55 protein-coding genes and 1 pseudogene (2 of these 56 cut by a window edge) are annotated in these 56,322 nt (G+C 70.8%); 27 read left to right on the forward strand and 29 right to left on the reverse strand.

All coding sequences use genetic code 11. The features are described from left to right. Together QC180_RS21820 and QC180_RS21825 are read left to right on the forward strand one after the other, a co-directional pair. Positions 1-552, forward strand: the 3' portion of a protein-coding gene (locus tag QC180_RS21820; protein ID WP_278264650.1) for an alpha/beta fold hydrolase. It extends 180 nt beyond the left edge of the window; only the last 552 of its 732 coding nucleotides appear in the window; its start codon lies off the left edge, out of view; the stop codon is at positions 550-552. Next, positions 546-983: a GbsR/MarR family transcriptional regulator gene (locus tag QC180_RS21825; RefSeq protein ID WP_278264651.1), complete on the forward strand. Its 438-nt coding sequence runs from the start codon at positions 546-548 to the stop codon at positions 981-983. Before QC180_RS21820 ends, QC180_RS21825 begins: the two co-directional genes overlap by 7 nt. Positions 984-1,140: 157 nt before the next feature. Here the strand turns inward: QC180_RS21825 and QC180_RS21830 are convergent, their stop codons facing one another. Together QC180_RS21830 and QC180_RS21835 are read right to left on the reverse strand one after the other, a co-directional pair. Further along, positions 1,141-1,824, reverse strand: a complete 684-nt coding sequence (locus QC180_RS21830) for a hypothetical protein (protein ID WP_278264652.1) — start codon at positions 1,822-1,824, stop codon at positions 1,141-1,143. Between the two features lie 58 nt (positions 1,825-1,882). After that, positions 1,883-2,545: a TetR/AcrR family transcriptional regulator gene (locus QC180_RS21835; protein WP_278264653.1), complete on the reverse strand. Its 663-nt coding sequence runs from the start codon at positions 2,543-2,545 to the stop codon at positions 1,883-1,885. A 76-nt stretch (positions 2,546-2,621) separates the two neighbouring features. Here QC180_RS21835 and QC180_RS21840 point away from each other — a divergent pair, with 76 nt between their 5' ends. From QC180_RS21840 to QC180_RS21855, 4 genes are all read left to right on the forward strand, one after another. Further along, complete coding sequence (locus QC180_RS21840; protein ID WP_278264654.1) at positions 2,622-3,734, forward strand: FAD-dependent oxidoreductase; 1,113 nt, start codon at positions 2,622-2,624, stop codon at positions 3,732-3,734. A gap of 76 nt (positions 3,735-3,810) precedes the next feature. Further along, positions 3,811-4,932, forward strand: coding sequence for a phosphoserine transaminase (serC, locus tag QC180_RS21845; RefSeq protein ID WP_278264655.1), 1,122 nt, complete (start codon positions 3,811-3,813; stop codon positions 4,930-4,932). 301 nt (positions 4,933-5,233) lie between these two features. Then, a complete protein-coding gene (gene sepH / locus QC180_RS21850) occupies positions 5,234-6,238 on the forward strand; it encodes a septation protein SepH (protein ID WP_278264656.1) in 1,005 nt (334 codons plus the stop codon). A gap of 45 nt (positions 6,239-6,283) precedes the next feature. Continuing rightward, on the forward strand, positions 6,284-7,006 hold the full coding sequence (locus QC180_RS21855) for a DUF6928 family protein (protein WP_278264657.1): 723 nt from the start codon (positions 6,284-6,286) through the stop codon (positions 7,004-7,006). A gap of 12 nt (positions 7,007-7,018) precedes the next feature. On the opposite strand, the gene QC180_RS21860 is transcribed toward QC180_RS21855, so the two are convergent. Together QC180_RS21860 and QC180_RS21865 are read right to left on the reverse strand one after the other, a co-directional pair. Further along, positions 7,019-7,321, reverse strand: coding sequence for a DUF2537 domain-containing protein (locus tag QC180_RS21860; protein WP_278264658.1), 303 nt, complete (start codon positions 7,319-7,321; stop codon positions 7,019-7,021). Then, complete coding sequence (locus QC180_RS21865) at positions 7,318-8,121, reverse strand: TrmH family RNA methyltransferase (RefSeq protein ID WP_278264659.1); 804 nt, start codon at positions 8,119-8,121, stop codon at positions 7,318-7,320. The genes QC180_RS21860 and QC180_RS21865 overlap by 4 nt, the downstream gene beginning before the upstream one ends. Before the next feature lie 25 nt (positions 8,122-8,146). Here QC180_RS21865 and QC180_RS21870 point away from each other — a divergent pair, with 25 nt between their 5' ends. After that, positions 8,147-8,548 carry a YccF domain-containing protein gene (locus QC180_RS21870; protein WP_278264660.1) on the forward strand — a complete coding sequence of 134 codons (402 nt, stop codon included), beginning with the start codon at positions 8,147-8,149 and terminating at the stop codon, positions 8,546-8,548. Here QC180_RS21870 and QC180_RS21875 read toward each other — a convergent pair whose 3' ends face one another. Further along, entirely contained in the window at positions 8,549-8,980 is a 432-nt protein-coding gene (locus QC180_RS21875; protein WP_278264661.1) for a MarR family winged helix-turn-helix transcriptional regulator, read from the reverse strand. A gap of 68 nt (positions 8,981-9,048) precedes the next feature. Between QC180_RS21875 and QC180_RS21880 the strand changes: the two genes are divergently transcribed. Then, positions 9,049-9,309, forward strand: coding sequence for a DUF2530 domain-containing protein (locus tag QC180_RS21880; RefSeq protein WP_278264662.1), 261 nt, complete (start codon positions 9,049-9,051; stop codon positions 9,307-9,309). Here QC180_RS21880 and QC180_RS21885 read toward each other — a convergent pair. Together QC180_RS21885 and QC180_RS21890 are read right to left on the reverse strand one after the other, a co-directional pair. After that, entirely contained in the window at positions 9,306-11,345 is a 2,040-nt protein-coding gene (locus QC180_RS21885; RefSeq protein ID WP_278264663.1) for a neutral/alkaline ceramidase, read from the reverse strand. The two genes, QC180_RS21880 and QC180_RS21885, sit on opposite strands and share 4 nt — an antisense overlap. Before the next feature lie 49 nt (positions 11,346-11,394). Further along, positions 11,395-11,574 (reverse strand): hypothetical protein, encoded by a 180-nt coding sequence (locus QC180_RS21890; RefSeq protein WP_278264877.1) that lies wholly within the window; start codon positions 11,572-11,574, stop codon positions 11,395-11,397. Between QC180_RS21890 and QC180_RS21895 the strand changes: the two genes are divergently transcribed. Further along, positions 11,551-12,090: a TetR/AcrR family transcriptional regulator gene (locus QC180_RS21895; RefSeq protein ID WP_278264865.1), complete on the forward strand. Its 540-nt coding sequence runs from the start codon at positions 11,551-11,553 to the stop codon at positions 12,088-12,090. The genes QC180_RS21890 and QC180_RS21895 overlap by 24 nt on opposite strands. 1 nt (position 12,091) lies before the next feature. Here QC180_RS21895 and QC180_RS21900 read toward each other — a convergent pair whose 3' ends face one another. Further along, positions 12,092-14,971, reverse strand: coding sequence for a sacsin N-terminal ATP-binding-like domain-containing protein (locus tag QC180_RS21900; protein ID WP_278264664.1), 2,880 nt, complete (start codon positions 14,969-14,971; stop codon positions 12,092-12,094). Positions 14,972-15,624: 653 nt separating this feature from the next. Further along, a pseudogene (locus tag QC180_RS30380) lies at positions 15,625-16,446 on the reverse strand (DUF3027 domain-containing protein); the annotation flags it as partial. Positions 16,447-16,454: 8 nt separating this feature from the next. On the opposite strand from QC180_RS30380, the gene QC180_RS21910 reads away from it, so the two are divergent. The 3 genes from QC180_RS21910 (at position 16,455) to QC180_RS21920 (ending at position 19,604) form a co-directional block, all read left to right on the forward strand. Further along, complete coding sequence (locus QC180_RS21910) at positions 16,455-17,231, forward strand: glutaminyl-peptide cyclotransferase (protein WP_278264666.1); 777 nt, start codon at positions 16,455-16,457, stop codon at positions 17,229-17,231. A 67-nt stretch (positions 17,232-17,298) separates the two neighbouring features. Further along, positions 17,299-19,092: an MFS transporter gene (locus QC180_RS21915; RefSeq protein ID WP_278264667.1), complete on the forward strand. Its 1,794-nt coding sequence runs from the start codon at positions 17,299-17,301 to the stop codon at positions 19,090-19,092. Beyond that, on the forward strand, positions 19,089-19,604 hold the full coding sequence (locus QC180_RS21920) for a DUF2771 domain-containing protein (protein WP_278264668.1): 516 nt from the start codon (positions 19,089-19,091) through the stop codon (positions 19,602-19,604). Before QC180_RS21915 ends, QC180_RS21920 begins: the two co-directional genes overlap by 4 nt. A 119-nt stretch (positions 19,605-19,723) precedes the next feature. Here QC180_RS21920 and QC180_RS21925 read toward each other — a convergent pair whose 3' ends face one another. After that, positions 19,724-20,143: a cold-shock protein gene (locus tag QC180_RS21925; protein WP_278264866.1), complete on the reverse strand. Its 420-nt coding sequence runs from the start codon at positions 20,141-20,143 to the stop codon at positions 19,724-19,726. A gap of 162 nt (positions 20,144-20,305) precedes the next feature. On the opposite strand from QC180_RS21925, the gene QC180_RS21930 reads away from it, so the two are divergent. Further along, complete coding sequence (locus QC180_RS21930) at positions 20,306-20,521, forward strand: hypothetical protein (RefSeq protein ID WP_278264669.1); 216 nt, start codon at positions 20,306-20,308, stop codon at positions 20,519-20,521. Positions 20,522-20,855: 334 nt separating this feature from the next. Further along, positions 20,856-21,464: a transglycosylase family protein gene (locus QC180_RS21935; RefSeq protein ID WP_278264670.1), complete on the forward strand. Its 609-nt coding sequence runs from the start codon at positions 20,856-20,858 to the stop codon at positions 21,462-21,464. A gap of 66 nt (positions 21,465-21,530) precedes the next feature. Here QC180_RS21935 and QC180_RS21940 read toward each other — a convergent pair whose 3' ends face one another. After that, entirely contained in the window at positions 21,531-21,722 is a 192-nt protein-coding gene (locus QC180_RS21940) for a hypothetical protein (protein WP_278264671.1), read from the reverse strand. Positions 21,723-21,805: 83 nt separating this feature from the next. Here QC180_RS21940 and QC180_RS21945 point away from each other — a divergent pair, with 83 nt between their 5' ends. Then, positions 21,806-24,106, forward strand: a complete 2,301-nt coding sequence (locus QC180_RS21945; protein ID WP_278264672.1) for a helicase-associated domain-containing protein — start codon at positions 21,806-21,808, stop codon at positions 24,104-24,106. A gap of 319 nt (positions 24,107-24,425) precedes the next feature. On the opposite strand, the gene QC180_RS30385 is transcribed toward QC180_RS21945, so the two are convergent. Beyond that, a complete protein-coding gene (locus tag QC180_RS30385) occupies positions 24,426-24,953 on the reverse strand; it encodes an LppU/SCO3897 family protein (RefSeq protein WP_474646510.1) in 528 nt (175 codons plus the stop codon). A 94-nt stretch (positions 24,954-25,047) separates the two neighbouring features. Between QC180_RS30385 and QC180_RS21950 the strand changes: the two genes are divergently transcribed. Then, a complete protein-coding gene (locus QC180_RS21950; protein WP_278264673.1) occupies positions 25,048-26,040 on the forward strand; it encodes a hypothetical protein in 993 nt (330 codons plus the stop codon). On the opposite strand, the gene QC180_RS21955 is transcribed toward QC180_RS21950, so the two are convergent. The 3 genes from QC180_RS21955 to QC180_RS21965 all read right to left on the reverse strand — a co-directional run bounded on the left by QC180_RS21955 (position 26,041) and on the right by QC180_RS21965 (position 29,990). After that, positions 26,041-27,432 carry a M1 family metallopeptidase gene (locus QC180_RS21955; protein ID WP_278264674.1) on the reverse strand — a complete coding sequence of 464 codons (1,392 nt, stop codon included), beginning with the start codon at positions 27,430-27,432 and terminating at the stop codon, positions 26,041-26,043. It abuts the gene before it with no gap. Between the two features lie 130 nt (positions 27,433-27,562). Continuing rightward, entirely contained in the window at positions 27,563-28,228 is a 666-nt protein-coding gene (locus QC180_RS21960; protein ID WP_278264675.1) for a DUF3239 domain-containing protein, read from the reverse strand. A 94-nt stretch (positions 28,229-28,322) separates the two neighbouring features. Further along, positions 28,323-29,990, reverse strand: a complete 1,668-nt coding sequence (locus QC180_RS21965; RefSeq protein ID WP_278264676.1) for a DNA repair helicase XPB — start codon at positions 29,988-29,990, stop codon at positions 28,323-28,325. Positions 29,991-30,404: 414 nt separating this feature from the next. On the opposite strand from QC180_RS21965, the gene QC180_RS21970 reads away from it, so the two are divergent. Together QC180_RS21970 and QC180_RS21975 are read left to right on the forward strand one after the other, a co-directional pair. Further along, positions 30,405-31,049, forward strand: a complete 645-nt coding sequence (locus QC180_RS21970) for a LysE family translocator (RefSeq protein WP_278264677.1) — start codon at positions 30,405-30,407, stop codon at positions 31,047-31,049. A gap of 274 nt (positions 31,050-31,323) precedes the next feature. Continuing rightward, positions 31,324-31,917 (forward strand): trimeric intracellular cation channel family protein, encoded by a 594-nt coding sequence (locus QC180_RS21975; protein WP_474646516.1) that lies wholly within the window; start codon positions 31,324-31,326, stop codon positions 31,915-31,917. Between the two features lie 7 nt (positions 31,918-31,924). On the opposite strand, the gene QC180_RS21980 is transcribed toward QC180_RS21975, so the two are convergent. Then, complete coding sequence (locus QC180_RS21980; protein WP_278264678.1) at positions 31,925-33,103, reverse strand: pyridoxal phosphate-dependent aminotransferase; 1,179 nt, start codon at positions 33,101-33,103, stop codon at positions 31,925-31,927. 173 nt (positions 33,104-33,276) lie between these two features. On the opposite strand from QC180_RS21980, the gene QC180_RS21985 reads away from it, so the two are divergent. Next, positions 33,277-33,492, forward strand: coding sequence for a hypothetical protein (locus QC180_RS21985; protein ID WP_278264679.1), 216 nt, complete (start codon positions 33,277-33,279; stop codon positions 33,490-33,492). Positions 33,493-33,543: 51 nt separating this feature from the next. Here the strand turns inward: QC180_RS21985 and sigJ are convergent, their stop codons facing one another. The 3 genes from sigJ to QC180_RS22000 all read right to left on the reverse strand — a co-directional run bounded on the left by sigJ (position 33,544) and on the right by QC180_RS22000 (position 38,471). Next, positions 33,544-34,425 (reverse strand): RNA polymerase sigma factor SigJ, encoded by an 882-nt coding sequence (sigJ, locus tag QC180_RS21990; RefSeq protein WP_278264680.1) that lies wholly within the window; start codon positions 34,423-34,425, stop codon positions 33,544-33,546. 192 nt (positions 34,426-34,617) lie between these two features. Then, positions 34,618-37,533, reverse strand: a complete 2,916-nt coding sequence (locus QC180_RS21995) for an ATP-dependent RNA helicase (protein WP_278264681.1) — start codon at positions 37,531-37,533, stop codon at positions 34,618-34,620. A 101-nt stretch (positions 37,534-37,634) separates the two neighbouring features. Next, positions 37,635-38,471, reverse strand: a complete 837-nt coding sequence (locus QC180_RS22000; RefSeq protein WP_278264682.1) for a helix-turn-helix domain-containing protein — start codon at positions 38,469-38,471, stop codon at positions 37,635-37,637. 85 nt (positions 38,472-38,556) lie between these two features. On the opposite strand from QC180_RS22000, the gene QC180_RS22005 reads away from it, so the two are divergent. Then, complete coding sequence (locus tag QC180_RS22005) at positions 38,557-38,886, forward strand: nuclear transport factor 2 family protein (RefSeq protein WP_278264683.1); 330 nt, start codon at positions 38,557-38,559, stop codon at positions 38,884-38,886. Between the two features lie 50 nt (positions 38,887-38,936). Here the strand turns inward: QC180_RS22005 and QC180_RS22010 are convergent, their stop codons facing one another. The 3 genes from QC180_RS22010 to QC180_RS22020 form a co-directional block, all read right to left on the reverse strand. After that, a complete protein-coding gene (locus QC180_RS22010; protein ID WP_278264684.1) occupies positions 38,937-40,028 on the reverse strand; it encodes a 3-deoxy-7-phosphoheptulonate synthase in 1,092 nt (363 codons plus the stop codon). Between the two features lie 249 nt (positions 40,029-40,277). After that, a complete protein-coding gene (locus QC180_RS22015) occupies positions 40,278-40,748 on the reverse strand; it encodes a carboxymuconolactone decarboxylase family protein (RefSeq protein ID WP_278264685.1) in 471 nt (156 codons plus the stop codon). 85 nt (positions 40,749-40,833) lie between these two features. Continuing rightward, positions 40,834-41,697, reverse strand: coding sequence for an oxidoreductase (locus QC180_RS22020; RefSeq protein WP_278264686.1), 864 nt, complete (start codon positions 41,695-41,697; stop codon positions 40,834-40,836). A gap of 157 nt (positions 41,698-41,854) precedes the next feature. On the opposite strand from QC180_RS22020, the gene QC180_RS22025 reads away from it, so the two are divergent. Beyond that, positions 41,855-43,471, forward strand: a complete 1,617-nt coding sequence (locus tag QC180_RS22025) for a (2,3-dihydroxybenzoyl)adenylate synthase (protein ID WP_278264687.1) — start codon at positions 41,855-41,857, stop codon at positions 43,469-43,471. 21 nt (positions 43,472-43,492) lie between these two features. Here QC180_RS22025 and QC180_RS22030 read toward each other — a convergent pair whose 3' ends face one another. Both QC180_RS22030 and QC180_RS22035 read right to left on the reverse strand, forming a co-directional pair. Next, entirely contained in the window at positions 43,493-44,359 is an 867-nt protein-coding gene (locus QC180_RS22030; RefSeq protein ID WP_278264688.1) for an alpha/beta fold hydrolase, read from the reverse strand. A 38-nt stretch (positions 44,360-44,397) separates the two neighbouring features. Next, positions 44,398-45,684: a salicylate synthase gene (locus QC180_RS22035; protein ID WP_474646511.1), complete on the reverse strand. Its 1,287-nt coding sequence runs from the start codon at positions 45,682-45,684 to the stop codon at positions 44,398-44,400. A 190-nt stretch (positions 45,685-45,874) separates the two neighbouring features. Between QC180_RS22035 and QC180_RS22040 the strand changes: the two genes are divergently transcribed. Next, complete coding sequence (locus QC180_RS22040) at positions 45,875-48,304, forward strand: glycerol-3-phosphate 1-O-acyltransferase (RefSeq protein WP_278264690.1); 2,430 nt, start codon at positions 45,875-45,877, stop codon at positions 48,302-48,304. After that, the gene (locus QC180_RS22045; protein ID WP_278264691.1) at positions 48,304-49,719 is read left to right on the forward strand and encodes an HAD-IB family hydrolase; all 1,416 of its coding nucleotides are present in this window, start codon (positions 48,304-48,306) and stop codon (positions 49,717-49,719) included. The genes QC180_RS22040 and QC180_RS22045 overlap by 1 nt, the downstream gene beginning before the upstream one ends. 97 nt (positions 49,720-49,816) lie before the next feature. Here the strand turns inward: QC180_RS22045 and QC180_RS22050 are convergent, their stop codons facing one another. The 3 genes from QC180_RS22050 to QC180_RS22060 form a co-directional block, all read right to left on the reverse strand. Next, positions 49,817-51,016 (reverse strand): Dyp-type peroxidase, encoded by a 1,200-nt coding sequence (locus QC180_RS22050; RefSeq protein WP_278264692.1) that lies wholly within the window; start codon positions 51,014-51,016, stop codon positions 49,817-49,819. Continuing rightward, a complete protein-coding gene (locus tag QC180_RS22055; protein WP_278264693.1) occupies positions 51,009-51,653 on the reverse strand; it encodes a copper chaperone PCu(A)C in 645 nt (214 codons plus the stop codon). Before QC180_RS22055 ends, QC180_RS22050 begins: the two co-directional genes overlap by 8 nt. A 145-nt stretch (positions 51,654-51,798) precedes the next feature. After that, positions 51,799-52,347 carry a hypothetical protein gene (locus QC180_RS22060; protein WP_278264694.1) on the reverse strand — a complete coding sequence of 183 codons (549 nt, stop codon included), beginning with the start codon at positions 52,345-52,347 and terminating at the stop codon, positions 51,799-51,801. Positions 52,348-52,499: 152 nt separating this feature from the next. On the opposite strand from QC180_RS22060, the gene QC180_RS22065 reads away from it, so the two are divergent. Beyond that, on the forward strand, positions 52,500-52,934 hold the full coding sequence (locus tag QC180_RS22065; RefSeq protein ID WP_278264695.1) for a DUF6069 family protein: 435 nt from the start codon (positions 52,500-52,502) through the stop codon (positions 52,932-52,934). A gap of 57 nt (positions 52,935-52,991) precedes the next feature. Here the strand turns inward: QC180_RS22065 and QC180_RS22070 are convergent, their stop codons facing one another. Next, a complete protein-coding gene (locus QC180_RS22070) occupies positions 52,992-53,711 on the reverse strand; it encodes a polyprenol monophosphomannose synthase (protein WP_474646512.1) in 720 nt (239 codons plus the stop codon). A 128-nt stretch (positions 53,712-53,839) separates the two neighbouring features. Then, on the reverse strand, positions 53,840-54,523 hold the full coding sequence (locus tag QC180_RS22075) for a GAP family protein (protein WP_278264696.1): 684 nt from the start codon (positions 54,521-54,523) through the stop codon (positions 53,840-53,842). A gap of 98 nt (positions 54,524-54,621) precedes the next feature. Here QC180_RS22075 and QC180_RS22080 point away from each other — a divergent pair, with 98 nt between their 5' ends. The 3 genes in view from QC180_RS22080 to QC180_RS22090 are tightly spaced (at most 9 nt apart) and all read left to right on the forward strand, a layout consistent with a single transcriptional unit that may run on beyond the window. Beyond that, positions 54,622-54,939, forward strand: a complete 318-nt coding sequence (locus QC180_RS22080; RefSeq protein WP_278264697.1) for a hypothetical protein — start codon at positions 54,622-54,624, stop codon at positions 54,937-54,939. Next, the gene (locus tag QC180_RS22085) at positions 54,939-56,216 is read left to right on the forward strand and encodes a hypothetical protein (protein ID WP_278264698.1); all 1,278 of its coding nucleotides are present in this window, start codon (positions 54,939-54,941) and stop codon (positions 56,214-56,216) included. Before QC180_RS22080 ends, QC180_RS22085 begins: the two co-directional genes overlap by 1 nt. Positions 56,217-56,225: 9 nt before the next feature. Next, positions 56,226-56,322, forward strand: the 5' portion of a protein-coding gene (locus QC180_RS22090) for a DUF8176 domain-containing protein (protein WP_278264699.1). It continues 938 nt past the right edge of the window; 97 of the gene's 1,035 nt are visible here — the first part of the coding sequence; the start codon lies at positions 56,226-56,228; its stop codon lies beyond the right edge, outside the window.

The raw sequence follows: 56,322 nt of genomic DNA on the forward strand, positions 1-56,322 counted from the left end.
CGGGAGTGTGGGGTCGGGCGGGCTGTGGTGGTGGGGCATTCGCTCGGAGGGAATATCGGGCAGGCGTTCGTGCGGGGGCGGGCCGAGCGGGTGGCGGGGTTGGTCGTGGTGGATTCGGCGTGGAACGCGGGGCCGTTGACGTGGGGCGAGCGGGTGGGGTTGCGGGTGGCGGCGCCGTTGTTGGCGTTGATTCCGGGGAAGATGTTGCCGGGGGTGATGGCTCGGGCTTCGGCGGTATCGCCGGAGGTGGTCGCCAGGGCGGCAAGAGTTTTCGCGCGGATGCCGAAGCGGGTGTTTCTGGATGTGTGGCGGGCGACGGTGTCATTCGTCGAGCCGGAGCCGGGATATCGGTGTCCGGTGCCGTTGGCCCTGATTCGGGGTGAGCGGGATCGGACGGGAAATATCGCGGCCGCGATGCCCCGATGGGCTCGGGCGGAAGGGGTTGTGGAGCACGTGATTCCGGGGGCGGGGCATCTGGTCACCTGGGATGCGCCGGAGGAGACCACCCGGGTGCTGCTGGGGATTCTCGCTCAGTGGGAGCTGGCGTGCTGAGCCCCGAGCGGGAACAGTTCGTGAATTCCCTGGGCGACATGCTGGCGACCTGGAGTTTGCCCCGCGCGACCGGGCGCGTCTACGGCTACCTGCTGCTGCACAGTGAGCCGTCGACCTCGGAGCAGTTGCGCGCCGAGCTGTCGCTCAGCTCCGGCGCGGTGAGTACCGCCATCCGCGAACTCGTCTCGTGGGGACTCGCCCACACCATCCCCAGCCCGGGCAGTCGACGCCTGCTCGTCGAGGCCGCCGGTGGATTCGAGCAGCTCCTGGCCGCCAGCCACGAACGCACCCGCGCGTTCATCCGCACCCTCCGCGCCGCCGAACCGCTCGCCGACTCCCCGGCGACACAACGTCTGCGCGAGGTCACCGAGCTGTTCACGACCTACGTCGACGCCGGAGAGCGGGTCCTGCGCGAGCGCGCGCGGGAGTGAGACCGATCGCCTCATAATCCGGAGCCACGCTGCGTCGATCTGATGATCGCGGCCATCGCGTCGGTGCGCCGGTTGCCACTGCACACGGTGAACCCTGAGGACTTCTCCGGATTGCCAGGACTTCTCGCTCCGTGACACGGCCCGGCAGCCGGTGAGGTCAGCTCGGATCAGGTCGGTGGTTCGTCGACCGGTCCATGGACCCGCCGCGAGTGAGGGCGGCGAAATCGAGGGCGACGGAATCGCCCCGGTCGACGGTGAAGAAGGCGGCGGCGAGGCGCGTGCCCAGTTCAATGTGGCCGACGGCGGCCAGCGGCACCGGCTGGATGAGGCGGACCCGCCAGGGGATCGGTTCGTCCCAGGCCCGGAGTTCCAGGTCCAGGCGCAGGATCGGGTCGTCGCGGCCGGTGTAGTCGGCGGCGACGGGGGCCACGGCGAGGACGGTGGCCTCGGCGCGGCGGCCGTTGGCGAGGATCTTGGCCGCCGCGCTGCGGCCGGATTCGGGTGCCTCGGGGACGAACAGGGCGACGCGCTCGCGGTCGCCGGGGTCGACCCGGCAGTCGACGAGGTCGCCGGGACGCATCCAGGCGAGGTCCTGGCTACGGACCCGCTGCCGGACGCGGGTGTCGTAGGCGAGTTGGTCGGGGAGCTGGACGCGGACCGAGAAGCGGTAGCCGCCCTCGCCGCGTCGCGCGCGCACCGAGAGCACGGTGGCGGTCGCCGCCAACCCCCTGATCAGCAGTTCCCGGCGTCCGGCCTCGGACAGCAGACCGCGCCGCCGTCCGAAGGCCCAGGCACATCGGTCGAGCAGGGTCCGACCCGAGTCGGCCACGGCGAGGCTCATAGCGGAAGCGTAATGCGGATGCCGGGCGCGCAAGGGCGAATTCCCCGCACCCGGCCGGTCAGCGCAGGGTGGTGATCCCGGCGAGGACGAGGTCGATGCCCGCGAGGAACTGTGCGCGGTCGTCGTGGTCGGCGAGTTGTCCGGCGATCCGGTGGGCGAACGGGAATTCGGCGGGGTCCTGCCGGGTCCAGCGGGCGGCCACGGCCGCGAGGAACGCCGAGCGGTCGCCGCCGGGCACGGCCAACCGGGCATTGGCCGCGTTCTGCCCGGCGACGCCGAGGATGTAGTTGACCAGCGCGGAGGCGGCGAAGAACAGCGACCCCTCCGGCACGCCGAGCTCATCGAGGCGCCCGCCGATCCGCTCGTAGATCCGCAGCACCGCGAGTTGTCCGGGCGCCTGGCCGAGTTGGGTGCCGACCCAGGGCCGGGCGTCGATCGCGTCGAAGATCCCGAGTGCGACGGCGCGGATCGCCACCGTGGGTTCCGTGTTCGCGTCCGGGTCGGCCAGCACCCGGGCGATGACGTCGTCCGCCGCGGCGGCGAGCAGTTCGCCCTTGTCGGCCACATGCCAGTAGATCGCGCCGCTGCCGGTTTCCAGCCGGGCCGCCAGCGCGCGGAAGGTGAGCGCGCTCTCGCCCTCGGTGTCGAGGATCTCGATCGCGGTGTCGACGATGCGGTGCTTCGACAGCGCGTCGGCCCGCCGCTGACCTCTGGGTGCCATACCCCCCATCTTGACACTTCTGGAACGTTGTTCCAAACTGGAACAGCGTTCCACACAGCTCACGGAGGGATCCACCATGACAGTCACGATCATCGGAGCGGGCCTGGGCGGCCTCACCCTCGCCCGCGTCCTGCACGTCCACGGCATCCCCGCGACGGTCTACGAGGCCGAGACCTCGGCGGGCGCCCGCACCCAGGGCGGTCAGCTCGACATCCACGAACACGACGGCCAGTTCGCCTTGGCGGCGGCCGGGCTCGCCGACGAGTTCCGCGCGATCATCCACGTGGGCGGCGCGGCCTCCCGCATCCTCGACCGGCACGGCGAGGTCCTGCTCGACGAGCCCGACGAGGACAGCAGGCCCGAGGTCCTGCGCGGGGATCTACGCCGGATCCTGCTCGACTCCCTGCCCGCCGGGACCGTGCGGTGGGGCAAGAAGGTGACCGGCATCGGGCCGCTGGGCGACGGACGGCACGAGGTGACCTTCGCGGACGGCTCGTCCACCCGCACCGATCTGCTCGTCGGCGCCGACGGCGCCTGGTCGAAGGTCCGCCCGCTGGTCTCCGACGCGCGGCCCGAGTACGCGGGCGCCGTGTTCGTCGAGACCTATCTCCACGACGTGGACCGCGCGCACCCGGTCGCGGCCGCGACGGTCGGCCGGGGCGGCATGTTCGCGCTCGCGCCCGGCGAGGGCATCTCCGCGCACCGCGAGGCGGGCGACATCCTGCACACCTATGTCGAGTTGGCGCGTCCCGCCGACTGGCTCGACGACATCGACTTCGCCGACCCCACCGCCGCGCTGACCCGCGTCGCCGCCGAATTCGACGGCTGGGCCCCCGAGCTGATCGCCCTGATCACCGACGGCGACACCCCGCCGGTCCCCCGCCCGATCCACGCCCTCCCGGCCGGACACCGCTGGGACCGCGTCCCCGGCGTCACGCTGCTCGGCGACGCCGCGCACCTGTCCCCACCGGCGGGTGACGGCGCGAACCTGGCCATGCTCGACGGCGCCGAACTCGCCCTGGCCCTGGTCGCGCATCCCGGCGACACCGAGGCCGCCCTCGCGGCCTACGAGGCGGTGCTGTTCCCGCGCAGCGCTGCGGCGGCGGTGGACGCGCACCGCATCCTGGAGCTGTGCCTGGGCGCGAGCGCACCCACGGGATTGGTCGACTTCCTGAGCGGGGTCGGCTGAGCGCGGCGGGTGGCCCGTCTCACAGGACCCGACCCACCACCACCACGGCAATCCCCCGACTACTAAACTCGCCCGCATGACCAGTGCGTTCCCGACGATTCCCGCCGACCTCAAGCCCGCCGACGGACGGTTCGGCTGCGGACCCTCCAAGGTCCGCCCGGAGCAGCTGCAGTCCCTGGTGACTGTCGGTGCCTCGGTGTTCGGCACCTCCCATCGCCAGAAGCCGGTCAAGGACGTGGTCGCGCGCGTTCGCAACGGCCTGCGTGAGCTGTTCTCGCTGCCCGAGGGCTACGAGGTCGTGCTCGGCAACGGTGGCACCACCGCGTTCTGGGACGCCGCCGCGTTCGGCCTGATCCGCGAGCGTTCGCTGCACCTGACCAACGGCGAGTTCTCCTCGAAGTTCGCCTCGGTGGCCAAGGGCAACCCGTTCATCGGCGACCCGATCGTGGTGTCGTCGGAGCCGGGCAGCGCGCCCGAGCCCGTCTCGGACCCGAGCGTCGACCTCATCGGCTGGGCCCACAACGAGACCTCGACTGGTGTGTCCATCCCGGTCTCGCGTCCGGCCGGTTCGGAGAACGCGCTGATCGCCATCGACGCCACCTCCGGCGCGGGCGGCCTGCCGGTGAACATCGCCGACTCCGACGTCTACTACTTCGCCCCGCAGAAGTGCTTCGCCGCCGACGGTGGCCTGTGGATCGCGATCATGAGCCCGGCCGCGCTGGCCCGCGTCGCCGAGATCAAGGAGTCGGGTCGCTGGACCCCGGAGTTCCTGTCGCTGCCGATCGCCATCGACAACTCCACCAAGGACCAGACCTACAACACCCCGGCGCTGGCCACCCTGCTGCTGTTCGCCGACCAGATCGAGTGGATGAACGCCAACGGCGGCCTGGACTGGACCGTCAAGCGCACCCTGGACTCGTCCTCGCGCCTGTACTCGTGGGCCGAGTCGAGCTCCTTCGCCACCCCGTACGTCACCGATCCGGCGCACCGCTCGCAGGTCGTGGGCACCATCGACTTCGACGACGCGGTCGACGCGGCCCAGGTCGCCAAGATCCTGCGCGCCAACGGCATCGTCGACACCGAGCCGTACCGCAAGCTGGGCCGCAACCAGCTGCGCGTGGGCATGTTCCCGGCCATCGATCCGGAAGATGTTTCGCAGCTGACCCGTTCGATCGACTGGGTCGTCGGACAGCTCTGAGATAAGACCGCAATCAGCGCCGGTGCGCGGCGAGGTATTAGCTTCGCCACGCACCGGCGCTTTGCCATGTGTTCGCAATATTTGCTTTTCTCGAGCATCGCTAAATGATGTTGATCCATCACCAAAGTCCCTGCACAGGACCGGAATTCGAGTGGGGAGCCGCTCAGATTAGCCGGAGCGGGAGCCCCCGTGCGCGATTTCGGTCGTGCGTGTCTGCTGCGGCGGGCAAGTAATGTGCACTACTGTCTAGGAAAGTGGGCGGTGTCCTTGCAGACGGAGCCGACTCGATAAGGAGGTAACGGTGCGTGAACTTCGAGTGATCGGGGTGACGCCCGACTCCACGCACATCGTGTGCAGCGACATCGAGTCCGGTACCAAGTTCCGACTGCCCGCCGACGACAAGCTCCGCGCGGCGGCGCGTGGCGACCTCGCACGATTCGGCCAGATCGAGATCGAAACGGAGGCGTCCATGCGTCCTCGCGATATCCAGGCCCGTATTCGAGCCGGTGCGTCCGTCGAGCAGGTCCAGGCGGAATCGGGCATGCCCGCCACCAAAGTCGAACGTTTCGCCTACCCAGTGCTGCTCGAGCGCGCTCGCGCCGCGGAACTGGCGCAGAAAGCCCACCCGGTGCGGCCCGACGGCCCCGCCGTGGAGACGCTGCACGAGATCGTCACCGCGGCCTTCGCCGAGCGCGGCCACACCATCGAACAGGCCGAGTGGGACGCCTGGAAGGACGAGAAGGGTTTCTGGGTCGCGCAATTGCAGTGGCGGCACGGTCATTCCGAGATCGCCGCGCACTGGCGCTACCAGCCCGACGCGCACGGCGGCTCGGTCTCCCCGCTCGACGACCCGGCCACCGACCTGATCGACCCCGACTTCGGCCGCGCGCTGCGCGGGCTGGCCACCATCCTGCCCGAGCCCGCCGCACCGGTCGTCGAGCCGCCGATCCCGGTGGAACCGCGTCCGCGCGAACAGCTCGCGCCCACCGCGCGCCCGGCCGCCCGGCCGCAGCCGAAGTTCGACGAGTTCTACGAGCAGCGTCAGGTCGCCGCGGGTGGTGGCGCGGCGGCGATTCCGGCCGCGCCGGTCCCCGCCGCGGCTCCGGCCCCTGCCCCCGCGCCCGTTCCGGCGACGCCGGTGCCCGCGGCCCCGAGTCAGCCGGTGGCGCAGCAGGAACCGCCGACGGCGGACGAGCCGGTGGCGGTCGACAAGCCCGCCCCGAAGCCCGCTCGCCCGAAGCGCGGCAAGGCGCCCATGCCGTCCTGGGAAGACGTCCTGCTGGGCGTCCGCAGCTCAGGTCACTAGCACCCCGCGCGACATCTCGCCGGTGGCGGGACAGGAGGTGGGTTCATGCGATCGGCTTCCACGCTCTGGTACATCGACACCGCCGATCCGTTGGCGGTGCTGAAAGAGGGCCCCGACCCCGATCCCGAGGCCGCCGCGGCCCTGGCCGGGCAGCTCTACGCCGAGCACGACGTGCGTCCGATCATGATCGGCACGCTCGAGGGCTGCGCGGCCCCGGACCGCGACGAGGTCTACATCGGGTGTTACCCCGGCTTGACAGTGGTGTGCACGGCCGAGGCCGCGCTGGTGGAACCGACCAAGCTGCCCGATCTGCTGGTGCGGCCGTTGGCCTCGGAGCACACCTTCCTGGTGTCGTTCGATTCCTCGGTGCACTGGGGCGCGTTCGCGCATTGGGAGCGTGGGGAATTCCGGCGTTCGTTCAGTTCCACCCGCGTCGACATCCTGGAGAACGAAGGGCTGCCGATGGTCTGGGAGCGGCCGTACTGGGCCGGGGAACATCCGGTGCCGTGGCGCGGGCCGGATCATCCGGAACCGCAGTCGCTGCCGTTCGACCCGCCGGAGTTCGCCGACGCGGCCAATGACGAATGGCTCGGTTTCCGCTATCTCGGCACCGGCGAGGAGGAACTGACGCCGGGCTCGGTGGCCGTCTGCGGATTCACGCTGTATCCGAAAGGGCGGGCGCCGCGGCTGCCGGAGCGGCAGGTCAGCGAACCGCGCCATCGGCACGGGTTGTTCGGCTGGCTGCGCGGCGGCGACCGGGTGCGGTGAGCGCCGGAGCGGTCAGCGCAGGCCGCTGAGCCCGTCGACGACGACCGCCAGCCAGCCCAGCACCAGGCCCACCGCGGCCCCGGCGAGTACCCAGCGCACCACCGGCGTGTAGCGCCAGCGCCAGGCCGTCGGCGCCACGCCGAGCACCGCGACCACGTTCACCGCGACCGCGAGCAGCGGATGCACGGCGGCCAGCGCGGCGCCGAAGGCGTACACCGCGGTCGCGCCGAGGGCGGCGACCAGCACGATGACGGTGCACCCGGCCGCCCACGGGACCGAATCCGGTTGCGCGCGATAGGGACCGTCGGGCTTCACGAGGTCCGCACCCGCTCGTAGAACGCCATCGCGGCGGCCGTGGCGACATTGAGCGAATCGGTCCCCGGTGACATCGGGATGCGGGCGCGCACATCGGTGGCGCGTATGGCCTCCTCGGTGAGCCCCGGGCCCTCGGCCCCGAGCAGCAGCGCCACCTTCTCCCCGGTCATGGCCGTGGCAAGGTTCACCGCCGCCGGATTCGGGGTCAGCGCGATGATCTGGAAACCGCGCTCGCGCAGCAGGTCCAGGCCGCCCGGCCAGGACGGCAGGGTCGCGAACGGCACGCGCAGCACGTGTCCCATCGAGACCCGCACCGCCCGGCGATACAGCGGATCGGCCACCCGATCACCGAACAGCACCGCGTCGGCGCCCAGGCCCGCCGCGTTGCGAAACATCGAGCCGAGGTTCTCGTGATCGTTGACGCCCTCGAGCACCGCCACCGTGCGCGCCCCGTCGAGCACCTCGGCCGGGGTGAGTTCGGCGGGCCGGGGCGCGACGGCGAGGACACCGCGATTGAGGTGGAAGCCGACGATCTCGGCCATCACCTCGGCGGTGGCACGGTAGTACGGGATGTCGCGGTCGGCGAGATCGTCGACGAGTGCCTCGTAGCGTTTGCCGACCCCGAGCAGCGCGGTGGGCGCGAACCGGGACGCGAGCATGCGCTGCACCACGACCACGCCCTCGGCGATCACCAGCCCCTTGCGGCCGGGCAGGTCGGGTCGGCGATCGGCGGAGGACAGATCGCGGAAGTCGTCGACCCTGGGGTCGGCGGAATCGTCGATGTCTATCACTGCGGCCACGCGCTCATCCTGGCATGCTGGAGACATGAAGGTCGTACAGTTGATCTTGAACATTCTCTGGGTGGTGCTGTGCGGCTTCTGGATGGCCCTGGGCTACCTGTTGGCGGCGCTCATCTGCTTCATTCTGATCATCACCATCCCCTTCGGCATCGCCTCGCTGCGCAACGCGGGCTATGTGCTGTGGCCGTTCGGGCGCACGGTGGTGAGCAAGCCGAGCGCGGGCGCGGGCTCGCTGATCGGCAATGTGATCTGGTTCGTCTTCGCGGGCTGGTGGCTGGCGCTGGGCCACATCACCACCAGCATCGCCCTGGCGATCACCATCATCGGCCTGCCCTTCGCCTGGGCCAATCTCAAGCTGGTGCCGCTGGCGCTGTTCCCGCTCGGGCACGAGGTGGTCGCCTCCGACGACGCGCGGGCCCAGGTCTGACTATTCGGATCCGGCGACGATCTGGTTCATGATCGCGACCGCCTGATCCAGCACCGCGAGCTGCTGCGGATCGAGCACGGCCAGCTGATCGGTCATCCACGCCTCGCGCGCGTGGGTCTCGTCGGCGATCAGGGCCCGGCCCGCGGACGTCAGCGAGACGATGATCTGCCTGCCGTCGGTCGGATGCGGGCGGCGATCCACCAGCGCCAGGTCGGCCAGCGAGGCGATGACGCGGGTCATCGACGGCGGTTGCACGCGCTCCTTGCCCGCCAGGGTGCCCGGTGTCATCGCGCCGTCGCGCGCCAGCGTGGCGAGTGCCGACAGCTGGGTGAGCGAGATCTGCGCGTCGGTACGACGGCCGCGCAGGTGTCTCGTGAGCCGCACGATCGCCAGTGAGAGGTCACCGGCCAGGGCGCGGACGTCGGATGGCATTGTCACAGTGCAGAACTCTACGGTACGTCCGGCTGCCAGATCGGGTTTCACCCGGCTACTGTTTGGGTATGGAAGCCGGACGCGTCACCCCCGAGATTCCGCACCTGCCCCGATACCTGGTCGACCCGCGCCCGGTCGTGCTCGCCGGATTCGTCGCCTGGATCGTCGCCACCGCCCTGTCGTGGCTGGTCCCGGCCCTGGCCGACGCCCGACCGGTGTGCCTGATGGGGCTCGCGGTCGGGGTGCTCGGCTCCTCGATCTTCCTCGCGCAGCGCCGGTCCGCCCGTCGCGGCGACAAGGGCGCACAGGTCGGCCTTCAGACTGATTAGGCGCTGACCTGGAACTCCGCACTCGTCCCGACGACCGGACGCAGGGTGCCATCGGCCTGGAGAACATCCACGAAATGCACGAAGCGGTGTAAACCCGGCTCGACAGTCGCGGGGACATCCCAGGTGAATCGCGCGAGCGAGATCGCCGGACCGCCCGAGCTCCAGTGGAACCGCACGTCCCACTCCCCCTCGTTGGCCACCCGCACCCAGTCCCCCGCGCCCGTGCGGCGCTGCACCTCCAGGAAGGTGCTCCCGCGCCGGGGATTGTGCTTGGGATGCGCCGAGACGAACTCGACCGACACCCGGTCGCCGCGCGCGGTGTCGACCGGCTGCGCGAGCACGTCACCGAAGTCGCGCCCGGGTGGTGTCGCGTCCGGGCCGGGCACGGTCGCGAAGCTCGGTTGCAGCGCGGAGACATCACGCGGCGCCGGACCCCGTCCCACCGCCGCGCCCGCGACGAACGCTTCGGCCACCCGGGTGAATTCCTGCACATAGCCGCACAGGGTGTAGCGCCCGAACAGGGTCGAGGCGCCCTCGTACTGCTGCGCGTCGTACTCCTCCGGAGTGGTCACGTACTCGTGGTAGCCGTTGGCGTAGCCCTGGAGCAACACCTGCTCCACCGCGACGCCGAGCACCGCGGCCACCGCGCGTCGCACCCGCAACCCCGCGACGATGGTGAACTCCGCACCGGCCGCGGCCAGATACAGCGTACCGATCCGGACCAGCTGCACCGGAACCACATTCGGCACCCACGGCACCGGCGGCATCAGCCCCAGCGGCGCGAAGATCGCCTTGGGGGCCTGCGCGTCGGCCAGCCAGGCGGGATGCGGCTGGTCGATACCGCCGAGGAAATCGACCATCGGATTGTGCACGCCCTCGGGGATCGGCCCGCCGGGCAGGCCGGGACCGTCCTCGACACTGCCCGCGGCCAGCGAGACACCGGCGGCGGCGGGCGAGGTGCGGCGCGGGGCGCCGTCGGGAGTGAAGCGGCCGTCGACGGGCAGGTCGGCGAGGTCGATATAACAGAGCAGCGCGCCGACCGATCCGGTCATCGGGACCGCTTGTCGCGCGGCCGCTTTCGACGCGTCGTATTGCCGTTCGCCGATGATGCGGGTGTTGGCGAACTCGTCGGTGGTCGGGCCGTCACCCGGGCGCAGGTTCAGATTCGGTGACATATCACCGGCATTGGTCTGGGCGAAGGCGGCGATGTAGTCGGGCCTGCCGTCCAGATGCCGGACGCCGTGCTCGAGCTGCTCGGCGGCGTAGCTGGCATAGCCCTTGTTGTCCGAGCTGATCAGGCGGTTCGCGTTGGTCATCGAGGTGTTGTGGGTGGCGAACCAGGTGAGCGCGCCGACCTCGCGCCCACCCCGCCGGAAGACCAGCGTCGTCACCGCCGGGTCGACGGCGTCCGGGAAGGCCGCGCGATCCTCGGCGGGGTTGCGGTCGAAGGCCACCCGCGAGCGGTTGACACTCGCGTCGCGCAGGTGCGACCGGCCCACGGCGATCGTGCCCGGCCCGTAGTCGGCGTCGGCGGCCGCGATCGCCTCGACGATGCCCGCCACCTCCGCGTCGTAGACCTGCTGCTGGAATCCCAGCGTCGCCAGGGTATAGGCGTAGTCGTGGGCCGATCCACCACAGCTCGCGTGGGTGTGGGTGGAGGTGAGCACGACATTGCGCTCGGTGTATCGATCACCGAAACGTCGGGCGAGCGCGAGCAGAACACCGCTGTGCACCGATCCGAACACCGCGCCGTTCTCCACCGCCACATACGCGATGCGATTCTCGCCCTCGCCGATGACGAAAGCGCGGGCGCGCGGACGTAGATGAATTCCGGCGGTGGTCTGCTCGAGTTGTGAATAGCCCATCATGCCGCATTCCGCGGCCGGACCGGTGAGATCCGCGATCCCGGTTCCGAATTCGAACCCATCGCTTTTCGGATTCGCGCGAGCGGCGGGCGAACCCAGCGTCGGCACGAGTGGCACGGCGGTGACACTCAGCGCCGAAGCGGCGAGCACAGTGCGGCGGGACAGGGACATCAGGCGACTCCTTCGCAACTTCCGTTTCGGAGACAACCACATCAACTGGTCATATGTCCAGGATTTCGGCCGGATCGGCGAATTGACTGTTCGCGACGCGAGCGCTTAACTCGCACACGTGTCCTCCCGATTGAGCGTCGAAGAACGACGAGCCCACCTGATCGAGGCAGCGATCGGTCTCGCCGAGAAAAAGGGCGTCGCGGGCGTGACCACGCGCGATGTCGCCCAAGCGGCCGGTGTCTCGCTCGGAGTGGTGCATTACTGTTTCGAAAACAAGGACGCGCTGATGACCGAGCTGGTCAAAGCGCTCTCGATCGAATTGCGGGATTCCGTCGACGCCGAAGAGTCGGTATGGGAAGACGTCGGAACCGGAAAAGACGCGCTTCAGAAATTGGTGCGCCGCGCGCTCGAGCTGATGTGGCGCAACATCGAAGCCACTCCCGAACGTCAGCTGCTCACCTACGAGACCACCACCTATTCGCTGCGCGAGGGTGAGGCCACGCCCGCCAAGATCGCCATCGCGCGCGACCAGTACGGCTTCAACGACAGCACCGTCGCCGATGTGCTCGACCACTGCCGCGAGGCCACCGAGACCACCTGGACCACCCCCGTCACCGAACTGAGCCGGTTCAGTCTGGCCGTGATCGACGGGATCGTGCTGCGCTGGCTGGTCGACGACGACAGCGAATCGGTGCAGACCCAGCTCGACCTGCTCGCGGCCATGGTCGCCACGCACGCGCACTGAGTCAGCCGCGCGGCACCTGCACGTGCACCGCGCCGTCGGCGCTCCACCACGGCACCCGCACGGTGCCGGTGATCGCGCCGCGCAGATGCACTTCCAGCGTCTCGTGCAGCACCAGCTCGCCGGAGGTGTCCGGCGGCGACCACAGCTGACGCAGCACCACGCCCATCGGATCGGCCCAGCTCGTCCGCCTGCCCGCCCCGAGGATCTCGGCACTGACCTCCTCGGAGACCAGCGGGAGGTCGAGCAGCGTGGCCAGCGCCTCCGCGTGCTCCCCCGCGACCAGCCGCTCGGCGGGCACCACGAGCCCGAACTCGGGCTGATCCAGGACCATGGCCGTGCTCGCCGCGACGACCACGCCGGACAGCGCCCGGACCTGGTCGGGCAGGTCGAGATCGCGCGGGTCCAGGGTGCCCTCGGCGACGGCGGCGGCCAGCCGGGTGTGCGTGCGCGCGACGACATCCGGGGCGGGGGTGTTGGCCGGATCGGCGAGGGCGTCGAGCAGTTCCTCGGCCAGCGCGGCCGACATGACCTCGGGGCGCACCAGCAGCGGGCGCAGGGCGTCGAGGTCGCGGGGGTCGAAGCCCTCGGACGGGAAAGCCGGGAGCAGACCGGCGAATTCGGTGTCGTCGGGGTGGCGCAGACGACCGAGCGGGACGCCGTCGAGGTGGGCGTGGCGGTGCAGCCACCAGGCGGTGTAGCCGTCGCGGTCGGCGAGCAGGGCGCGGGTGCGCGGGTCGGCCAGCAGCAGGCGCAAGGCGGTGGCCCAGCGGGTCTCGTCGACCAGGTCGAGGTCGCGGACGGCGGTGAGCTCGCGCGGGTCCTCGGAAAGGCTGTCCCACCAGTCGGGTTCGTCGTCGAGGTCGTGATCCGGGCCGACCGGGTCGGGTTCGGTGAGCACGGCGAAATCCCAGCCGACACCGATCGCGCGCAACGCCGCCTCGCCGTGCTCGGTGACCGTCGCGGCGGCCACGGTGCCGAAGGGGGCGTCCTCGGCCAGCACTGTGGCCAGCGGGGCGCCCGGGAGCAGCAGTTCGTCGGCGGGGCGCGGTTCGCCGGTGTCGTCGGGGAGTTCGAGCTGGCCGAGCCAGTGCGGCAGCTCGTGCGGTGACGCGAACGGCGCCAGCTGGAGGACGGCGGCGACGGTGTCCGGGTCGGCCGGGTCCTGGTCGAGCAGATCGCGCAGACCTGGGTCGGCGAGCAGGTCGTCGGCGGAGGCGCTGCGGGCGCCCAGCCGGGACAGCAGGGCATGGGTCGCGTCCGGGTGCACCAGCCGCGCCCAGTGCACCGGCACGGCGACGGTGAGTTGGTCGTCGAGCACGACGGTGCGCGGGCCGGTCACCACGCGGCCGTCGGCCAGCGGGACGGCGAGCGCGCCCAGTTCCTCGGCGATGCGGGAATCGGTGACGAAGGGTTGCAGCGCGGCGTAGAAGCGTTGCCACCAGCGGGGTTCGCGATCCAGGCCGCTGGTGGTCTCGGCCAGGGCGGCGGGGCCCAGGCGGTGGACGTCGAGGACGGAGAGTTTGTCCTGGTGCTCGCGGCCGGAGAGTTCCGGGATCAGGAGGGGGCCGGTGATCTCGGCGAGGAGGGGGGCGAGGTCCGGGGTGAGGTCGGGGAAGACGGTCGCGCGGGTGGGGGTGGTGAGGTCGGCCTCGCGGGGAGTGGCCGTTGCCGCTGCGGGGTCGCCGAGAGTGGGTGTGCGGAGGTGTGGGTCGTGATCTGTCGGGAGGGCATCGGGGTCGGTGAGACCGCTGCGTTCCTGGGACGTGTCGTGGATCGCGGCGGGCCGCGTGGTGCGCGCGTCCTCGTGGGCCGAGTGGTCGGCCGGGTCGGCGAGGAGCAGTGCGTCGGTGGGGGGTGCGGGGTCGGTGGGGCAGGTCGGGAGCCAGGGGTGGGTGCGGAGTTCGGTGATGATCGCTTCGCGCAGGAGGGTGTCGGCTTCGCTGCGGGGGAAGCCGGGGGTGGGGACCAGGGTGAGGCGGTCGCGGGGTGGGAGGGCGCGGGCGAAATCGGCGTAGCCGGTGGCGATGTCGGTGAGGGGGGCGCCGGGGAGGAGGCGGCGTCGGTCGGGCTGCATGGGGATGTCGGCGACGAGGAGGGCCGGGAGGGAGAGTTCCTCGTCGGAGCGGGTGGGGGCGCGCAGGACATCCGGGGCGGCGGGGACCGGGCGGCCGTGGTGCAGTGGGAGCAGCCAGCGGGCGCGGGCGGTGCGGAACTGCCACCAGGTGCGGGTGGTGCCCGACGGGAGGGTGATGGACAGTTCGTCCAGGTCACCGAGTTCTGTTACCGCGCTGGCGAATTCGTCGTCGCCGATGCGGATGCGCTGGAGGGCGGGGAGTTCCAGGAGCAGGTCAGGGGCTTCGTCGCGCATCGCATCGAGGAGTGCGTCGGCGTCGATGTCGTCGCGCAGGTGGATGACGATCTCGGTGTCGAAGCCCTCGGGCGGGGTGGTCGGGACGGGCCAGGCCAGGCGCAGGACCGGCGGCGCGAGAGCGGACAGACCCTCCGGGACGGTGATCCCGTTGTCGTGCAAGGCATTCAGCGTGGCCGTGCGTGAAAAGCGAATGGACCCGGTGGTCGATCGCACCTCGACCTCGTCGCCCACCGAGCGCACGGCGGTGAACCCGACGCCGAACCGCCCGACCTGCGCGGCATCACCCTTGCCCGACGCACGCAGCGCCGTCAGCGCGTGCACCCCCGCGACATCCAGCGGCGCACCGGTATTCGCGAGGTGCAGGCGCCCGTCGAGCACCCGCACCGTCACCGCCCCGGCGACCCCGCCCTTGGCCGCCGCGTCGGCCGCGTTCTGCGCCAGCTCGGTGAGCAACCGATCCCGATAGCCCGCCGCCACCAGATCGCCCTCACTCGCACTGTCCTCCCGCAACCGCGTAGGCGAATCCCGCCACGCCGCGAGAACCCCGTCCCGCAGCCCCGCGGTCCCGAACGGGTCAGCCACAGCGTTCAGCGCGCCACCGGCGATCCGTGCTCCACATCGACCCCGGCCTCAGCGGAAACGTGCGCGTCCTCAGCGGCCTCGGCCGTCGCGGAGTCGGCGGGAGCCTCCTCGGCCGCGCTGGTGGCGGTGGTGTCAGCTTCGATCGACGGGTCAGCGGATGCGCTGACGGCGGTGGCCTCGGTAGCACCAGCGGTATCGGTGCCGCCCGACTGCTCGACCTTCGCCTCCGTGCCGGGAGTGGCATCCGCGCCGGTGTGGGACACGGCGACGTCGCCGGAAGCCGGTGCGTCGGTCTCCGCGGGCTGGGTCCCCTGGCCGCTACCCGAAGCGTCCGCGGCGCCCATCTCAGCGGCAGCGGTTCCCACGACCGGGTCGGACTCGGAATCCGTGGGCTCGCTCGCGGCCGCGACGGTGGCCTCAGTGGCTGCGTCAACGGCTTCGGCGCTGGCCGTCGGCTCGGATTCCGCCGCGACGACTTCAGCCGCCGACTCCGGGGCGGCGCCTTCGGAGAGGGCGGCCTGCTCGGCGGCGGTCGCCTCGACTGCTTCGGCCTCGGCGGTCACCTGGTCATCGACAGGCGGCTGGTCGTCGGCCGTCACCTGGTCAGCGGCAGCCGGGTGGTCGGCCGACGACTGATCCGCGACGACCGTGCGCACCTGTACGTACTCCACCGCGTGATCATCGAACGCCTCGTACTGCGGCGACCCGTTCCCGCTGGGAGCCACCACATCGGAGTGGGCCCCGCAGCCGTATTCGATGTGGACGACGTGGCCGTCGGCGCCCATGGCGTTGGCGCACACGCCGAAGGACTCGCGTAAGGCGCCCGCGAGGGGGACGTAGAAGCCGCAGAGGCCGCAGGTGGAGGGGGCGGCCTTGGCCATCTCGGTGTCGGGGCCGAACTCGAGGTACCAGCGCTGGGCGGCGTCGACGCGGCCCTCGAGGCTGAGCACCTGGACGCGGCCGAGGCCGACCTCGCGGGCGACGTCGTCGACGACCGGGTCGCCGGTGGCCACGTAGCCGGGGACCAGGCGGGGGTCGTCGGTGGGCGGGGCGAGCAGGTCGCCGGGGCCCAGGTCGCCGGGGCGCACGCGCTGTTCCCACGGGATGAAGTCGGGGGCGATGAGGGCGTCGGGGCCGGGCAGCAGGGCCGACTCGCTCACCGTCGCGGCGTCCGCACCGGGCGGCGCGGCCACGACGACGGCCCACTGCCAGCCGCGGTAGCCGGGCAGGCTCGCCTCGAAGCGGTGGGTGGCGGCCGTCTCGTCCTCGGCGGTCACCCCCAGATGCACTCCGACCCCGTCGGGTTCGAGTTCGACGAGCGCTCGACGTGCGACTTCGGCCGCATCGGCCAGAACGGGACGCACGCCGGACTCCGAAACAGATACTGCGCTCACGGCATACATTTTGCCGTATGAAGCGCAATCGGAGTTCGTTGGCCGTCGTAGTGCTGGTCAGCCTGCTCGGCGTGGGGGCGTGTGGCGGTCCCGACGACGCCGGGCCGCAACGGCTGCGGGTGGAGGTGATCGGCTCGTCACCGCACGATCCGCGGGCTTTCACCCAGGGGCTCGAGGTGGTCGACGGGGTCCGCTACGAAAGCACCGGCATGTGGGGCGTGTCGAGCGCGCGGGCGGCCGAGCAGGCCAGCGGCGTGGAGACCGCGCGGGTCGAGGTGCCCGACCCGCTGTTCGCCGAGGGCATGACCAAGGCGGGCGATATCGTCTGGCAGCTCACCTGGAAGGACGGCGTCGCCTTCGCGCGCGACCCGGTCACCCTGGCCGAGATCCGCCGCGTGAGCTACCAGGGCGAGGGCTGGGGCCTGTGCGCGCAACCCGACCGGCTGGTGATGAGCGACGGCACCCCGAAGATCACCTTCCGCGATCCGGTGACCTTCGCCGAAACCGGCTCGGTGACGCTGACCGGATACCGCGACCCGAAGCCCAACGAACTCGACTGCGCCGCCGACGGCACCGTCTACGCCAACAACTACCCGACCGACGAGATCCTGCGCATCGACCCCGACTCCGGCCGGGTGACCGGCGTGATCGAGGCGGGCGGCCTGCTCACCGCCGACGAACGCCAGCGCACCGATGTGCTCAACGGCATCGCGCAGGTGCCGGGCACCGACCGGTTCCTGCTCACCGGGAAGTACTGGCCGCACCTTTTCGAGGTCCGATTCGTCCCGAAATAACACACTGTGTCCGACACCGCCGCGCCGCGAGTGAACGCCGATCGCCCGCGTGCGACAGAATTGGACTGTGACTACGCCCCGCGAACCATCCGGTCCCGACCGTGGTCGCCGGGACGGCTCCGCCGCGGGCACCCCGCCCGGCCGACACCCCGGCTTCGGGCAGTACCCGCCCCGCGCGGGCGCCCCGGAGCCGCGCGCGCCACGCAAGGTCTTCCCGCGCCCCGATCCGCCGACCACGCGCCTGCGCGGCGCGGGCCACGACGACACCCCGACCGACCGCGATCTGTTCCGCAAGCCCGACCCGCGCCGAGCGGACCCCTACCCGGCCGAGCCGGGCCCGCCGCGCACCCGCCCGCTCCCCCGGCCCGACGAGCCCACCGAGCACCCCGACGACGTCCGTCAGCGCGTCCCGCGCAAGCTGACCGTCACCCGGGTCGCGGCCATGCGCAGCCGCGAACTCACCGAGCGCGGCATCGCCACCTTCCAGCGCGCGGCCAAGGCCGACGGCGCCGATCAGTCGGGCCTGACCGCGCTCACCTACGCCACGATGGCCAACTTCGCGCTCGACGCCGCGATCGCCGTCGCCCTGGCCAACACGCTGTTCTTCGCCAGCGCCACCGCCGAGTCCAAGGTCAAGGTGGCGCTGTATCTGCTGATCACCATCGCCCCGTTCGCGATCATCGCGCCGCTGATCGGGCCGCTGCTGGACCGGCTGCAACGCGGCCGCAGGCTCGCCCTGGCCACGACCTTCGGCCTGCGCGCGGCCTTCGCGGTGCTGTTGATCTTCAATATCGACACCTGGGGCCTGTATCCGCTGGCCCTGTGCATGATGGTCGGCTCGAAATCCTTCGCGGTGCTCAAGAGCGCGGTCACCCCGCGTGTGCTGCCACCGGATATCGATCTCGTGCGCACCAACTCCCGGCTGACCGTGTTCGGCCTGGTCGGCGGCACCATCGGCGCTGGTGCGCTGGCCGCGCTGGCCGCGCTGATCGCCGATTCCACCGGCGCGCTGATCTTCGCCGTCGCCATCGCGCTGACCGGCGCGTATCTGAGTCTGCGCATCCCGTCCTGGGTCGAGGTGACCGAGGGCGAGGTGCCCGCGACGCTGAGTTATCACGGGTCCGACGCGCGCACCGAGGTGCTCGACCCGAGCGAGCTGTCGGCCGTGCCCGCCCGCAAACGGCGTCAGCCGCTGGGCCGGGCGGTGGTCACCGGACTGTGGGGCAACAGTTCCATCCGTGTGCTCACCGGCTTTCTGACCTTCTATATCGCCTTCGTCGCCAAGGGTTCCGGTGGCAGTCCCACCGAGCAGGCGGCGATGCTGGCCGCGGTCGGCGCGGCGGCGGGCTTCGGCAATTTCGGCGGCAACGCCACCGGCGCCCGGCTGCGCCTGGGCAGGCCGTCGCTGGTGGTGCTCGGCTGCACCGCCGCGTGCGCGGGCGTGGCGCTGTTCGCGGTGTTCACCGGCAATCTGTTCGGTGCCGTGTTCGCCGCGCTGGTGGCCTCGGCGGCGAGCGCGCTGGCCAAGGTCTCGCTCGACGCGGCCATCCAGGACGACCTGCCGCCGGAGTCGATCGCCTCCGGTTTCGGCCGCTCGGAGACGGTGCTGCAACTGAGCTGGGTCGTCGGCGGCGCGGCCGGTGTGCTGTTGCCGATCGAGTTCTGGAAAGGTTTCGCGGTGATCAGTGTGGTGCTGGTGGCCGGGCTCGTGCAGACCTTCGCCAGCTACACCGGACACTCGCTGCTGCCGGGTCTGGGCGGAAACCGTCCCCAGCACGTCGAGCAGGAAGTACCGACAACCCATCCGTTCCGGGCAGATCCCGGCACGGTTCCGCGAGGGACAGGAGACCCCATCCGGTGAGCAAGCTCAACGTTCGCACGACCCTGGCCCTGGTCGCGGCGGGGCTGGTCGCCCTGGCCGTGGTGACGGCCGTGTGGGTCGGTGTGGCCGTGTCGAAGGCACCCGCGTACCAGCCGCAGATCACCGCCTATGCCGACGGCGAGGCCGTCACCGTGGAGCCGTTCATGTACTGCTCGGTCCGGATGGAGGACTGCCGCTACGGCGAGACCACGCCGCTGACGGTGCCCTCGGGCCTGCCGGTGCAGCTCTCGCTGCCGGAGCGGATCTCCGGCTCGCCGTGGCTGATCCAGCTCATCTACCAGCGCCCCTCGGGCGAACAGGTCGACCGCGTACTCAGCTTCGCCGACTACCCCGAGGGCGCCCGCGCCATCTCCGTCGACTCCCAGCCCGAACCCGACCTGCGCCTGGTCGGCATCGAGGTCCAACTCCCCATCCTGGCCCGCGACACCGCCACCGGCCGCGAAACCTACATCCCCCACGCGGCTTGGTCGATCGTCACCCCAGAGCCGTGAGCGATCTGCCCAGCCGGACACGAACATCCGACCTCGAGCAGGGATCGCTCCTGCCCGGCCGGGCACGAGCATCCGGACCCCCGGGGGCGCGAACTCGAGCGCGCCAGCGCTCCAATAACTCAGTGGTCGAGTTCGCGGGCAACCGCGCGGACGACCTCGGAGATGCGCTGGGAGAGCTTGCGATCCGGGTACTTGCCGCGGCGCAGGTCCGGCTGGACCTTCGTCTCCAGCAGCGTGATCATGTCCTCGACCAGGCCGTGCAGCTCGTCGGGCGACTTGCGCGGCCCGGCGTCCTTGCGGGCGGGGGCGGCGGAGCGCTCACCGCGCACGCTGGGCGGCGCCTCGAGCAGCTTGAGGCTCAGCGCCTGCGGCCCACGACGACCCGCGGCCATGCCGAACTCGACGCGCTGTCCGGGCTTGAGCCCTTCGACGCCCTCGGGCAGCGCGGAGGAGCGGACGTAGACGTCCTCACCCTCGTCTTGGGAAAGAAAGCCGAAGCCCTTTTCGACGTCGTACCACTTCACCCGGCCGGTCGGCACTGCGCTCACCCGTTCATCGTCATTCGACACCCGAACCCCTGTGGTCCGGGTCAGTCCTGCGTTGTCGCGAAAAGAACGCGCCCCACAACATGGCGGGACGCGATGTGCTCAGAGTCTACCCCGGTGGCCATACCGCGAGCACATCAGTTTTACGGTGCACCAGTGACCAACTCACCTCGGCGTCGAAGCGATCGCCTGCTGCAACTGGCCGTGGCCCTGTTCGGGGTCGGCATCCTGGCGGTGATCGCCATCTTCGTGCTGTCGATCGTGTCCGACAGCGAGCCGGGCCTGTGGCTGTACCTGCTCGCCATGCTCGCGCCGGTCGGTTTCCTGCTCGCACTGGTGTTCGCACTGTGGTCGGGACGGCGAGCCCGCTAAACATGTGACCTTCGTCACATAACGGTGGGGTAACGAACTGAGCGTGCAACCGTCGCGAACACCCGGCATGCCGACTACCAGCGCGGACGCCTCGGGGATCACCCTGAGACCACCCCGAGACACCCCAGAACCCGCCGGTTACCAAATAGTGACTTTCGCCGCTGGGCGTCGTACCGTTTCTGGCAGCCGGGGCAAACCCCGGAACCACCGGCCCGCCGCACCGAGCCTCACCCCGCGGGTACCGGACCCCGATTGGAATCGAGGGGTGAGGGCGGACCGGGAGACCTCTCAGTCCGGACCACATGCAGGTGCGCACGAGAGGAAGAAACCCGATATGAGTGGACGCCACCGCAAGCCGACTTCCACCGGGCGCACTGCTGCCAAGGTCGCCGTCACCGGCGCGATCTTCGGCACCGCAGCCGCCGCCCTCGCCGGAAACGCCAGCGCGGCCCCCGACTCCGACTGGGATCGCCTCGCGCAGTGTGAAGCCGGCGGCAACTGGGGTATCAACACCGGCAACGGCTACCAGGGCGGACTGCAGTTCTCCCCCTCCACCTGGAACGCACACGGTGGTGGCGAGTACGCCGCCACGGCCAACCAGGCCACCCGCGAACAGCAGATCGCGGTCGCCGAAAAGGTTCTCGCTTCCCAGGGTTGGGGTGCCTGGCCCTCCTGCTCGTCCCAGCTGGGCCTGAGCAGCGGTCCGACCGAGCGCATCGCGCCGTCGGCCCCGAGCTGGGTGCCCGAGGTCAGCGTGCCGCAGGTGCAGGACCCGAGCCAGGAAGTCTTCCAGGCCGTGGATCGCGCCCTCGAGGTCGTGCAGCAGCAGGGCATCGCGGTGCCGCAGCAGGCGCTCGACTTCGTCGCCAACGCCAAGGGTTCGCCGCTGGACCCGGCCGTGATCGACTTCTTCCAGGCGAACAAGGGCCTGCTGCCCTCCTGATCGCCCCCACAGACAACGAGAGCCCGCATCCTCGAAGGATGCGGGCTCTTGTCTTTCCCGTCCGATTTACACCCGGTTGATGGTGGTCTGCGGGTGCACGTAGGGCAGCTGCGAGGCCGGGACGGGAAACTCGGTCTCCTCGCCGAAGGGCGAGAGGTTACCGGCGCGGGTCGACGACAGTTCGGTCACGGCGTGCTCGCCGTCGGCCACCTGCGGCCAGCCGTTGTCGACGTAGGGTTTCTTCGATTTGTTCACCACGGCCTCATTCTGGCATATCGACCCCGCCGCCCGATCGCGGCTGGCGCCCCGGGTTCCCGGCCCGCAACGGTAGTCTTGATCCGATGATCGCGACGGACTCCCTCGCCGATTGGCTCGGTGCGCGCACCGACGCTCAGCTGGTGAAACTGCTGCAGTTGCGGCCCGATCTGGCGGTGCCGCTGCCCGCCTCGATGTCGGTGCTCGCGGTGCGCGCCCAGCAGCGTGCCTCGGTGCTGCGCGCCGCCGACGATCTGGACACGCTGGAGTTCGCGATCATCGAGGCGCTCACCGCCAACGACGACGCCCGCACCATCGGCACCGCGCTCACTCCGCTCACCCGCGCCGCCCTGCACGCGCAGCTGAAGGACCGCGTCACCAAGACCGCCTTCACCGCCGCGCTGACCAGGCTGCTCGACCGCGCGCTGGTCTGGCAGACCGGCGACGACCTGCACGTCACCCCGTCGGCCGTGGAGGCCCTGCCGTGGCCGGTGGGCGCCACCACCGCGCTGCCCGACGCGCTCACCGAGCCCGAGGCGAACGCCGCGCTGGCGCAGGCGAGTCCACCCGAGCGCGCCCTGCTCGAGAAACTCGCCACCACCGGTCCGCGCGGCCGCACCCGCGACGCCGCGCCGGGCACCCCCGCCGACCGTCCGGTGCAGCGCCTGCTGACCGCGCGCCTGCTGCATCGGATCGACGACGAGACCGTGGAACTGCCGGTGACGGTCGGTCAGCTACTGCGTGGCGAACCCGTCACCGACCCGCACGCGCTGGCTCCGCCGAAGCCCGCACCCACCAAGAACCCGCCCGCCGAGGTGAACGCGGTCGGCGCGGGCGAGGTGGGAGAGCTGCTGCGCGACTGCGCGGATCTGCTCGACGCGCTGGGCAAGCTGCCCGCCCCCGCCCTGCGCGCCGGTGGCCTCGGCGTGCGCGAATTGCGCAGGCTGGCCAAGCAGACCGGCGTCGACGAACAGCGCACCGGCCTGCTGCTCGAACTGCTCGCCGCCGCCAAACTCGTCGAGAAGGGCCTGCCCGAGCCGCCGCCGGATCTCGACACCACCGACGATTTCTGGGCCCCCACCCCCGCCGCCGACGCCTGGTCCGACGCGCCCCCCGCCACCCGCTGGGTCGTGCTCGCCCAGGCCTGGCTGGACCTGGACCGGATGCCCTGGATGATCGGCCTGCGCGACGCCGCCGACAAGCCCATCGCGGCCCTGTCGGCCGAACTGCGGATTCCACACGCCGTGCGCGACCGGCACGAGATCCTGCGCCTGCTCGCCGAATACCCCAGCGGCACCGCCCTGACCCCCGCCGAGATCGGCAAGCTGCTGGCCTGGCGGATGCCGCGCCGCCGCAGACACTTCCGGCTCGACGCGGTGACCGCGACCCTGGCCGAGGCCGCCACCCTGGGCCTGCTCGGCCGTGGCGCCCTGGATTCCGCGGCCCGCGCGCTGCTGCACGGCGCCGAGTCCAGCGTCACCGACGCCGAGGCCGAGATGGCCGCCGCGCTGCCCGAGCCGGTCGATCACGTTCTGGTGCAAGCGGATCTGACCGTGATCGCACCTGGCCCACTCGTCCCCGAACTCCGCGGCCGGATCGCGCTGGTCGCCGACGTGGAGTCCGCGGGCGCCGCCACCGTCTACCGCGTGAGCGATGCGTCGGTGCGCCGCGCCCTGGACGCGGGCCTGACCGCCGCCGAACTCCACGCCCTGTTCGCCACCCACTCGCGCACCCCCGTGCCCCAATCCCTGACCTACCTCATCGACGACGTAGCCCGCCGCCACGGTCAACTCCGCGCAGGCATGGCCCAGTCCTTCCTCCGCAGCGACGACCCCGCGCTCCTGGCCCAGGTCCTCGCCGCCCCCGTCGCCGAAACCCTGGCCCTGCGCGCCATCGCCCCCACCGTCGCCATAGCCCAGGCCCCCCTCGGCGAACTACTCGAACAGCTACGCGCAGCCGGTTTCGCCCCCGCTGGCGAGGATTCCGGCGGCGCGATCGTCGACCTACGCCCCCGCGGCGCCCGCATCGCGGTGCGCCCAATGGCCCGCAGACCCTACCGCCCGAGTTCCCCCACCCCCGAACAATTGGCCCAACTCGTCACCGAACTCCGCGCGGGCGAGCGGGCAGCAGGCGCCCGCACCGGCCAATCCGTCCGCAGCGACGGCACCCGCACCGGCACCGCCGCCACCCTGGCTCTACTCCAGCTGGCCGCCCGAGTCCGCCGCCCCGTCAACATCGCCTACGTAGACGCCCAGGGCGTAGCCACCCAACGCGTAGTCGAACCCCTCCGAGTAGGCAACGGCCAACTAGACGCAGTAGACCCCGTCACCGGCGCCACCCGCCACTTCACCCTGCACAGAATCGCCTCAGTGGCCCTACTGGACTGAGGTCCCGGGCGACCTACCCACCCCAGCCACACGGCACCACCCGAGTCGGCCATCACGGCACCCCCAGCCACACGGCACCCCTCAATTCCGCCATGACCGCACTCCCAGCCCCGCACCCGCGACCCCGAGGAGCGGCGGCCGACGAAGTCGGCCGGTCGCGGCCGGGTCGCCGGTCAGGCGCCGTTGCGTACGCGACGAAGGAGCAAGCAACGGCGCCTGACCGGCGGCCCCTAGGGGCCGCGACTCGAGCGCGCCAGCGCTCCAACAAACACAGCCCTGTACACACCCCCGAGGCAAGTAAACCCCGTCCCCCGCCGCCCTACGGCTTAGCCAAGCAGAACGTAATCTTCGGCTCAGGCACAGTCCGGAACTGAGTAGCGTCAACCCCACACAACAACTCGTCAGTCTCCCCATCAATCCGCTTGACCACCTTGAACGAAGCCTGGGCCCCCGAACAATCCACCGCTTCCGCAGGCCGAGTCCCCGCATCCGCATAGCACTTACCCTCGGCAAAGTTCGGCGTCAGACAAAGCCCGGTCTTCGTCTCCCCCACCGTCCCGTTGAAGGTAGCCGCATCAGCATCACAGTCCAGCGGACCCGCACCGACCGAAGCAATCCGATAGGAGGCAGCACTCGAGGAACAGTCCGCCACAGCCGCCACCATCGCATCGGCAGTGTTATCGGTGACCTGGACACACGAACCAGCCGAGACCGAACCAGCGGAGGCCGACGAGTCGTCACCGGACGAGCAGCCGACAACCGCCCCGACCAGCGCGACCGTGGCGACGGGGGCGAACACGAGCCGAGCCAGCAGTCGCTTTCCTGGGTTGAACACTGAAAACCTCACTCACCGAACGGTTCAGGCATACATGACCGCCGGTGACGATACCCAAGACCGCGCCTGCCGCGCTCGTCCGCGTCGGCTGGCTACCATCGGGGAGATGAGCATCGACGATGTCGCGGCCGAACTGTACGGTCTCGACCCCGCCGACTTCGTCGCGGCCCGCACCGAACGCGCCGCCGAGGCCCGCGCCGATGGTGACCGCGAGCTCGCCGCCGCCGTCACCGCCCTGCGCAAACCGACCGTCGCCGCGTGGACGGTGAACCTGCTCGCCCGCGCCGCCGAGGACGAGATCGCCGCCCTGCTCGACCTCGGTGACGCCTTGCGTTCGGCCCAGCGGCAACTCTCCGGCGCCAAGCTGCGTGCCCTGGGCACCCAGCGTCAGCAGGTGGTCAACGCGATGACCAAGCGCGCGGCCGAACTGTCCGCCGAGCACGGCCGCACCGCCACCGAACAGACCCTGCGCGAGGTCGGCCAGACCCTCACCGCCGCCCTCGCCGATCCGGAGGTCGCCGATCAGGTCCGCGCCGGGGTGCTCCCGGCCACGGTCACCTACGAGGGTTTCGGTCCGGCGGGTCTGGTGGCGATCACGGGCGGGAAGGGGCGCACCGAATCCGAGGCTTCCGCCGACAGCGGGAAAGCAGCTGACGGCGGTGGAAAGGCGGGTGGCGGCGGGAAGGCCGGTGAGGGCGGCGGAGCACGCAGCGGCGGCAAGACCGGTTCGGGTAAGAAGGCCGGTTCGGCCAGCAAGGGCAGCTCAGGCCGCCCCGAGAAACCGACCCCCGAGGAGATCGCCGCCGCCCGCCGAGCCGAAGCCCAACAGGAACTCGACGACGCCCGAGCTGGCCTCGAATCCGCCCGCACCGACCGCGACGAAGCCGAAGCCACCGCCGCCCAGGCGAAATCCGCCCTCACCGCCGCCGACGACCGCATCGCCCAACTCCGCGCCGACCTCGAACACGCCGAACAACAACGCCACTTCGCCCAGACCGCCGACCATCGCGCCCGCGCCGAACTCACCGCCGCCCGAAGCCAATTCGACCGGATGAAACGCTGGGCCGACCGAGCCCGCGCCCGTCTCGACGAGTCCTGATCAGTCGCCCAGCGTGCCCGGATACAGGAACGCGTCGCGCGGCGCCCGCGTCCCGTCCAGCCATTCGGCCAGGAAGTCCTTCAGCGGCATCGACGTGCGCGTCTGCAGGAATTCGCGGAACTCCGGCATCGACGCGTGCCCGTCACGGTGGGCCGTCACGAAGTCCTTCAAGGCCGCGAAGAAGACGTCCTCGCCGATCAGCTTGCGCAGGGCGTGCAGGAACAGCGGGCCCCGGTAGTAGACGGAGGTGAACTCGTTGCCGACGCCGGGATCGGCCAGCGCGTACTCCCAGAATTCGGTGTCGTCGCGGTATTTGCCGACCGTCTCGCGGTATTTGGTGTCCACGTCGGCGCCGTCGGTCCGTTCGATCCACAGGTAGTCGGCGGTGTAGCTGGCGAAACATTCGTTGAGGCAGATGTCGGACCACTGCCGCACCGACATGGTGTCGCCCCACCACTGGTGGGCGAGCTCGTGCACCACGGTGTTGAGGTCGGTCCACGGCGCGTAGGTGGGTCGGGTCTGGGTTTCCAGCGAGAACGGGATCTCGGCGTCGACGTAGATGCCGCCCGCCACCTCGAACGGGTAGGGCCCGTAGAGGTTTTCGAGGAAGTCGAGGATCTCCGGCACCCGCTGTTCGTCCTCGCGGTTGTCCTCCGACTCCGGTGCGAAGGCACTGAGTACAGGCGTGCCGTCGGCGCGGCGGTTCTCCAGGAAGGTGAAGTGATCGACGGCCATCGTGGTGAGGTAGCCGATCACGGGCTGCCTGGTCTCCCAGGTGGTGACGAGTTTCCCGTCGCGGACCTCGTGCCGGGTGCGCTCCCCGGTCGACATCACCTCCCACCCCTCGGGCACCGAGGCGCGCAGGGTGAAGGTCGCCTTGTCCAGCGGTGTGTCGTTGAGCGGATACCAGCTACTCGCGCTGTGCGGCTGGCCGACGGCGAAGGCGCCACCGCTGGGCGCGTAGGTCCACCCCTCCCCTTCGGTGTCGGCCACCTCCCCGGCGTAGTCGACGACGATCCGCAACGGCAGTCCGGCGGGCAACGGCAGCAGCGGCGTCACCACGAGTTCGTGCTCCCCCTCGCGCGCGAACCCGGCGGGCTGCCCGTTGACGGTCACCATGCGCACCTGCGGCCCCCGGAAGTCGAGATTGAACTGGGCCAGCGGCTGCACGGCCCGCGCCTCGATCCCCGCCGTCCCACGCAACTGATGCGTCGGCGGGTCGTAGTCGACGGCGAGGTCGTAATGGGTCACGTCGTAGCCCCCGTTGCCGTCGAGCGGGTAGTAGGGATCGCCCACCCCCGGCGCCCCGATCAGCGCCGGATCCGCCGCCGCGGGTCCGGTCCCCAGCATCAGCAGCGCGAACGCCGCGCACACCCCCGCCGACCATCGCATCTCACGGACACCTTTCCCGGTCTGGACGCCCATCGTCGCAGCTCACCGCACCCGCCCGCACCACCGGCCACCTGGTCAACCGATCACCACACTCCGGTGGCGTCGGTTTCTCGGCCGACGCCGTCCAGCATCAACCGAGGTCGGCGGGGAGCTGGTGCGGGTCGAGGAGGAGGCGTTTGGTGGCGGTGCGTTTGACGCGGGCGGCCAGGGCGAGATTCTCGGCGAGCAGGCGCCATTCGATCTCGGTGATGGCGGCCGAAGCCCGGTCGATGACCGCCTGGTCGCGCGTCCCCCAGGCGATCGGCATGGCGGTGACGATCTGCCAGCGCTCACCGACCTGGCGCGGGGCACGATCGGTGCGCACGGCCACGGCCGGTACCCGCTCCCCGCGACGCGGCGCATGGCCGGGCAGCGTCCGCACCTTGCGGGTGATCAGCGCCCAGCTGCGAGTGGTGGCGGTGGGCTCGGCGATGTCGACCAGGGCGAGCAGCACGATCCCCGACGGCTCGGACTCGGTGACCACCGCGGGCACCAAAGGCCCGTCCTGGTAGAGCTTTTCGATGCTGGAACGGTGCGGCGTCCACAGCGCCACCCACAGTGCGATGATCGCGGCGAGCACGCAGACCACGGCGAGCAGATAGCCCCAGGCCTGCCCGCTCCAGACCAGCGCGACCGTGGCCGCGACGGCGAGTCCCGCCACGAGGAGGGCCAGCAGGCGCAGCCTGCGTAACCCGGTGAACGTCTCGTTGACCGCATGAGCGTGCTCTCGGTCGACCACGAATTCGAAGCGGCGCACAGTTCCTTCCTAGCACAGGTTGCGGAGGAGTTGCCTCCACTTATCTGCCGAGGGGTTCATAGCACCGTACCCCGCCCCGACCTGGGGATGAGCGCTACGCGCCGTCACCGATCGGCGGTCCGAGCAGATCATCGGCATCGGTGATGCGATACGCATACCCCTGTTCGGCCAGAAAACGCTGCCGATGCGCGGCGTATTCGGCGTCGAGGGTGTCGCGCGCGACCACCGAATAGAAATGCGCCTGTCCCCCATCCTGTTTGGGCCGCAGCAGCCTGCCCAGGCGCTGCGCCTCCTCCTGCCGCGAGCCGAACGTGCCCGAAACCTGCACCGCCACCGAGGCTTCCGGCAGATCGATGGAGAAGTTGGCCACCTTGCTCACCACCAGCACCGGGATCTCCCCGGACCGGAACGCGTCGAAGAGCGCCTCACGCTCCTTGTTCTTGGTCGCCCCGGTGATGACCGGGGCGTTCAGATCCACGCCGAGTTCCTCGAGCTGGTCGAGGTAGGCGCCGATCACCAGCGTCGGCGCGCCCTTGTGCCGCTCGAGAATGGACTCCACGACGGGGATCTTGGTGCGCGCGGTCGAGCACAGCTTGTAGCGCTCCTCCGGCTCGGCCGTCGCGTAGGCCATCCGCTCGGCGTCGGTGAGGGTCACCCGCACCTCCACGCAGTCGGCCGGGGCGATCCAGCCCTGGGCCTCGATGTCCTTCCACGGCGCGTCGTAGCGCTTGGGGCCGATCAGCGAGAAGACGTCGCCCTCGCGACCGTCCTCGCGCACCAGCGTCGCGGTGAGGCCGAGCCTGCGGCGGGACTGCAGATCGGCGGTCATCCGGAAGACCGGCGCGGGCAGCAGGTGCACCTCGTCGTAGATCACCAGACCCCAGTCGCGGCTGTCGAACAGCTCCAGATGCTTGTACTCACCCTTGGATTTGCGGGTGATCACCTGGTAGGTGGCGATGGTGACCGGCCGGATCTCCTTGCGTTCGCCGGAGTACTCGCCGATCTCGTCCTCGGTCAGCGTGGTGCGCGCCAGCAGCTCACGCCGCCACTGCCTGCCCGCCACCGTATTGGTGACCAGGATCAGCGTGGTCGCCTTGGCCTTGGCCATCGCCGCGGCGCCGACCATGGTCTTGCCCGCGCCGCACGGCAGCACCACCACGCCCGAACCGCCCGCCCAGAACGAGTCGGCGGCCATCTCCTGATAGTCGCGCAGGTGCCACTTGCCCTCGGTGTAGTCCAGGCCGATCTCGTGCGCCTCGCCGTCGACGTACCCGGCCAGGTCCTCGGCGGGCCAGCCGATCTTGAGCAGCATCTGCTTGATGTGACCGCGCTCGGACGGGTGCACGATCACCGTGTCGTCATCGATGCGGGCACCGAGCATGGGCGCGATCTTCTTGTGCCGCAACACCTCTTCGAGCACCGCCCGATCCAGGCTGACCAGGCACAACCCGTGCGCCGGATGCTTGACCAGCTGCAACCTGCCGTAGCGGCCCATGGTGTCGACGATGTCGACCAGCAGCGGCTGCGGCACCGCGTAGCGCGAGAAACTCACCAGCGCGTCCACCACCTGCTCGGCGTCGTGCCCCGCCGCCCGCGCGTTCCACAGCGCCAGCGGCGTGATCCGATAGGTGTGCACGTGCTCGGGCGCGCGCTCAAGCTCGGCGAACGGCGCGATGGCCTGCCGCGCGTTGCCTGCCAGCTCGTGATCGACCTCGAGCAGCAGGGTCTTGTCGCTCTGGACGATCAACGGCCCGTCGGTCACAACCTTGCTCCTGTGTTCATCGGCGGCTGGTGCCGCAGTTTTCGGCCTCGTAACCCCGCATCCGAGGGGCGATACTCCGGCTTCGCCGTGACGTCTCGCCCCTCGGATGCGGGGCGGCCGAAAACCGTGGTGGGCGCGTTTCGGGAGTATGCGATGGCGGTGGGTGGCCTTTTTGCCGCCTTGTTCGATTGTACGGATCTGCACCGACATGGACCGGGGACCGCTTCGTCGGGTGTGGGCGTTCGTCGGGTGTGGGCGTTCGTGGGGTGTGCGCGTTCGTGGGGTGTGCGCGGCGGCCGACGCGATCAACGCCGAGTCGTGGGCGTGGCCTCGGCGCGGCGACGCGGGGCGGGCGGTCCAGCAGGTGTCGACTGGACCGCGACAACCAGCCCACGACCAGGTCAGACTCGACGCATGTTGCAGACGACGGCGGTACTCGGGGTGGCCGCGGCCGCGCTCGGGATGGTGCTCACGCCGGGGCCGAACATGATGTACCTGGTGTCGCGGACGGTCGCACAGGGGCGACGGGCGGGACTGATCTCGCTGGCGGGCGTGGCAGCCGGATTCGGGGTGTATCTGCTGGCCGCCACGGCCGGGATCACCGCCGTGTTCGCCGTGGTCCCCGGCCTGTACTTGGCCGTGAAGCTGGCGGGCGCGGCCTATCTGCTCTGGCTGGCCTGGCAGGCACTGCGCCCGGGTGGGGTCTCGGTCTTCGCCCCGGCCGACCTCCCGCACGACCCGGCGCGCCGCCTGTTCACCATGGGCCTGGTCACCAACCTGCTCAACCCCAAGATCGCCATCATGTACATGGCGCTGATCCCCCAGTTCGTCGACCCGGCCGTGGGCGCCCTCTGGCTCCAGAGCCTGTCCCTGGGTGCCGTCCAGATCACCGTCGCCCTCACCGTCAACGCCCTGATCGTCCTCACCGCCGCCACCCTGGCCACCTTCCTCACCACCCGCCCCCGCTGGCTGCGCACCCAGCGCTACCTCATGGGCACCGCCCTGGGCACCATCGCCGTCCTCCTGGCCACCGACCGCACCCGCCCCACCCCCGCCTGACCCGGCCCCGCATCCACCACGACGCGCTGTCCCCGGCCTCGGCCGCGGTCATCAGACGCCACCGCACTGGGTCGCGGGCCGGTGAGACGTCTCCGCGACGCGCCCGGACGGAGGGTGGCGGGGTGATGTGCGGACGCGCGTGTCACTCTGCTCGGTAGTCAGGGCGAAGGAGTGAGCGGTGAGTGTTGCAGTGCTGGTGGCGGCGGTCGTGGCCGGGCCGTCGGTGACCGAGCTGGACTCGGCGGTGACGGCGGTGCATCGCAGCGGTGAGCTGATGGGCGTGGTCTCGTTCGCGGCCTCGGGCGCGCTGGTCGCGGTGCGCAAGCGACTGGACCTGTTCGGGATCGCGGTGCTCGCCATCGCGACCGCGCTCGGCGGCGGCATCGTGCGCGATCTGCTCATCGGCCGCACCCCGCCCGCCGCGTTCACCGACCTCACCTACCTGTGCGCGGCGCTGCTCACCGCCCTTGTCCTGTTCTTCATCGCGCCGTCGCCGCGCCTCACCAAGGGCCCGCTCGAGATCGCCGACGCCATCGGCCTCGGCCTGTTCTGCGTCACCGGCACGGTGATCGCCTACTCCGCCGACGTGGGCGCCCCCACCGCCGCCCTGCTCGGCATGACCACCGCCATCGGCGGCGGCGTCCTGCGCGACGTGCTCAGCGGCGAGGTCCCCAGCGTCCTACGCCCCGACCAGGACCTCTACGCCATCCCCGCCCTCTTCGGCGCCGCCACCACGGCCGCCCTGCTGCACTTCGACCTCTATCACGCCTGGACCGGCCTGATCGCCGCCGCGGGCGCCATCGGCTTCCGCCTGCTGGCCCGCCACTACCAGTGGCACGCCCCGCTGGCCCGCCACGCCCGCGACTGACCCCGGCTCAGGACACCGCGATCCCCGCGCGCAGTCGGCGCACACCCTCGTCGATCGTCTCGTCGCGCTTGCTGAAGGTGAAGCGCACCAGGTGTTTCCAGTCCTCGGCGTGGTCGGCGAACACACTCACCGGCACCGCGGCCACGCCCAGCCGGGCCGGGAGTTCCCGGCAGAACGCGAGCCCGTCGGTGGCGCCGAGCGGACGGATATCGGCGCACACGAAGTAACCACCGGAGCTGGCGTGCACACCGAACCCGGTGTCGCGCAGGGCCGCCGAGAGCCGCAGCCGCTTGTCGGAGAGCCCATCGCGCAGCGCCCGCACCCACTCCCGCTCGACAGTGATCGCGTGCGCGACGGCGGGCTGGAACGGCCCGCCACCCACGAAGGTGAGGAACTGCTTGGCCGCGAGCACCCCGTCGAGCAGCGGCGCGGGCGCGCACACCCAGCCGATCTTCCAGCCCGTCACATTGAAAGTCTTCGCCGCACTGGACACCACGACGGTGCGCTCACGCATACCGGGCAGCGTGGATATGCTGACGTGCTCGACGCCGTCGTAGACCAGATGCTCGTACACCTCGTCGGCCAGCACCAGCAGATCGTGCTCGCACGCCAGCTCGGCGATGGCCGCGAGATCCTCCCGCGCCAGCACCGATCCCGTCGGGTTGTGCGGTGAATTCACCACCACCATCCGGGTTTTCGAGGTGATGGCGGCACGCAGACTGTCACGGTCGAGCACGAAGCGGTCGCCGTCGGGCACCAGTCGCGCGGTGCGTCGCCGCGCGCCCGCCAGCGCGACCGAGGCGGCGTAGGAGTCGTAGTAGGGCTCGATGAGTACCACCTCCTCGTCCGGTTCCACCAGTCCGAGGATGGCCGCGCTGATCGCCTCGGTGGCGCCGACCGTCACCAGTACCTCGGTCGCCGGGTCGTAGGCGGTGCCGTAGCGGCGGGCGCGATCGTCGGCGACGGCCTGGCGCAGCACCGGCATCCCGCGCCCCGGTGGGTACTGGTTGAGTCCGTCGGCGATGGCGGCGCGTGCCACCTCGAGCATGCCCGCTGGCCCGTCGGTGTCCGGGAAACCCTGCCCCAGATTGACCGCGTCGTGGCGCAGGGCGAGTTCGGTCATCTCGGCGAAGATGGTCGATCCGAACGGACGCAATCGGGCGACAGTGGGTGTTTCCTGCGACATCCCCGCAGCGTATCCCACTTTTCGTCGACGTTGCCGAACGATAGCGAACACCTATGTTTCACAAACGTTTTGCACCTTTGACCTGCACTATTGTGCGGTGACCCAACCTCAGCTAGCCTCGCCGTGTTCTACCTCACACACCACGTCGTGGTGGCATATCGAAAGGGGCTCCTATGGCCTCACCTCTGCTCGACTTCATCGTGCACCCGGCCGCGTCGGAGGTCGCCGGTTCGGCACTGCAGTTCATCCACGATCATCTGATCGCCAACCCGATCGTCGACTACTTCACCGGTTCGGCGACCCCGGACAACAACATGGGTTCCTCGACGGGCGATTTCAACCTCGGCTCGTCGACCGGCAACCACAACTGGGGTTCCACCTACCCCTAGACCGGCCTCGCACATCGGACCGGATCGCGCGGGTCCGGTCCGATGTCGCCGTCAGCGCGACCGCGCGCCCGCCAGTTTCATCACATTGGCGAAATCGTAAGCAGCCCAGATCTTTTCCTCGTGCACCGTGAAGCCCAGTACCCGCACCGGGCGCCCGAACGGCGAGTTCGGATCGGTGAGCACCAGTCCCGACCGCCCGTTCACCCTGGCCGATCCCAGTTCCAGCGCCTGTTCGGCGAGGTGCCTGCGCCACAGTCCCAGCGCCAGCCGGGCGATGGTGTCCACGCCAGCGACGACTTCCAGTGCCGTCTCGACGGTCCCGCCCGCATCGCCGACGAAGGTCGCCTCCGGGTGCAGTGTCGCCGCGACGGCGGTGACGTCGTCCGCCGCCAACGCGGCGAGAAAGCGCTGCACCGAGGCGTCGTGCACGTCCTCGGGGACCGGCGCCGGTGCCACCGCCCCGCGCCCCGCCGCCACGGCCGCCCGCACCACGTCGGCCTCGAGGTCGAGGATCGCGCCGATCTCCTCGACCGCCATGCCGAACCCGTCGCACAGCACCACGGCCACCCGCTGCGACGGCGGCAAGGCGTCGAGCGCCACCATGACCGCCAACCGGCAGTTCGCATCGCGCACCAGCGGATCCAGCGGACCCACCCCCGCGCCCGTGACGATCGGCTCCGGAAGCCACTGCCCCACATAGCTTTCCCGCCGCACGGTCGCCGACCGCAGGTAATCGAGGCAGATCCGCGCGACCACCGTGGTGAGCCAAGCCCGCAGATCCTCGATCTCCGACTGATGCACCCCCGCCATCCGCAGCCACGCCTCCTGCACCGCGTCCTCGGCGTCGCCGACGCTGCCGGTGAGCCGGTAGGCGACCGAAAGCAGATGCGCTCGACGCGATTCGAACAGGTCGGCGAGAAGTGGGGAAACCATCGCGGCCGATCCTACGGAGAACCCCCCGGCCCACCCCGACCGGGCCCGTCAGCGGAAAGCGCCTGTTCCGGGGGTGGGCGTGGTCAAGTCCGACGGAGGCCCGCCAGCGGAAAAGCGCCTGTCCCGAGGCGGCCGCGGTCCAGTCCAACACTGACCGTCAGCGGACAGCGCGTGCCCCGAGGCGAGCGCGGTTCAGTGTTCGCGGGCGCGGCGGGCGGTGCCGCGGTGGGGGACGACGGTGGTGGGGTCTTCGGGCCAGGCGTGTTTGGGGTAGCGGCCGCGCAGGTCGGCGCGGACCTGTGGCCAGCCGGTGCGCCAGAAGGAGGGGAGGTCGGCGGTGACGGCGACCGGGCGCTGGGCCGGGGAGAGCAGGTGGAGCAGGATGCCCGCGCGGCCGTCGGCGAGGGTGGGCGGGGTGGTCCAGCCGAAGATCTCCTGGACCTTCACCGCCAGGACGGGCTGGTCGGCGCTGTAGTCGAGGCGCACGCGGCTGCCGGACGGGACCTCGAGGCGTTCGGGGGCGAGCTCGTCGAAGCGGGCGGCCTCGGGCCAGGGCAGCAGGCGGCGCAGGGCGGTGCCCGCGTCGATGCGGGCCAGATCGGCGCGGCGGCGGACGGTCGTGAGGTCAGGGGCGAGCCAGCGGTCGAGGTCGGCGAGGAGGGTGTCGTCGTCGACGGCGGGCCAGGGCGCGCCGAGGGTTCGGTGCAGGAAGGCGAGACGCTCCCGCAGACCGCGGGCGTCCTCGTCCCAGCGCAGCAGCGCCAGCCCTTCCGCACGCAGCCCGTCGCGGACCGCCTGATCGAGCAACTCCGGATCGGGTCGGTGCAGTGGCTTTTCCGACAGCACGATCGCCCCGAGCCGTTCCACCCGCCGGGCGAGCACCGCGCCGGATTCCCACCGCACCTCCTCCGCGCGGACCACCAGCCCCGGCGCCGCCTCCCGCGCCAGATCCTCATCGGCGATGGCCGCCAACCGAATCCGCCCCTCGGCCCGCCCCGGCTCCCGATCGGCCACCGCCACCGCCAACCACTCCGCGTCGGCCAGCCCGGAGCCCGGCGGCAACGTCACCGCCGTTCCCCCGGCCATCAGATACGAGGCCCCACCCGCCCGTCGCCGCGCCAACCGCTCCGGCTGCGCCAACGCGATCATCACCGCCGCGACCTCGATCACCGAACCACCCCGGCTCCCCTGCCGCTCGGCAGGAGTCCGACCCGCCGATCTCCCACCCGTTCCCGCCGACCCGGAAGTACCTGTGTCGGCAGAAGCCCGACCTGACGACCTCCCACCCGTTCCTGCCGACCCAGTGGTGTCCGTGTCGGCAGGAACCTGACCCGACGACCTCCGGCGCGTTCCCGGCGACCCGGACGCCTGCGTGGCAGCGGCCGCGTCATCCGGGCCGCCGGTGGGCCCGCTGTCCAGCAACCGCGCGCCCGCTCGCCCCGTCTCGGCCGAGCTGTTCGGGGGATCATCGACCGACAAACCTTGCGCGGCCAGGAGTCGGACCAGGCGTTGGACCTCTTTGACCCAGCGCGGTGGGCGTTCGGTGCGCAGAGCGCGGAGGGCGGCGGCCGCGTCGGGGGTGCGGGCGAGGGAGTCGTCGTCCATGAGGACGACCATTTCGGCGGCGGCGCGGGGCCCGACGTGGGTGGCGCCGTCGAGCAGGGCGCGGGCCAGGCGCGGATGTAGGCCGAGGGCCGACATGGCGCGACCGCGCTCGGTGACGCGGCCGGATTCATCGAGGGCGCCCAGGGCATGCAGGACGGAGCGACCGGCGGCCAGCCCGCCTTCGGGCGGCGCGTCCCACCAGGCCAGACCGGAGCCGTCGGGGGTGCCCCAGCAGGCCAATTCCAGGGCGAGACGGGTGAGTTCGGCGGTCCGGATCTCCGGTTCGGGGTAGGCGGGCAGAGTCTGGTGCTCGTACTCCGGCCAGCACCGCCATGCCCGACCGGGCGCCTCACGCCCCGCACGCCCCGCCCGCTGCTCGGCGACGGCGGCCGAAACCCGCACGGTCGCAAGGCCGGACAGTCCCCGCCGATGATCGATCCGTGGCACCCGTGACAGACCCGAGTCCACTACCGCTCGCACCCCGGGCACGGTGAGACTGGATTCGGCCACCGCCGTGGACAATACGACCCGCCGCCGAGCCCCCGGCCGCAACGCGGTGTCCTGCACCGCGGCCCCGAGGCGCCCGTGCAACTGCACCACATCGACACCCTCGAGATCACGCAGCATCCCCGCCGTCCGATTGATCTCACCGACGCCCGGCAGAAACACCAGTACGTCCCCCTCGGTAGCCACGAGCGCCGCCCTGACAGCCCGCGCGACCTGCGCCTCGACCCGTTCCCGAGGCAGCGCGGGCACATAGTCGACATCAACCGGATAGGCCCGCCCACGCACTTCGAGCACCGGCGCACTGCCCGCAGCCGGACCAGCAACGCGACGCGCGCCCGGATCGGCCGCAACCGGTCCAGCAGCAGCACGCGTGCCCAGATCGGCCGCAGTCGGATCAGCAACATCACCCGCGCTCAGACGGGGCACAGCCAGTCCAGCCGCACCACCCGCGCCTGGATCAGCGGGAACAGCCTCCCCGGTACCGAGGAGCGCGGCGAGACGACCGGCCGCGACGGTCGCCGACGTGGCGAGAACGCGCAGGTCCGGACGTAATCCGGAGCGTGCGTCGAGCAGCAGGGCCAGGAGCAGGTCGGCGTCGAGATGACGCTCGTGGCATTCGTCGAGCACGACCGTGCCGACTCCGGGCAGCTCCGGGTCCTGCTGTAAGCGCCGCACCAGCAGGCCCGAGGTCACCACCTCGATCCGCGTCCTGGCCCCGACCTTCCGATCTCCGCGCACCGCGTACCCGACGGTCTCCCCCACCCGCTCCCCGAGCAGCGCCGCCATCCGTGCCGCCGCCGCCCGCGCGGCCAGCCGCCGTGGTTCGGCGACCACCACCTTCCCCTCGGTCGCGGCCGCCAAAGCCAACGGAACCAAGGTCGTCTTGCCGGTGCCCGGCGGCGCGACCAGCACCGCGACACCCCGCCCGGTCAGCGTCTCGACGATCTCGTCCAGCGCCGACCGCACCGGCAGATCAGGCAGTTCAGGCAGTTTCATCGCTCACCAGTCTGCCTGCCCGCCTCTCCTGCCCTCGACCACCGTCCACGCACCGCCCCCCCGCGGCGAGGCAACAGGTCACCATCTTTACGAACGCGGCATCAAGTTCGCCGTCGGATCACCGAGGAGCCACCGTCGGGGTCCTCGGCACCAACGCTGGGCGATCCCGTCGCGCGGAAGAACCGCCTCGTCTCCAGGTCGGCGGGGAGATACGCCTCGATCGCGATCTCGTCCAGCGCCGTATCGAAGGCGGCGCCGAGGGTGGTGACAGTGTTGACGAAGCAGAGGTCGGTGCCCCGGAAGGCAAGTCGCAGGGACAGGGCAGCCTCCGTCGGATCAGGTCGTCCCGGCTCGGGTTCGGGGCCGTACGTGATCAGTTCCTCGTACAGCGCGTGCAGGTGGGGATCTCCGCTGCGTGCGGCCTGGTGGGCGAGCCGGGGCAGCAGGTAGGAGCGAACCTGGTCGAGGTTGCGCAGGCGGGGTGCGAGGCCGTCCGGGTGCAGGCCGAGCCGCATCATGTTGATCGGTGGACAAGTCAGTTCGGGCGCGGCGCCGTCCAGGAAGACCTCGACCGCGCTGTTGGCCAACACCAGATTCCACCGCCGATCCACCGCGAGCGCGGGATACGGTTCGTGTGCCAGCAGCACCTGCTGCACGGTCTCGCGGGCCCGCGCCAGATCCGGCCGGTCCAGCGGCCGCGCACCGAAGACCGGCGCGTGCCCGGCGGCCACCAGGAGCCGGTTGCGCTCGCCGGGCGGCACGTCGAGCCGGTCGGCCAGGTGCAGCACCATCGCGCTGCTCGGGGTGGTGCGCCCGGTCTCGACGAAACTGAGATGCCGCGCCGAGACCTCCGCCGCGATGGCCAGATCCAGCTGACTCAACCCCCTGCGCCGACGCCACTCCCGCAGCAGGTCACCGACGGATCGTTCCCGAGTCATCCCCAGAGTCTGCGCTGCCGGAACTCCCCCAGCCACTACCCCTCGGGTAATCGACACACCCGCCCACCTCGGCGACAGTCACCCCATGACAACCAACAAGCACCTCGTGGTCGACGCCTTCCACCGCTTCGCGGCGGGCGACATCGATGTCCTGCGCACCCTGCTGCACGAGGACTTCCTCGAACACAGCCCCGGAAACCCCAGCGGCCGCGACGCTTTCATCGACTTCATCCGCGCGGCCCCCGTCGCGGGCGCCGAACTGAGCCTCGAACGCGTCGTCGCCGAAGAAGACCTGGTCGTCGTGCACTATCGGATGACCCCGCGCGGCGAGACGAACAGCATTGCGGTGGTGGACATCTGGCGCCTGGCCGATGGCCTGATCGTCGAACACTGGGACGTGGTCCAACCCGGCTGACGCGAAAAGCACTGTGACCCCGGATCTCTCCGGGGCCACAGGGGTGACGATCAGGCGTTGCGGCGGGTTTCCACGGCGGCGGCCAGACGGTCGAGCTGGGCGGCGGTGGTGTCCCAGTCGATGCAGGCGTCGGTGATGGACTGGCCGTAGGTCAGGTCCTCGGAGTGGCCCAGGGTCAGGTCCTGGCGGCCCGCGACGAGGAAGGACTCCAGCATCAGGCCCACCACGCCCTGCTCGCCCGCGGCGAGGCGCTCGGCGATATCGGTGACCACGTCGACCTGGCGGTTGTGGTCCTTGTTGGAGTTGCCGTGGCTGGCGTCGACCACCAGACGCTCGGGCAGCGAGGACTTCTCCAGCCGCAGCTTGGCCTCCGCGCAGGAGGCGGCGTCGTAGTTGGTGCCATTGCTGCCGCCGCGCAGGATGACGTGGCAGTCGGGGTTGCCCGAGGTGCGGATCAGCGCGGAGCGGCCGTCGAGATCGGTGCCGGGGAAGACGTGGCTGGCGGCGGCGGCGCGCACACCGTCGACCGCGACCTGCACGTCACCGTCGGTGCCGTTCTTGATGCCGACCGGCATGGACAGCGCCGAGGACAGCTGCCGGTGCACCTGGCTGGCGGCGGTGCGGGCGCCGATCGCGCCGTAGGAGACCAGGTCCGCGATGTACTGCGGGGTGATCGGGTCGAGGAACTCACACGCGACCGGCAGGCCGAGGGCGGTGATGTCGACGAGGACCTTGCGGCCGATGCCCAGGCCGGTGTTCACGTCGAACGAACCATCCAGGTGCGGGTCGTTGATCAGACCCTTCCAGCCCAGCGTGGTGCGCGGCTTCTCGAAGTACACGCGCATCACCACGTGCAGGCGGTCGCCGAGTTCCTCGGCCTTGACGGCCAGCTTGCGGGCGTAGTCGAGGGCGGCGACCGGATCGTGCACCGAGCACGGGCCGACGATCACCATCAGGCGGTCGTCGTCGCCGTTGAGCACGTCGACGGTGGCCTTGCGGCCCGAACGCACGGTGTCGGCGAGCTCGTCGGTGATGGGGTGGACCAACCGCACTTCGGCGGGCGAGCGCAGGGGGCTCACGCTGAGGGTGCGCTGGTCGTCCAGGTCGGAGTGTCGCGAATCGACATCAACTGCCGTGGTCATGGGAATCGTGGGTCCTTTTCGTTGGAAGGCCGACCCACGGAGTTCGCTACCCGTCGAGCCGGTCAGGTGTCCGGCTCGGGCGGAGGAAGTCAGCGCGCAGGGTCGCAGACCGGCCCACCCAGGGCCGGGTCGCTAAACCAGAAATATGCGCGCTGCATGTCAGGGACTGTACCACCGGCGAATCGGCGCAGTCTTGGACACGGTCGCCCGGAGTGTGGACGATCACACTCCGGACGAGCGGGGTCGCTGTCAGCCCAGCGAGCCGGGGACGTAGTGGCCCGCGGGGGTGTGGGCGACGGCGTTGAGGCGGTTCCAGGCGTTGATCATGGCGATCGCGGCGATGAGGGCGGCGATCTGGTCGTCGTCGTAGTGCTTGCGCACCTGCTGCCAGGTCTCGTCGGTGACCTTGCCGCCGTCGGCGACACGGGTGGTCTCCTCGGTCAGCGCCAGCGCCGCCCGCTCGGCCTCGGTGAAGACGTCGGCCTCGTGCCAGGCGGCGACCAGGTGCAGCCGCACCGAGGACTCGCCCGCGTGGGCGGCGTCCTTGGTGTGCATGTCGACGCAGAAGCTGCACCCGTTGATCTGCGAGGCGCGGATCTTCACCAGTTCGTGCGTCACCGGGGACAGCGGCGAATCGTCGATCACCTTGGCCGCCATGCTCATTCGCTTCACGAAGCTGGCGGTGACCTTGTTGCCGTAGAGATCGAAGCGCGGTTCCATGATGACTCCTTCGTCGTTTCCGTGGGGTTCACTTCAGACGACGGCGCAGCCCCGCGCCGTGTGACATCGGCTCAGGTGAGCCCGATCACAGCAGGCCGCAGAGCTTCTCCGACAGCTCCCACAGCGCCCCGGCCAGCCGCTGATCGCGCGAGGCGGCCGAGCTGGAGACCCGCTTCGGATACCCCCGCATCTCCAGCAGCCCGTCGGGCCCGTAGAAAGCGCCCGGCTCGATGTCGGCGGTGGCGGCGAAGAGGGTGGGCAGCGCGCCCTGCTCGGCACTCTGGGCCAGCGTCCGGTTGCCCAGCCACATGAACCATTCCTGGATGGACTCGGTATGCGACATGAGTTCGGTGGCGGCGTAGCCGGGGTGCGCGGCCACCGAGACCACCGCGGAACCCTCGCCCGCCAGGCGACGCTGCAGTTCGTAGGCGAAGATCAGGTCGGCGAGCTTGGACTGGCCGTAGGCGAGCCAGCGGTCGTAGCGGCGCTGCTCCCAGTTGGGGTCGTCGAGGTTGATCTTGCCGATGCGGTGCGCGTTGCTCGACACCGTCACCACACGGTCGGTGATGCGGTCGAGCAGCAGGTTGGTCAGCGCGAAGTGGCCCAGGTAGTTGGTGCCGAACTGCATCTCGAAACCGTCGGCGGTGCGCTGCAGCGGCAGCGCCATCACGCCCGCGTTGTTGATGAGCACGTCGGCGCGCTCGACGGAGTCGGCGAAGGCGCGCACGGAGTTCAGGTTGGCCAGGTCGAGCGCGCGGACCTCGGTGTCGCCCGGCAGCGCGGCCGCGACCCGCTCGGCCTTGGCGGTATTGCGGCAGGCCAGGATCAGCCGCGCTCCGGCTCCGCTCAGCGCCCGGGCGGTGGCGGCGCCGAGCCCGCTGTTGGCACCGGTGACGATGATCGTGCGTCCGGTCTGGTCGGGCATGTTCGCGGTAGTCCACTTGCTCACCCGCGGAATTCTAGTTACACCAGGCAAAAGCGCGAATCGGCAAGAGCCGGAGCGCAGTTCGCGCGACAATGCCGGTATCGACTCCTGAGCGGCCACACCCTACGCTGGTGAGATAGGGTTGCCTAACCTACTACGGACGCACAGTGAGGGCAGGTACATGACGTCGACATCGGCCGCGGCAGACCTCCGCGAGGGCTATGTCCCGTTCCCGGCGGACGCCGCCCAGGAGTACCGGGCGGCGGGCTACTGGTCCGGCCGCACCCTCGGTGACCTGCTGCGCGACTCCGCCCGCAACCAGCCCGAGCGTCCCGCCGTGCTCGGCGACGCCGCGCCGCTGACCTACGCCGAGCTCGACGCCGCCGCCGATCGGATGGCCCACGGCCTGCTCGCGCTCGGCATCGCGCCCGGCGACCGCGTCATCGTGCAACTACCCAATATCCCCGAGTTCGCCACCGCGCTGTTCGGTCTGCTGCGCGCGGGCATCGTCCCGGTGCTCACCCTGCCCGCGCACCGCCGCGCCGAGATCGAACATCTCAGCGCGCTCTCCGGCGCCGTGGCCTACCTGATCCCGGATCGGCTCGGTGATTTCGACTACCGCGAGCTCGCCGAGACGGTGCGCGCGGCTGTGCCGAGCCTGCGCCACGTGCTGGTCGCCGGTGATCCCGGTGCGTTCACCGCGCTGGATTCCGTTCCCCGCGAGGGTGATTCGCTCCCCGAGGTCGATCCGTCCGAGATCGCGGTGATGCTGGTCTCCGGTGGTACCACCGGTCTGCCCAAGCTGATCGCACGCACCCACGACGACTACGCCTACAACGCGACCGCCAGCGCCGAGGTCTGCGGCCTGACCACCGAGGACGTCTACCTCGCGACGCTGCCCGCCGCCCACAACTTCCCGCTGGCCTGCCCCGGCATCCTGGGCACGGTGGCCGTCGGCGGCGCGATCGCCTTCACCCTCGACCCGAGTCCCGAGTCGGCCTTCGCCGCGATCGAGCGGCACCGGGTGAGCGTCACCGCCGTCGTGCCGCCGCTGGCGCAGCTGTGGAGTGCCGCCGTGGAATGGGAAGAGGCCGACCTGAGTTCGCTGCGGCTGCTGCAGGTGGGTGGCGCGCGGTTGGCCGAGGTGAACGCCCGCGATGTGGAGCCCGCGCTGAAGTGCACATTGCAGCAGGTGTTCGGCATGGCCGAGGGGCTGCTGAACTTCACCCGCCTCGACGACTCCACCGAGCTGGTGTGCACCACCCAGGGCCGCCCGCTCTCCCCCGCCGACGAACTGCGCGTGGTCGACGCCGAGGGCAACGACGTCGCGCCCGGCGAGGAAGGCGAACTGCTCACCCGTGGCCCCTACACCCTGCGTGGGTACTACCGTGCGCCCGAACACAATGCGCGCGCCTTCACCCCCGACGGCTACTACCGCAGCGGTGACCTGGTGCGTCAGCTGCCCAGTGGACACCTGGTGGTCAGCGGCCGGATCAAGGACGTGATCAACCGCGGCGGCGAGAACATCTCCTGCGACGAGCTCGAGGAACACCTGCTCGCCCACCCCGCCGTCCGCCACGCCGCCGCCGTCGGCCTGCCCGACGCCACCCTCGGCGAGAAGGTCTGCGTGGTCCTGGTCGTCACCGGCGAGCTCCCGACCCTGGTCGAACTGAAGTCCTTCCTCACCGACCGCGGCCTGGCCACCTACAAACTCCCCGACCTCGTCCGCCAAGCCGACGCCCTGCCCCTCACCGCCGTCGGCAAGATCGACAAGAAAGCCCTCCGCGCCACCTCCTGACGTCCTCACCCGTCGGTGGGGTCAGTTCTGGTCGAGGATTTCGCGCAGGGCGTGGGCGAAGGGTTCGGGTTGGCCGGGGTAGCCGGACTCGGGGCCGGTGAAGCCGGAGTGGTGGCTGGGGAATACGGCCGGGGGGCGGCCCAGTTGGGTGGCGAGGGCGGTGGTGGCGCGTTCGGTGACGGTGCCGGTGGACTCTTCGCCGTAGGCCAGGACGATGCGGGTGGGGGCGGCGGTGAGGGCGCGGAGGTCGGCGTGGTGGTCGAGGACCGCGCGGGAGCGCTGGGACAGCAGGGGGTCGTCGCGGTTGCCGTCGTCGTCGACCGGGAGGCCGAACATCGCGGGGTCGGGGACGGGGGCGGCGAAGTAGTCGTCGGTGAATTCGCCCGGCCAGGAGGTCATGGCGATGAAGGCGGCCATGCCCGCGCCGAAGCCCTTCGCGGCGTAGGCGTCGCGATAGCCGTCGGCCGCGCGTTCGGCCGCAGCGGCGTCGGGGAGCGCGGTGAGCAGGGGCGGTTCGTGGGCCACCAGCGTGGTCACGGCGTCGGGGTGGGCGGCCACCAGGGCGAGCGCGACGATGGCGCCGCCGCTGCTGGCGAAGAGCTGGACCGGTCCGGCGCCGAGGGCCTCGATGAGGGCGCGCACGTCCTCGGCGTGCACGGCGGGGACATTGTCGACCTGCCCGTCGGTGCGGACGCTGCGACCGAGCCCGCGCGGGTCATAGGTGACGACCGTGCGATCGGGAAAGTACCCGGCGAGCGCGGTGAAGCCACCGGCGTCCATCGGCAGGCCGATCATGAGCAGCGGCGGTCGCCCGTCAGCGGCCGGAAGCGGCCCGTGGACGTCGTAGGTGAGCGTGGCGCCGGGAACGTCGAGCTGATGTGTGGTCATGCTCCTGGTGACGGAGCGGGACCCGAAAACTCATCGGTTCACGCTTTGACCACATAGGGCGCGACGCTGCCGAGCTTCTCGCAGGTCTCCTCGAACTCGCGCTCGGGACGGGACTGGCCCACCACCCCGGCACCGGCGCGCAGCCAGGCGCCCTCGCCGGTCTGGTAGACGGCACGCAGGACGAGGGTCGCCTCGAGCGCACCGGTCGGCGAGATCCGCACCACCGCACCGGAATACAGGCCGCGCGGGTCGTGGTCGTTGCGGAAGACGGAATCGACGCCCGCCTTCTTGGGGATGCCGGAGGCGGTGACGGAGGGGAACAGCACCTCGAGGGCGTCCCAGCTGGAGCGGTCGGGGGCGAGCGTGCCGCGCACGGTGGAGGCGAGGTGCTGGACGCTGCCGCGCTCGCGCACCGCCATGAAATCGGAGACGACCGGCGTGCCGGGAACGGAGACCGCGGTGATCTCGGCGAAGGAGGTCTGCACCGAGATGGCGTGTTCGACGATCTCCTTCGGGTCGGCGAGCAGGTCGGCCCGCGCGGCGCCGTCGGCCTCGGCACCGAGACCGAACGCGCGGGTGCCCGCGAGCGGTTCGGTGGTGACGACGCGATCCTCGTCGACCGAGGCCACCAGTTCGGGACTGAAACCGGCCGCCTCCAGCCCGCCCAGGCGCAGCAGGAACGAGCGGGCGGGGGTGTTGTTGGCGCGGCCGAGGCGATAGGTGGCGGGCACGTCGACGGCGAAGGGCAGCTCGACCTTGCGCGACAGGATCACCTTCTGGTAACCGCCGGAACGGATTTCGGCGACCGCGGTGGCCACCCGCTCCTGGTAGCCGGTGGGATCGAGGCGCACGTCGACCGGGGTCGCCTCGGGCAGTTCGGTGCCCTGCGACTCGGCGATCAGATCGTGGATGTCGCACGCCTCGGTGGGGGTGGCGCCGCTGATCCGCACGCCCGCCGCGTCGATGCGCACCTCGATACGCGGGATCATCAGGTTGACCAGGGGGGTGCGCTGGTTGAGGTGCTCGGTCGCGGACAGGGCGTAGGCGCAGAATTCGAAGCCGATCCAGCCGTAGGCGTGGCGGCCGTCGAGCGGGAGTTCGGCCAGGGCGGCGTCGACGACCTCGGCGGGACCGCCGGTCCACGCGCGCGCGGTGGTCTCCCCGTTCCAGTGCACGCGCAGTTCCCCGGCGTCGAGTTCCACGGCGCCGAGCGGGTCGGCCGCGAACACCCACTCACCGGGCCGTTCGTACATCACGTACTCACCGAATCGGTCAGCCGCGGCCAGTCGGGACATCGCTGCCGCTGGATCGGTCACATACTCCACCCGAATGGGCTGCTCCGTCGACGACAACGATCCTCCAAGGTAATGCTGACCTAACTTTGCCGAGTTAGGTTAGCATTACCTCGCGGGTTAGCCGGGTCCATAATGGGTATTCTTCGCCACTCGCTCGCCGCGCAACGCGCTGTGGTCGAAGTTCGGTGCGCCGAGGCCGAACTGCGGCTTCAATGGAGGCATGATCGACAACGGTGGGCGGCGTGGCCGACGTTCAGGACCGTCGGCGGACTCGGTGGTCGCCCTGGTCGACGCGGCCTCGGGCGTGGAACGCGAAGTGATCGGTACCTGGATCGCCGAGGGCAGCCTCAGCGCCGAGATCGGCGCCACCGCGCCGGTGACCCAGCTCGACATGGACGCCAAGGCCATCACCAAACGCCTGGTCGGCAGGCACGACGACCCGCTGGTGGTCCCGGTGCGGGTGCTGTGGCTGCCGCCGGAGCGCGACGGCGTCCGCCGCGTCACCTTCGCTGATCTGGCCCTGCTCACCAATCCACGCAAACCCAACCGGCTGGTGCAGCGCAGGCTGCTGCGCACCGAACCGGATCGGCACCGGGTGCTCGTCGGCGCCCCCGCGCGGCTCAGTGAGCTGCGGACGAACAATCCGGAGGCGGCCGCGCTGCTGCGGGCCGGGAGCGCCGAGCCGTTCGCCCGCGCGGTGGTGCGCGCGGCGGTGGTGGCGCTCGAACGCGCCGAACGCACCGTCATCGGGGATCGCTACAAGGTGCCCCAACTGGTGGCCGAGGAGATCCTGGACTCCCCCGAGTTCCAGCGCAAACTCGACTACATCGCCGACGAGATCGGCTCCGAACCCGACCAGGTGTATCGCAGCGCGGAGAAGGCACTGCGCGAACTGGTGGCCGCGCAGAGCAGGCTGGTCTCGGATCTGTTCACCCAGGCCATGCGCCCGGTGCACGCCTCGACCTGGAAGGTGGACACCGATCTGGGCGGCCTGGACGCGCTGCGCACGCTCAATCGCAAGTACCCGCTGGTGTTCCTGCCTTCACACCGCTCCTATGTGGACGCGTTCGTGCTCGGTGACGTGCTGGCCCGCAACGACTTTCCGCCGAATCACGTGATCGGCGGCGCGAATCTGAGTTTCTGGCCGATGGGCCCGATCGCCCGGCGCACCGGCACGGTGTTCATCCGCCGCAGTTTCGGTGACGACGAGGTGTACAAGGCGGTCGTCGAGGAGTATTTCGCCTATCTGCTGGCCAAGCGCTTCAATATGGAGTGGTACTTCGAGGGTGGACGCACCCGCACGGGCAAGCTCCGGCCGCCGCGCTACGGTCTGCTCAATTACCTTGCCGCCGCGGTGCGTTCGCGCCGGATCGAAGACGTGATGCTGGTTCCGGTCTCGATCACCTACGAGCGGCTCAACGAACTGGGCGCCATCGCCAGTGAACAATCCGGCGGCACCAAGAAGGCCGAGGGCATCGGATGGTTGGCCAGATATGTGCGCAGTCAACAGCATTCGGCCGGACGCGTGTATGTGCGCTTCGGCGAACCGATTTCGGCGCGCCAGGGACTGACCACGCACGGCGATCCGCTGGATCAGCGCCCGACGACCATCCCGCTGCGCGACACCACCTCCGGGGCCACCCGTCGTCCGGACGAGTCGGCGCTGGCCGAGGTGGAGCGTAAGGCGGTGCAGCGCTTGGCCTTCGATATCGCCGTCGGCATCAACGAGGTCACGCCGATCACGGTGAACGCGCTGGTCACCCTGGCGCTGCTCGGCGTGCACGAGCGCGCGTTGACCCTCGGCGAGGTGCGCACCGTGCTCGACCCGGTGCTCGGCTACATCGACGCGCGCGGCCTGCCCAGCGGCGAGCTCACCGCCCTGCGGGACGAGCAGGGGTTGCGAGTGGTGCTCGAGCAGCTGGCGCTGGCGGGCGTGGTGACGGTGTATCGCGGTGGGCTGGAGGCGGTCTACGCGATCGAACCGGGCGCGCACCTGGAGGCGGCGTTCTATCGCAACAGCGCGGTGCACTGGTTCGTCAATCGCGCCATTCTGGAACTGGCCGCGCTCACCGCCGTGGAGGCACCCGGCGAGGACCCCCTGCGCTCGGCGTGGAAAGCCGCCTTCGCACTGCGCGATCTGCTCAAGTTCGAATTCTTCTTCCCGGAACGGCAGGAATTCGCCGACCAGATCATCGCCGAGGTGCGGCTGATCGTGCCGGAATGGGACGAGCACACCCCCGACGACCGGCTCGATCGCCAATTCCTCAACGCGCTCACCGATTCCGGCTTCGTGATGGCGCACCGCGTGCTGCGCTCGTTCTTCGACGCGCAATTGGTGGTGGCCGAACGGCTGGTGGCGCGGGCGCCCGACGCGGTGATCGATCGCAAGGAATTCATCGACGAGTGCGTGGCGGTGGGCAAGCAGATGCTCCTGCAACAGCGGCTGCACAGCCCGGAATCGGTGTCGACGGAATTGTTCACCAGCGCCTGGAAACTCGCGGAGAACCACAAGCTGATCGCCCCCGCCACCGGCGAGGCCGCCACCGAATTGACCCAGCGGCGTATGGAATTCGCGCAGCAACTGCGTGATCTCGGCGAGCGGATCGCGCGAGCCGCCACGCTGGACCCGTCGAACCGGACGGCCCTGTGATGAGCACCCTGGAAGCGGCGGTGGCCGCGATCCGGTCGGGACCGCGCGGCGCGCAGGTGGTCGCGGCCTTCGATTTCGGCGGCACGGTCGTCGACGGGATGCCGCGCCGGGGCGTGGTCCGGCGGGTCGTGCGCCGGGGTGACGCTCGACGCGCGGCACTGCTCGGCGGCATCCGGCGCGGTGGCGGTGACGGCGATTACGGGCGGTTCCTCCAGGCGGTCGAGCGGACCTGGGCGGGGGTGCCCGAGGACGAACTGGCCGAGCTGGGGCGTGACGCGTTCCGGAAGGAGATCTACGGGCGGCTGTTCCCCGAGGCGTGGCGGCTCGTGCGCGAACATCAGCTGGCCGGGCACACGGTGGTGCTGGTCAGCGAGCTGACGGTCCATCAGGTGGCCCCGGCGGCGCAGCGGCTCGGCATCGAGCATGTGCTGTGCACGCGGCTGGCGGTCGAGGACGCCATCCTCACCGGGCATCTCGACGGGCCGCCGCTGTGGCGTACCGGCAAGGCGGCGGCCGTGCGCGCGTTCGCCGCGGATCTCGGTGCCGAGGTGGGCTATGTCTACGCCGACAGCGCGACCGATCTGCCGCTGCTCGAACTGGCCACCACCCCCACCGCGGTCGACCCGGACCCGGCGCTGGCCGACCACGCGGACTCCGCTGGCTGGACGACCCTCACCTTCCGTCCACGCCGCGCGCCGCGCCCGATCGACTACCTGCGCACGGTGGCCGGATTCGCCGCGCTGCTCGGCGGCGCGCTGACCGGGGTGCTGCGCAAGTCCTACACGCGCAAGCGTCGAGCCATGGCCGACGGGCTGCTGCACGACGCGACCACGGCCACCCTGCGCGCGACCGATGTGCGCTTGCGGGTGGTCGGTGCCGAGCACGCCCGCGCGCCACGGCCCGCGGTGTTCCTGTTCAACCATCAGAGCCAGTTCGACGTGATCATCGTGCCGAAGGTGCTCGACGGGGCGGTGACCGGCGTCGGCAAGAAGGAACTGGCCAAGCATCCGCTGTTCGGGCCGCTCATGCGGTTCGTCGGCGTCACCTTCATCGACCGCACCGACACCGAACGGGCCAAAGCCGCGCTGGCGCCGGTGGTCTCGACGCTGCGCGAGGGGCTGTCCATCGCGGTGGCGCCCGAGGGCACCCGCTCGTATACGCCCGGGGTCGGGCCGTTCAAGAAGGGCGCGTTCCACATCGCCGTGCAGGCAGGGGTGCCGGTGATCCCGGTGGTGATCCGGAACGCGGGCGAGATCGCCTGGCGGGATTCGCCGATCGCGCGAGCGGGGATCGTGGATGTGGCGGTGCTGGCGCCGATCGATGTGTCGGGCTGGGACCCGGCGGAGATGGACGACGAGGTCGAAGGCGTACGTCGGTTGTACGAGCACACGCTGCTGAACTGGCCGCGGGACTGAGCCCTCCGCGCGGGAACGCGGCCGCACGGCTGGCCGAAGCAGTGGAGCCGATGCCGGGCAGGCGGGCACGCGCGGTGCGTGGCCGCCTGCCGGGCGATCAGCTGTCGAACAATGGCTCGCCGACGTAGTGGCCTGGGCCGGGGACCCCGGGCGGGATGACGAAGACGGCTGATCCGATCGGGGTCGTCCATTCGTTGAGCGCGTCGAATTCCGCCAGTCTTCGCTGGACCGGCAGGAACTGGGTGTCGACATCGCGCTGGTAGGCCACGAACAGCAGGCCCGAGTTCGAGACCTGGCCCGGTGCCGGGGGCTCGTCGTAGTTGAAGCCCCGGCGCAGGAACCGTTCCCCGTCATGGGTGTGGCGGGCCCGGGCGATGTGCGAGCCCGGTGGGATGACCGGGATGCCGTTGCGGTCGACGGCGGCCAGGTCCGGCTCGTCGTGCTCCCCCGTGCCGGTGAGCGGCGACCCGTCGGAGATCCGACGACCGACCGTCAGTTCGCGGCCGTCGGTGTCGAGTTCGTCCCAGGTGTCGAGGTCCATGGCGATGCGCCGGAGCACCAGTCCGGTGCCGCCAGCGAGCCAGGGTGTCTTCGCGCCGTCGTCCCAGATCAGACGGTCGAAATCGGCCGCTGCGATGCCCACGGTGCCGTCGAGCTGGCCCATGAGGTTGCGCGGGGTCCGACCCGGTGGGGCGTCCCGGAAACCGCGCTGGACCCAGCGCACCCGCACCAGCGAGCGCACGTGTTTGGCCAGCACCCTGGTCGCGTGCGCGACCGTGGTCGCCTCCTCGGCGCAGATCTGGAGGACCAGGTCGGCGCCGGTGTAGGCGGGGTCGAGGCGGTCGATCGGGAACGCCGGGAGCGGGCGCAGCCAGCTCGGGCTCCGATCGGGGATGCCCGCAGCGGTGAAAAGGCCGGGGCCGAAGCCGACGGTGATCGTCAGGCGCGCCGGGCTGGCCGCCAGTTCCGGTTCGGTGTCGGCCAGGGCCGGGTCGCCCTGGGTGAGGCGGTGGGCGTCGTCGGTCCAGATGCGGAGCAGGCCGATGATGTCGGCGCGCTCCACGCCCGGCGCGAGGTCGAAACCGGTGAACGCCACGTGCGCGGGCGGTGGGGTCGCGATGCCCGCCTGATGCGGACCGTGGAACGCGACGACGTCCGCGGCGGCGTCGGGCTCCGGTGCGGCACGCGGGAAACCGGCCGCACCCCAGCCGATCCCCGCCGCACCGGCCACGCCCACCGCTGCCGCTCCCCCACCGAGCAGCCGACGACGCGAGAGCCCGTGACGCCGCTCAGCCACCGTGCGCGGAGTTCTCGGCGCCCGGCGCGCGGTCTCCGCCGCCCGGCGCACTGTCACCGGGCTCCGACGCGGGATGCGTGGAGTCGGCCGGATGCCCGGCGTTTCCCGCGGGGTGGTCGCCGCCGGGTGCGTAGTTCTCGTTGCCGCCCGCGAAATCGCGGATCTGGGCGGTGACCACGGTGGTGGAGCCGTCGGCGAAGGTGAGGGTGAGGGAGGTTTCGGCGCCGGTGCGCAGGGGGCCGAGCAGGTCCATGAACATGAGGTGGTCGGCGCCGGGCTTCAAGGTCACCGCGCCGTGGGCGGGGATGGTGATACCGCCTTCCTTGGGACGCATGGTCGTCTCGCCGCTGCTGTCGGGGACCACCTCGTGGATTTCCACGCGGGCCGAGGCGGGGCTGGTGGCGGCGACGAGGGTGACCGGTTCGTCGCCGGTGTTGGTGAGCTCGCCGAAGGCAGCGGACATGCCGGAGTCGGCGGCCTTGATCCACTGGTCGCTCAGGGTGATCCGCTCGCTCTGCGCGGCGGGCGGCGGCGAGTCGGTGCTGGTGCAGGCGGTGGCGAAGACGGTGAGGACGGACAGGGCGGTCGCGGCGCCGAGACGGCGGGCGACGCGCGGGGTACGCGGAAACGCGAACACGGAGGATCTCCGATCGTGGGTGAATGGGCCCGAACCGGTCGACACGGAAACAGGTCGCCGGAAGACGACAGGTGTGCCGGTGCGGGGTGAAGTGCGGACGCGATACAGCCGGACAGGCCAGCGACGGCGCGGTGACGGAGCGCGGCTAGGCCGGGCCGGGTTGCGGCATGGTTCGACCGAGGGTCGGCGGAGCGCGCAGGCCGATGCCGGGGCGTAGCAGCAGACGGCGGACCGTCGCGCGCTCGTCGGAAAGAGGCGGCCGCGGTGGCGAGGTGGACGTCGCCGGGGGTTCCGTAAGGACCCGGATCAATCGACGCACGCTGGTGATCGCGCGGCGGGCGCCGACTTCGGCGGCGCGAATGGCCAGCGCGCACACCGGCACCGCAAGGGCGTGCGCGAGCAGCATCGCGGCGGTGAAGGTGTGGTGGTGGGTGTGTCCGAGGGACAGGGCGAGGTGGCCGACGGCCTGGCCGACGGTCAGCAGGGCCATGGTGGCGAGCGCGCCGGTCGGGCGGGGCAGCGCGGCGGCCACGACGCCGATCAGGGCGCAGGCGGCCAGCAGCAGGGTGATCGCCGCACCGCTCGGCGCGGTGCTCGCGCCGCCGAGTCCGTGGGCCAGGATCGCGACCGCACCGGCGGCGGCACCGACCGCGGCACCGCGCGCTCGCGCGGCCGGATCGGTGGGTGCGGACACCGCGCCATACTACGACTTCCTGTCGTAGTTGTCCGGCACAGGCCCCCGACCTGCGTTTTCCCTTTGCGCGGAAGCCAATTCACCGACAGCGCTTGACCTCAACCATTGTTTGGGTTCGATGATGATCACACCACCGAATGAGGGAGAACATCATGACCACCATCACCGCCACCGCCGACCGCACCCTGCCCGCCCTGAACCGGCCCGTCGCCGTGCTGGGTGGGGTGGTCGCCGCGGTCGTGCTGAATCTGATCGTCTGGGGCATCGGCGCCGCCGCGGGCGGATCGTTCCTCGTCACCGACGGCGACACCGTCACCGATGTCGCGCCGGGCGGGGTGGTGATCATGTCGGCCGTGCCGCTGCTGATCGGCTTGACCGCCGCCGTGCTGGTGTCCTACCTGTGGGCCGGGGTGCTGCGGGTCGCCGAGGTCGTCGGCTCGGTGCTGGCCGTCGCGACCATCGGGCTGACCGTCGCCGCCGAGTTCGACACCGCCTCGACCGTCGCGCTGTCGGTGATGCACGTGGTGCTGGTGCCGGTCATCGTGGTCGCGCTGGAAGGTGTGCGCCGCAAGATCGCCGCCCACTGAACCCCGGATACGACGAAGGGCCCCGCCGAATCCCGGCGGGGCCCTTCGGCACGGATGTCAGACCGAGCGGCCGAACAGCAGCTTCCACGGCATGAGCGCCGACTCGAGCTGCACCTTGAAGCTCATCTTCGAGGCGCCCACGGTGCGCTCCTCGAACCGGATCGGCACCTCGGCGATCGTGTACCCCTTCTTGATCGCGCGGTAGTTCATCTCGACCTGGAACGAGTAGCCGTTGCTGCGGATCGAGGCCACGTCGATGGCGCGCAGGGTGTCGGCCTTCCACGCCTTGAAACCGGCGGTGGCGTCCTTGACGCCCAGGCGCAGGATCAGGTTGACGTAGAAGTTGGCCCAGGCCGAGAGGGCCTTGCGGTACCACTTCCACTCCTCGGCGGTCGAGCCGCCGGGCACGTAGCGCGAGCCGAGCACCACGCCGACCTCGGGCGAGCCCAGCTTGTCGAGCATGGCCGGGATGACCTCGGCGGGGTGCGAGAGGTCGGCGTCCATCTGGATCACCACGTCGGCGCCGTCTTCGAGGGCCTGGGTGATGCCCGCGATGTAGGCGCGGCCGAGGCCGTCCTTCTCGGTGCGGTGCAGCACGCTCACCACGTTCGGCAGGTCGGCGGCCAGCTTGTCGGCCACCTCGCCGGTGCCGTCGGGTGAGTTGTCGTCCACCACCAGCACGTGCAGATCGGGGACCGGCAGCGCCGTCAGCCGCTCCACCGCCACCGGCAGATTCTCCCGCTCGTCGTAGGTCGGCACAACAACGGTAACCCTCAAGGGTCGCCCTCCCTGCTCACCTGGTAACGCCCGGCGACCCGGGTGAACGGGCGCCGCGGCATGTCATCGATTCGTTATGACGGTACTCGATCGGCCTGACAGGAAACCGATCGGCCGGGCCGGGGCCCTCACCACAGCCGCCCGGCGTGGACCAGCGCGTCCACCACCAGCACGACACCGAACACCACGAACAGCACCCGCACCACCGGTGGCCCGAACCGGGTGATCCCGCGCACGAGCACCCGATAGACCCGGCGCGAACGCGGGGTCCGGCGCAGCGCCAGGGCCAGCACGATCAGCGGCAACACCAGCGCGACCAGGCAGTACGCGGCCACGATCACCGGCCAGCCCAGCGGCAGCGGACGCTGCGCCGACAGCAATGCCAGCGCCGCCAGATACGGCACCGAGGTGGGCACCTTGGCCAGCCCGAGCGTGAAGCCGACCACGCCCATCAGCCAGGGCCGCTCGCGCACCGGCCGCACCCAGCGGCCGCCGGTGCGCGCGGTCGCGGTCACCGGCAGCGCCGCGACGGCGATCAGCACCAGGCCGATCAGCAGTTCACCCCAGTACCGCAGCGTCGGGGTGAGCTCGAAGTCCAGCAGTCGGACCAGGAAATCGATGCCGAGCACCGTGCAGACACCGAAGGCGAACGAGACGGTGAAGACCCCGCCGATGAAGCTGAGCACCCCGACCACCGGCGAGCGACGGGTCAGCCGCGCGTCGGCGACCACGGCGGTGGTGATGGCCACCAACAGCACGTCGAGCGCGTCCAACACGGCGAACCCGAGCAGCGTGATCAGCAGGACTCCCATGACTTGCGCGACCCTACTCGCGCCAGACCCGCCCACAACGGCCGCGACCTGGTTACGCTTTTCGTGGGAGCACCCGCGATCGTGAAGGGGAAGACCTCGTGGCAGAAATGTCCTTCGACCCGGCAGCGCTCGACGCCTATCAGCGTGCGGCAGCCCGGGTTTCCGAACTACTCGGCACAGCGGCAACAGAAACCTCCACGGCGGCGGGGGTCGATCTATCCGGATTAGGCGTGCTCGGACGCGAATTCGCGGCCGCCTGGAGCAAGGCGGCCGGTGACCACGCCGCGACCCTGAGCACCGCGGGCAATCTGGTCACCACCTACCAGGGCATCCTGGATCGATTCGGCACCGCGGTCGTCGACATCGACACCGGCCTGGCGGGCGATCTGGACGCCGCGACGAGCGAGGTGGCGTGATGCGCACGAAATCCCTGGTCACCGAGAACACCTTGAGCACGATCTCGCCCGCCGAGGCCGAGGCCAAGCTGGCGCCGGTGATCGCCCTGCTCGAGGTGCCGCTGCTGGAGCTGCGGAAGTCGCTGGGCACCAACACTTCCGCCGATCCCGATCCGTCGGTGGTCTCGGCGTTGACCTCGGCGTCGAACGCGACGACGGCCACCGAGGACCCGCACCGCCTCGGCCTCTACGCCCTCGAGTCCACCGACACCGCGGCCCCGGCGACGCCCGCGCTGCGCCAGACCGCGACCGAGGTCTCCGCGGCCGCCGATCGCGGTCAGCGGCTGAGCACCCTGCTCGGCCAGGCACATTCGACGCAGGCCACCGCCGCGGCCAAGGTCGACGCGATCATCGCCGACTTCCGCGCCAAGGCCAAGGCCGCCGCACCGGCGGTGAACAGCAACAACCTCGACGCCATCGTCGAACTCGCCGAGGAGGCCATCTCCGAGGCGGTCGGCGTGGTCGGTGCCGCCAGCACCGACATGGACCAGTACACCCGCGACACCAAGGACCTCACCGGCGATCTCGGGGGCACCAACGGGGTGACGGTTCCGCCCGGCGCCACCGAGGTCGCCCCGGGCGTCTACGTGCTCGGCACCGGCGGTACCTCGACCGGCGACTACAGCTTCGACGACGACACCGAGTCCACCGGCGACCCGGCCACCGACGCCCAGATCGCCTTGCAGAAGGCGCTGATCAGCGGCGGGGTGTCGTTGGGCACCGCGGCCATCGACGCGGGCGTGGAATTCGGCACGCACCTGATCGACAAGATCGCCGAGGTCGCCATGCACGGCATCGACTCGGGCGCCGACCTGGCCACCACGGGCATCGACACCCTGGCCGCCGGGGTCACCGGCGGCGGCGACGGCACGTCGACCACCCCGGCGGCGACCGCGCCGACCACCCCGACGACGCCCTCGGGCAACGGCGGCAACTCCAGCACCCTGTTCGGCGGGCTCGGCGGCACCAGCGACAAGCCCGCCGCCTCCCCGGCGCCGAGTACCTCCGGCAAGCCGGACACCCCCTCGACGGTGACGCCGACCACGCCGGAGCCGTCCTACCAGGCCCCCAAGACCGAGGTGCCGGTGCAGCAGCCGAGCACGCAGGCACCGGCCCAGCAGCCCATGCAGGGCGGGGTGATCCCCCCGGCCTCGCGTCCACAGCAGGATCAGGAGAGCGAACGGCCGTCCACCGCACCCAAGCACGGCCAGCCGGGAGTCGTCCCGGCGCCCGCCTAGGACGCGCGCATGGACAACCCGTTCGGCGCCTACTTCTCCGCCTCGGAGACCACGCCGTCGGCCCGCCGCAGGCCGCAGGGCAAGCGGCGGCGCAGACGGCGCCGCG

The organism is Nocardia anocheti (assembly GCF_029675105.1).
GTDB lineage: Bacteria > Actinomycetota > Actinomycetes > Mycobacteriales > Mycobacteriaceae > Nocardia.

Bases quoted from the DNA above. Each gene is read 5' to 3' on its own strand.
- QC180_RS22015 (WP_278264685.1), bottom strand. From the start codon at position 40,748: ATGGAACCGCGCTTCGATCTCTACGGCAACAAGGTCACCGCCAGCTTC.
- QC180_RS22010 (WP_278264684.1), bottom strand. From the start codon at position 40,028: ATGACCACGGCAGTTGATGTCGATTCGCGACACTCCGACCTGGACGAC.
- QC180_RS21885 (WP_278264663.1), bottom strand. From the start codon at position 11,345: ATGTCCCTGTCCCGCCGCACTGTGCTCGCCGCTTCGGCGCTGAGTGTC.
- QC180_RS22085 (WP_278264698.1), top strand. From the start codon at position 54,939: ATGCGCACGAAATCCCTGGTCACCGAGAACACCTTGAGCACGATCTCG.
- QC180_RS22045 (WP_278264691.1), top strand. From the start codon at position 48,304: ATGAGCACCCTGGAAGCGGCGGTGGCCGCGATCCGGTCGGGACCGCGC.
- QC180_RS21870 (WP_278264660.1), top strand. From the start codon at position 8,147: ATGAAGGTCGTACAGTTGATCTTGAACATTCTCTGGGTGGTGCTGTGC.
- QC180_RS22005 (WP_278264683.1), top strand. From the start codon at position 38,557: ATGACAACCAACAAGCACCTCGTGGTCGACGCCTTCCACCGCTTCGCG.
- QC180_RS21945 (WP_278264672.1), top strand. From the start codon at position 21,806: ATGATCGCGACGGACTCCCTCGCCGATTGGCTCGGTGCGCGCACCGAC.
- QC180_RS21880 (WP_278264662.1), top strand. From the start codon at position 9,049: ATGGAAGCCGGACGCGTCACCCCCGAGATTCCGCACCTGCCCCGATAC.
- QC180_RS21875 (WP_278264661.1), bottom strand. From the start codon at position 8,980: ATGCCATCCGACGTCCGCGCCCTGGCCGGTGACCTCTCACTGGCGATC.
- QC180_RS21910 (WP_278264666.1), top strand. From the start codon at position 16,455: ATGAAGCGCAATCGGAGTTCGTTGGCCGTCGTAGTGCTGGTCAGCCTG.
- QC180_RS21985 (WP_278264679.1), top strand. From the start codon at position 33,277: ATGGCCTCACCTCTGCTCGACTTCATCGTGCACCCGGCCGCGTCGGAG.
- QC180_RS21955 (WP_278264674.1), bottom strand. From the start codon at position 27,432: ATGCGATGGTCGGCGGGGGTGTGCGCGGCGTTCGCGCTGCTGATGCTG.
- QC180_RS21975 (WP_474646516.1), top strand. From the start codon at position 31,324: ATGGGCGTGGTCTCGTTCGCGGCCTCGGGCGCGCTGGTCGCGGTGCGC.
- QC180_RS21830 (WP_278264652.1), bottom strand. From the start codon at position 1,824: ATGAGCCTCGCCGTGGCCGACTCGGGTCGGACCCTGCTCGACCGATGT.
- QC180_RS21935 (WP_278264670.1), top strand. From the start codon at position 20,856: ATGAGTGGACGCCACCGCAAGCCGACTTCCACCGGGCGCACTGCTGCC.
- QC180_RS21855 (WP_278264657.1), top strand. From the start codon at position 6,284: ATGCGATCGGCTTCCACGCTCTGGTACATCGACACCGCCGATCCGTTG.
- QC180_RS22040 (WP_278264690.1), top strand. From the start codon at position 45,875: ATGATCGACAACGGTGGGCGGCGTGGCCGACGTTCAGGACCGTCGGCG.
- QC180_RS21835 (WP_278264653.1), bottom strand. From the start codon at position 2,545: ATGGCACCCAGAGGTCAGCGGCGGGCCGACGCGCTGTCGAAGCACCGC.
- QC180_RS21950 (WP_278264673.1), top strand. From the start codon at position 25,048: ATGAGCATCGACGATGTCGCGGCCGAACTGTACGGTCTCGACCCCGCC.
- serC (WP_278264655.1), top strand. From the start codon at position 3,811: ATGACCAGTGCGTTCCCGACGATTCCCGCCGACCTCAAGCCCGCCGAC.
- QC180_RS21980 (WP_278264678.1), bottom strand. From the start codon at position 33,103: ATGTCGCAGGAAACACCCACTGTCGCCCGATTGCGTCCGTTCGGATCG.
- QC180_RS22000 (WP_278264682.1), bottom strand. From the start codon at position 38,471: ATGACTCGGGAACGATCCGTCGGTGACCTGCTGCGGGAGTGGCGTCGG.
- QC180_RS22030 (WP_278264688.1), bottom strand. From the start codon at position 44,359: ATGACCACACATCAGCTCGACGTTCCCGGCGCCACGCTCACCTACGAC.
- QC180_RS21970 (WP_278264677.1), top strand. From the start codon at position 30,405: ATGTTGCAGACGACGGCGGTACTCGGGGTGGCCGCGGCCGCGCTCGGG.
- QC180_RS21995 (WP_278264681.1), bottom strand. From the start codon at position 37,533: ATGAAACTGCCTGAACTGCCTGATCTGCCGGTGCGGTCGGCGCTGGAC.
- QC180_RS22065 (WP_278264695.1), top strand. From the start codon at position 52,500: ATGACCACCATCACCGCCACCGCCGACCGCACCCTGCCCGCCCTGAAC.
- QC180_RS22025 (WP_278264687.1), top strand. From the start codon at position 41,855: ATGACGTCGACATCGGCCGCGGCAGACCTCCGCGAGGGCTATGTCCCG.
- QC180_RS22075 (WP_278264696.1), bottom strand. From the start codon at position 54,523: ATGGGAGTCCTGCTGATCACGCTGCTCGGGTTCGCCGTGTTGGACGCG.
- sigJ (WP_278264680.1), bottom strand. From the start codon at position 34,425: ATGGTTTCCCCACTTCTCGCCGACCTGTTCGAATCGCGTCGAGCGCAT.
- QC180_RS21840 (WP_278264654.1), top strand. From the start codon at position 2,622: ATGACAGTCACGATCATCGGAGCGGGCCTGGGCGGCCTCACCCTCGCC.